General features: G+C 37.6%; 52 protein-coding genes and 7 pseudogenes (2 of these 59 only partly in view). 47 read left to right on the forward strand and 12 right to left on the reverse strand.

The genetic code is table 11. The features are described from left to right. The 12 genes from M5V91_RS05825 to M5V91_RS05880 form a co-directional block, all read left to right on the forward strand. A protein-coding gene (locus tag M5V91_RS05825) for a DUF4047 domain-containing protein (protein WP_284521871.1) crosses the window boundary here: on the forward strand, positions 1 to 362 show its final stretch. The gene continues 451 nt to the left of window position 1, outside the view; only the last 362 of its 813 coding nucleotides appear in the window; its start codon lies beyond the left edge, outside the window; the stop codon is at positions 360 to 362. Next, positions 331 to 879 carry a signal peptidase I SipW gene (gene sipW, locus M5V91_RS05830; RefSeq protein WP_284521872.1) on the forward strand — a complete coding sequence of 183 codons (549 nt, stop codon included), beginning with the start codon at positions 331 to 333 and terminating at the stop codon, positions 877 to 879. The genes M5V91_RS05825 and sipW overlap by 32 nt, the downstream gene beginning before the upstream one ends. Before the next feature lie 79 nt (positions 880 to 958). Continuing rightward, positions 959 to 1,576, forward strand: coding sequence for a TasA family protein (locus M5V91_RS05835; protein ID WP_009334048.1), 618 nt, complete (start codon positions 959 to 961; stop codon positions 1,574 to 1,576). Positions 1,577 to 1,947: 371 nt separating this feature from the next. Next, positions 1,948 to 2,049, forward strand: a complete 102-nt coding sequence (locus tag M5V91_RS30315; protein WP_369425976.1) for an aspartyl-phosphate phosphatase Spo0E family protein — start codon at positions 1,948 to 1,950, stop codon at positions 2,047 to 2,049. A 302-nt stretch (positions 2,050 to 2,351) separates the two neighbouring features. Then, the gene (locus M5V91_RS05845) at positions 2,352 to 2,741 is read left to right on the forward strand and encodes a hypothetical protein (RefSeq protein ID WP_284521873.1); all 390 of its coding nucleotides are present in this window, start codon (positions 2,352 to 2,354) and stop codon (positions 2,739 to 2,741) included. Further along, positions 2,723 to 6,439, forward strand: coding sequence for a S8 family serine peptidase (locus M5V91_RS05850; protein ID WP_284522252.1), 3,717 nt, complete (start codon positions 2,723 to 2,725; stop codon positions 6,437 to 6,439). Before M5V91_RS05845 ends, M5V91_RS05850 begins: the two co-directional genes overlap by 19 nt. Positions 6,440 to 6,827: 388 nt before the next feature. Further along, complete coding sequence (locus tag M5V91_RS05855; protein ID WP_009334051.1) at positions 6,828 to 7,247, forward strand: VOC family protein; 420 nt, start codon at positions 6,828 to 6,830, stop codon at positions 7,245 to 7,247. Between the two features lie 495 nt (positions 7,248 to 7,742). Continuing rightward, positions 7,743 to 7,928 carry a hypothetical protein gene (locus M5V91_RS05860; protein ID WP_284521874.1) on the forward strand — a complete coding sequence of 62 codons (186 nt, stop codon included), beginning with the start codon at positions 7,743 to 7,745 and terminating at the stop codon, positions 7,926 to 7,928. After that, entirely contained in the window at positions 7,886 to 8,239 is a 354-nt protein-coding gene (locus M5V91_RS05865; RefSeq protein ID WP_284521875.1) for a DinB family protein, read from the forward strand. Before M5V91_RS05860 ends, M5V91_RS05865 begins: the two co-directional genes overlap by 43 nt. Positions 8,240 to 8,661: 422 nt before the next feature. Then, positions 8,662 to 9,180, forward strand: coding sequence for a YfiT family bacillithiol transferase (locus tag M5V91_RS05870; protein ID WP_217027008.1), 519 nt, complete (start codon positions 8,662 to 8,664; stop codon positions 9,178 to 9,180). Between the two features lie 161 nt (positions 9,181 to 9,341). After that, positions 9,342 to 9,992 (forward strand): MBL fold metallo-hydrolase, encoded by a 651-nt coding sequence (locus M5V91_RS05875; protein ID WP_284521876.1) that lies wholly within the window; start codon positions 9,342 to 9,344, stop codon positions 9,990 to 9,992. 215 nt (positions 9,993 to 10,207) lie between these two features. After that, positions 10,208 to 11,380: a cytochrome P450 gene (locus tag M5V91_RS05880; RefSeq protein WP_284521877.1), complete on the forward strand. Its 1,173-nt coding sequence runs from the start codon at positions 10,208 to 10,210 to the stop codon at positions 11,378 to 11,380. 343 nt (positions 11,381 to 11,723) lie between these two features. Here the strand turns inward: M5V91_RS05880 and M5V91_RS05885 are convergent, their stop codons facing one another. The 3 genes and pseudogenes from M5V91_RS05885 to M5V91_RS05895 form a co-directional block, all read right to left on the reverse strand. Next, positions 11,724 to 11,954 (reverse strand): hypothetical protein, encoded by a 231-nt coding sequence (locus M5V91_RS05885; RefSeq protein WP_284521878.1) that lies wholly within the window; start codon positions 11,952 to 11,954, stop codon positions 11,724 to 11,726. A gap of 111 nt (positions 11,955 to 12,065) precedes the next feature. Next, a pseudogene (locus M5V91_RS05890) lies at positions 12,066 to 12,149 on the reverse strand (serine/threonine-protein kinase); the annotation flags it as partial. Beyond that, entirely contained in the window at positions 12,149 to 12,472 is a 324-nt protein-coding gene (locus M5V91_RS05895) for a protein kinase domain-containing protein (protein ID WP_284521879.1), read from the reverse strand. The gene M5V91_RS05895 and the pseudogene M5V91_RS05890, both read right to left, overlap by 1 nt. 388 nt (positions 12,473 to 12,860) lie before the next feature. Here M5V91_RS05895 and M5V91_RS05900 point away from each other — a divergent pair, with 388 nt between their 5' ends. The 10 genes and pseudogenes from M5V91_RS05900 (at position 12,861) to M5V91_RS05945 (ending at position 21,622) form a co-directional block, all read left to right on the forward strand. Further along, positions 12,861 to 13,532, forward strand: a complete 672-nt coding sequence (locus M5V91_RS05900) for a response regulator transcription factor (RefSeq protein WP_284521880.1) — start codon at positions 12,861 to 12,863, stop codon at positions 13,530 to 13,532. Next, complete coding sequence (locus M5V91_RS05905) at positions 13,520 to 14,509, forward strand: HAMP domain-containing protein (protein WP_284521881.1); 990 nt, start codon at positions 13,520 to 13,522, stop codon at positions 14,507 to 14,509. Before M5V91_RS05900 ends, M5V91_RS05905 begins: the two co-directional genes overlap by 13 nt. 167 nt (positions 14,510 to 14,676) lie before the next feature. Further along, on the forward strand, positions 14,677 to 15,678 hold the full coding sequence (locus M5V91_RS05910; protein ID WP_284521882.1) for a serine hydrolase domain-containing protein: 1,002 nt from the start codon (positions 14,677 to 14,679) through the stop codon (positions 15,676 to 15,678). Positions 15,679 to 15,698: 20 nt separating this feature from the next. Beyond that, complete coding sequence (locus M5V91_RS05915; RefSeq protein ID WP_284521883.1) at positions 15,699 to 16,160, forward strand: hypothetical protein; 462 nt, start codon at positions 15,699 to 15,701, stop codon at positions 16,158 to 16,160. A gap of 568 nt (positions 16,161 to 16,728) precedes the next feature. Next, complete coding sequence (locus M5V91_RS05920; RefSeq protein ID WP_009334061.1) at positions 16,729 to 17,526, forward strand: phosphotransferase; 798 nt, start codon at positions 16,729 to 16,731, stop codon at positions 17,524 to 17,526. Between the two features lie 205 nt (positions 17,527 to 17,731). Continuing rightward, positions 17,732 to 18,069 (forward strand): annotated as a pseudogene (locus M5V91_RS05925) (VOC family protein). Positions 18,070 to 18,461: 392 nt separating this feature from the next. Further along, the gene (locus tag M5V91_RS05930) at positions 18,462 to 18,671 is read left to right on the forward strand and encodes a heavy-metal-associated domain-containing protein (RefSeq protein ID WP_009334062.1); all 210 of its coding nucleotides are present in this window, start codon (positions 18,462 to 18,464) and stop codon (positions 18,669 to 18,671) included. A 650-nt stretch (positions 18,672 to 19,321) separates the two neighbouring features. After that, positions 19,322 to 19,561, forward strand: a complete 240-nt coding sequence (locus M5V91_RS05935) for a hypothetical protein (protein WP_284521884.1) — start codon at positions 19,322 to 19,324, stop codon at positions 19,559 to 19,561. Then, positions 19,558 to 20,628 (forward strand): erythromycin esterase family protein, encoded by a 1,071-nt coding sequence (locus tag M5V91_RS05940; protein WP_284521885.1) that lies wholly within the window; start codon positions 19,558 to 19,560, stop codon positions 20,626 to 20,628. The genes M5V91_RS05935 and M5V91_RS05940 overlap by 4 nt, the downstream gene beginning before the upstream one ends. Before the next feature lie 400 nt (positions 20,629 to 21,028). Further along, the gene (locus M5V91_RS05945; protein ID WP_284522253.1) at positions 21,029 to 21,622 is read left to right on the forward strand and encodes a type 1 glutamine amidotransferase family protein; all 594 of its coding nucleotides are present in this window, start codon (positions 21,029 to 21,031) and stop codon (positions 21,620 to 21,622) included. A 548-nt stretch (positions 21,623 to 22,170) separates the two neighbouring features. On the opposite strand, the gene M5V91_RS05950 is transcribed toward M5V91_RS05945, so the two are convergent. Further along, entirely contained in the window at positions 22,171 to 22,524 is a 354-nt protein-coding gene (locus M5V91_RS05950) for a DoxX family protein (RefSeq protein ID WP_009334066.1), read from the reverse strand. Positions 22,525 to 22,636: 112 nt separating this feature from the next. On the opposite strand from M5V91_RS05950, the gene M5V91_RS05955 reads away from it, so the two are divergent. The 3 genes and pseudogenes from M5V91_RS05955 to M5V91_RS05965 all read left to right on the forward strand — a co-directional run bounded on the left by M5V91_RS05955 (position 22,637) and on the right by M5V91_RS05965 (position 25,033). Further along, positions 22,637 to 22,954, forward strand: a complete 318-nt coding sequence (locus M5V91_RS05955; RefSeq protein ID WP_284521886.1) for a Crp/Fnr family transcriptional regulator — start codon at positions 22,637 to 22,639, stop codon at positions 22,952 to 22,954. Between the two features lie 5 nt (positions 22,955 to 22,959). Beyond that, positions 22,960 to 23,340 (forward strand): Crp/Fnr family transcriptional regulator, encoded by a 381-nt coding sequence (locus M5V91_RS05960; protein WP_284521887.1) that lies wholly within the window; start codon positions 22,960 to 22,962, stop codon positions 23,338 to 23,340. Positions 23,341 to 23,953: 613 nt separating this feature from the next. Continuing rightward, positions 23,954 to 25,033: pseudogene (locus M5V91_RS05965) on the forward strand (DUF3626 domain-containing protein). A 1,159-nt stretch (positions 25,034 to 26,192) separates the two neighbouring features. On the opposite strand, the gene M5V91_RS05970 reads toward M5V91_RS05965, so the two are convergent. Continuing rightward, positions 26,193 to 26,414, reverse strand: a complete 222-nt coding sequence (locus M5V91_RS05970) for a hypothetical protein (protein WP_019383356.1) — start codon at positions 26,412 to 26,414, stop codon at positions 26,193 to 26,195. A 187-nt stretch (positions 26,415 to 26,601) separates the two neighbouring features. Between M5V91_RS05970 and M5V91_RS05975 the strand changes: the two are divergent. From M5V91_RS05975 to M5V91_RS05990, 4 genes and pseudogenes are all read left to right on the forward strand, one after another. Next, positions 26,602 to 27,295, forward strand: a pseudogene (locus M5V91_RS05975) (response regulator transcription factor). Between the two features lie 3 nt (positions 27,296 to 27,298). Then, positions 27,299 to 28,233 (forward strand): annotated as a pseudogene (locus tag M5V91_RS05980) (sensor histidine kinase). A 205-nt stretch (positions 28,234 to 28,438) separates the two neighbouring features. After that, complete coding sequence (locus M5V91_RS05985; RefSeq protein ID WP_284522254.1) at positions 28,439 to 29,362, forward strand: ABC transporter ATP-binding protein; 924 nt, start codon at positions 28,439 to 28,441, stop codon at positions 29,360 to 29,362. Further along, positions 29,355 to 30,038: an ABC transporter permease gene (locus M5V91_RS05990; RefSeq protein WP_019383359.1), complete on the forward strand. Its 684-nt coding sequence runs from the start codon at positions 29,355 to 29,357 to the stop codon at positions 30,036 to 30,038. The genes M5V91_RS05985 and M5V91_RS05990 overlap by 8 nt, the downstream gene beginning before the upstream one ends. A 475-nt stretch (positions 30,039 to 30,513) precedes the next feature. On the opposite strand, the gene ald is transcribed toward M5V91_RS05990, so the two are convergent. The 6 genes and pseudogenes from ald to M5V91_RS06020 form a co-directional block, all read right to left on the reverse strand. Beyond that, entirely contained in the window at positions 30,514 to 31,647 is a 1,134-nt protein-coding gene (gene ald, locus M5V91_RS05995; RefSeq protein ID WP_009334075.1) for an alanine dehydrogenase, read from the reverse strand. Positions 31,648 to 31,661: 14 nt separating this feature from the next. Then, entirely contained in the window at positions 31,662 to 33,095 is a 1,434-nt protein-coding gene (locus tag M5V91_RS06000; protein ID WP_284521888.1) for an aldehyde dehydrogenase family protein, read from the reverse strand. A gap of 65 nt (positions 33,096 to 33,160) precedes the next feature. Beyond that, positions 33,161 to 34,473, reverse strand: a pseudogene (locus tag M5V91_RS06005) (aminotransferase family protein). Between the two features lie 233 nt (positions 34,474 to 34,706). Continuing rightward, on the reverse strand, positions 34,707 to 35,804 hold the full coding sequence (gene aguA / locus M5V91_RS06010) for an agmatine deiminase (RefSeq protein WP_284521889.1): 1,098 nt from the start codon (positions 35,802 to 35,804) through the stop codon (positions 34,707 to 34,709). 253 nt (positions 35,805 to 36,057) lie between these two features. Then, positions 36,058 to 36,165, reverse strand: a complete 108-nt coding sequence (locus M5V91_RS06015; protein WP_369425977.1) for a helix-turn-helix domain-containing protein — start codon at positions 36,163 to 36,165, stop codon at positions 36,058 to 36,060. Further along, the gene (locus tag M5V91_RS06020; protein ID WP_284521890.1) at positions 36,162 to 37,448 is read right to left on the reverse strand and encodes a sigma-54 interaction domain-containing protein; all 1,287 of its coding nucleotides are present in this window, start codon (positions 37,446 to 37,448) and stop codon (positions 36,162 to 36,164) included. Before M5V91_RS06020 ends, M5V91_RS06015 begins: the two co-directional genes overlap by 4 nt. A gap of 184 nt (positions 37,449 to 37,632) precedes the next feature. Between M5V91_RS06020 and M5V91_RS06025 the strand changes: the two genes are divergently transcribed. The 15 genes and pseudogenes from M5V91_RS06025 to M5V91_RS06095 all read left to right on the forward strand — a co-directional run bounded on the left by M5V91_RS06025 (position 37,633) and on the right by M5V91_RS06095 (position 54,387). Further along, complete coding sequence (locus tag M5V91_RS06025) at positions 37,633 to 38,178, forward strand: M20/M25/M40 family metallo-hydrolase (protein ID WP_284521891.1); 546 nt, start codon at positions 37,633 to 37,635, stop codon at positions 38,176 to 38,178. After that, positions 38,154 to 38,870 carry a hydantoinase/carbamoylase family amidase gene (locus M5V91_RS06030; protein WP_284521892.1) on the forward strand — a complete coding sequence of 239 codons (717 nt, stop codon included), beginning with the start codon at positions 38,154 to 38,156 and terminating at the stop codon, positions 38,868 to 38,870. Before M5V91_RS06025 ends, M5V91_RS06030 begins: the two co-directional genes overlap by 25 nt. Before the next feature lie 56 nt (positions 38,871 to 38,926). Then, entirely contained in the window at positions 38,927 to 40,327 is a 1,401-nt protein-coding gene (locus M5V91_RS06035) for an aminotransferase family protein (RefSeq protein ID WP_071158362.1), read from the forward strand. A gap of 27 nt (positions 40,328 to 40,354) precedes the next feature. Then, positions 40,355 to 41,836, forward strand: a complete 1,482-nt coding sequence (locus M5V91_RS06040; protein WP_071158360.1) for an aldehyde dehydrogenase family protein — start codon at positions 40,355 to 40,357, stop codon at positions 41,834 to 41,836. A 108-nt stretch (positions 41,837 to 41,944) separates the two neighbouring features. Next, positions 41,945 to 43,281, forward strand: a pseudogene (locus M5V91_RS06045) (APC family permease). 69 nt (positions 43,282 to 43,350) lie between these two features. Further along, positions 43,351 to 45,162, forward strand: a complete 1,812-nt coding sequence (locus tag M5V91_RS06050) for an amidohydrolase (protein WP_071158359.1) — start codon at positions 43,351 to 43,353, stop codon at positions 45,160 to 45,162. Between the two features lie 648 nt (positions 45,163 to 45,810). Next, on the forward strand, positions 45,811 to 48,582 hold the full coding sequence (locus tag M5V91_RS06055) for a sigma 54-interacting transcriptional regulator (RefSeq protein ID WP_284521893.1): 2,772 nt from the start codon (positions 45,811 to 45,813) through the stop codon (positions 48,580 to 48,582). An 83-nt stretch (positions 48,583 to 48,665) separates the two neighbouring features. Then, a complete protein-coding gene (locus tag M5V91_RS06060) occupies positions 48,666 to 49,106 on the forward strand; it encodes a PTS sugar transporter subunit IIA (RefSeq protein WP_251157050.1) in 441 nt (146 codons plus the stop codon). After that, a complete protein-coding gene (locus M5V91_RS06065; protein ID WP_284521894.1) occupies positions 49,084 to 49,560 on the forward strand; it encodes a PTS sugar transporter subunit IIB in 477 nt (158 codons plus the stop codon). The genes M5V91_RS06060 and M5V91_RS06065 overlap by 23 nt, the downstream gene beginning before the upstream one ends. A 21-nt stretch (positions 49,561 to 49,581) precedes the next feature. Further along, positions 49,582 to 50,187 carry a PTS mannose/fructose/sorbose/N-acetylgalactosamine transporter subunit IIC gene (locus tag M5V91_RS06070; protein ID WP_284521895.1) on the forward strand — a complete coding sequence of 202 codons (606 nt, stop codon included), beginning with the start codon at positions 49,582 to 49,584 and terminating at the stop codon, positions 50,185 to 50,187. Beyond that, the gene (locus M5V91_RS06075; protein WP_284521896.1) at positions 50,188 to 51,180 is read left to right on the forward strand and encodes a PTS system mannose/fructose/sorbose family transporter subunit IID; all 993 of its coding nucleotides are present in this window, start codon (positions 50,188 to 50,190) and stop codon (positions 51,178 to 51,180) included. Between the two features lie 18 nt (positions 51,181 to 51,198). Continuing rightward, on the forward strand, positions 51,199 to 52,254 hold the full coding sequence (locus M5V91_RS06080; protein WP_251157053.1) for an SIS domain-containing protein: 1,056 nt from the start codon (positions 51,199 to 51,201) through the stop codon (positions 52,252 to 52,254). Between the two features lie 116 nt (positions 52,255 to 52,370). Next, the gene (locus tag M5V91_RS06085; RefSeq protein ID WP_251157054.1) at positions 52,371 to 52,637 is read left to right on the forward strand and encodes a phosphocarrier protein HPr; all 267 of its coding nucleotides are present in this window, start codon (positions 52,371 to 52,373) and stop codon (positions 52,635 to 52,637) included. A gap of 94 nt (positions 52,638 to 52,731) precedes the next feature. Next, entirely contained in the window at positions 52,732 to 52,899 is a 168-nt protein-coding gene (locus M5V91_RS06090; RefSeq protein WP_251157055.1) for a hypothetical protein, read from the forward strand. A 129-nt stretch (positions 52,900 to 53,028) separates the two neighbouring features. Then, positions 53,029 to 54,387, forward strand: a complete 1,359-nt coding sequence (locus M5V91_RS06095; protein ID WP_009336809.1) for an IS1182 family transposase — start codon at positions 53,029 to 53,031, stop codon at positions 54,385 to 54,387. 403 nt (positions 54,388 to 54,790) lie between these two features. On the opposite strand, the gene M5V91_RS06100 is transcribed toward M5V91_RS06095, so the two are convergent. Further along, positions 54,791 to 55,522 (reverse strand): IclR family transcriptional regulator, encoded by a 732-nt coding sequence (locus M5V91_RS06100; protein WP_009334088.1) that lies wholly within the window; start codon positions 55,520 to 55,522, stop codon positions 54,791 to 54,793. 177 nt (positions 55,523 to 55,699) lie between these two features. Between M5V91_RS06100 and M5V91_RS06105 the strand changes: the two genes are divergently transcribed. The 3 genes in view from M5V91_RS06105 to M5V91_RS06115 are tightly spaced (at most 51 nt apart) and all read left to right on the forward strand, a layout consistent with a single transcriptional unit that may run on beyond the window. Next, a complete protein-coding gene (locus tag M5V91_RS06105; protein ID WP_251157083.1) occupies positions 55,700 to 56,554 on the forward strand; it encodes a dimethylarginine dimethylaminohydrolase family protein in 855 nt (284 codons plus the stop codon). Positions 56,555 to 56,594: 40 nt separating this feature from the next. Further along, positions 56,595 to 57,398 carry a dimethylarginine dimethylaminohydrolase family protein gene (locus tag M5V91_RS06110; protein ID WP_284521897.1) on the forward strand — a complete coding sequence of 268 codons (804 nt, stop codon included), beginning with the start codon at positions 56,595 to 56,597 and terminating at the stop codon, positions 57,396 to 57,398. A gap of 51 nt (positions 57,399 to 57,449) precedes the next feature. Further along, positions 57,450 to 57,671, forward strand: partial view of a M20 family metallopeptidase gene (locus M5V91_RS06115; RefSeq protein ID WP_284521898.1) — the start only. The gene runs 1,413 nt beyond the window's last position; the window shows 222 of its 1,635 coding nt (coding positions 1-222); the start codon lies at positions 57,450 to 57,452; the stop codon falls past the right edge of the window.

Genomic DNA, 57,671 nt, shown 5'->3' on the forward strand with positions numbered 1-57,671 from the left:
TAGATTTTGAAAAACTAGAAATGATCCTCTCCTCTATTTCAGTGGAGATAAAGGAACGAGAAGATAAAGCTTCCCAGGGAAATACTCAAGTGAAACAACATAATGGAAGCACTGAAATTCAGATTGAACCTGAACATGAGGCAACAAAAAAGTTAAATAATAATGAGCAGGCGCCGGAACATACAGAAAAAACTCAGGAATCAAAGGAAGAAAAATCTCAGGAAACTGCACAATTCCAGAAACGTCAAGAAAACTCTAAATCTCTTATTGAAGGGTCATCTAATCAAGAGACATCACAGAGTTCAAATAATAATGAGCAGGTGGTAGAACATGCAGAAAATAATTTTGAGATGCCTAAGTAGTATTTTGGGATTCGCTTTCGTGGTCGTCGTCTGTTTCTTAGCATTTGTTGTTCTTTCTTCAAGGATATCTGGTTCAGAACCGACTTTTTTAGGATATCAAGTCAAAGCAGTCCTATCAGGTTCCATGGAGCCCACTTTTCAAACGGGTTCTATTATTTCAATCAAGTTAGGAAATGATCATTCTAATTATCAGGAAGGTGATATTATTACTTTCCGGTTAGAAGAGAAGATCGTTACCCATAGAATTGCAGATGTGAAACAAGAGGATGGACAAGCATGGTATAAAACCAAAGGCGATAATAATGACGCTCTGGATTTATGGTCTGTTCCCGCACAAGATGTGGTTGGAAAGTACACTGGCTTTACGATTCCGTATATCGGGTATGCATTGAACTTTGCAGCTTCAAAAACGGGGTCAGCTCTTTTGTTGATTATACCGGGTATATTGTTGGTAATTTCTTCATTGCGCACCATCTTGAGTGCGAAAAAAGAGCTGGAAGTAAATAATGCAAGATGATTTAGGTTATATCTCCCATGTATCTACACACATACATAGGAGTTTAATAATAATTTTAATATTTTAAGGGGGATTTACAATGAGTTTTACAAAGAAGGTAAGTCAAGGTGTTATGGGTGCAGCATTAGGATTGTCATTAATCGGCGGAGGAACATTTGCCTATTTTAGTGACTCAGTCGAAACCCAGAACACATTCGCAGCAGGTACATTGGATTTAGGGCTAAATCCTAGTACAGTTGTTAACATTAGCAATATCAAGCCGGGTGATGAAATTTACCGTGAATTTACACTTGAAAACAACGGTACATTAGATATTGGAAAAGTGCTGTTAGATACAAGTTACACCGTTGATGATGCCCAATTGGATGGAAAAGCCAATCAGGATGATTTAGCAAAACACATCAAAGTTACGATCATGTATAACACAAGCAGTTCAACTAACACTGTTGTAGAAACTACATTACATGATTTACAGACTAAACAACCAGACTTAACTCAAATAGATAATCTTGCAGGTCCATATCCAGATGGCATTCCTGCAGGCGAAAAAGAAAAAATATTCGTATTATTTGAATTTGTAGACAATGGAGAAGATCAAAATCAATTCCAAGGTGATAAGTTAAAAGTAGATTGGACATTTAATGCAGAGCAAACAGATCCTGCTTACCATGACGATACAGAGCCAGATAATAACTAATAGTAAAGGTGCTCTACTATTTTTAAATAGAATCCTAGCTTCAGTTTAATTCTTGGATTTCAAGAAAGCATCGCACCAAAAAATGACGCCATCCTTTCTAAAACCTAATTAGAAAGGATGGCGTTTGCTGATGCAGCCAAATGTAAACTTGAAGTTTCACAGCGATATAGATTAAGTTTTCTTATATTTTTTTAACGTTGTAATTTGTCAAAAGCCGAACTAATTCGTTATTTAATAATGAGCCTTATTTTGCATTCAGACTATAACCAGGAGAAAGCAATGAATATAACTAGACTTGAAATTAAGATTAACTTTAAACGTAATCGCATGATCCGTTCAGGTATAAAAAAGGTTTAAATCACCCGGATACAATTAGACTTAGTCAACAGTTAGATAAACTGTTGAATGAATATCAAAAAGGTAAGTTCTATAGGAGCATCCACCACATAGCATATTTACAATGTTTAGGCTAAGGCACTTGGATAATTATAAATGATCTAAGCCTTAGTGAGAAAAGTATTAAAAGATTTTATGATAATCCATTTAGATCTTTACCCCAAATCATAACTGCTGCGACCGGGATAAATTTACCAGAAAACGTACTATAAACCTATTTATCGTCTTTTTTTCGTAGCAAGGAATACTTTCGTCATACAAAAAAACCCCGATTGTAAATAGGAAGGAAGGGAACTAGAATGAAAGTGTTGGAATATTCTAAACACTAAAGAGAGGGTATTTAAGCATAATAAAAATAATAAAGAGAGTGGGGAAACATATGAAAGTCAGTTCTATAATGAAAAAAACAGCAGTGATTACCTTGTCTGCTGGATTGCTAGTTTTACCTGCAACTTCAATTTTCAGCATACCAGAAGCAGGTGCAAGTGAACGAAGTGCTGAAGACATCTTATCCACTTTGAACAGTGAACAAAGAAAAGCCTTAGAACAGCTGCAACTGAACACGGACGGAGGGCTGATAGGCTTCAAAAGCGAAGATCTATCCTCACAGAAAGAAATCTCCGTTATCGTCCAGTTTAAATCAAAGCCTAGTAAAGTAGCGGTTCTGGAAGCTGCCTTAAAAGGCAAGGAATTGAAAAAGAGAAAGCCGATGCAGAGGTTGAAAAAGAACATAAAACGTTTAAAGCTGACATCCAAAATATCTTACTGAAAGAGAATCCCAAAACAAAAAGCATCTCAAGTTCCATTTCCCATACGTTCAAAAAAGCCTATAACGGTGTAGCCATGACATTGCCAGCCGATCAAGTAGCACTCCTTTTGCAATCAGCTGTCGTCCATGCTGTATATAAAAATCACACCTTTACGGTTGATCCTATTCAAAAAGAACTGCCTAAAGATATTGAAAAAGAAGTCACCACTTCTGTTGAGAGTATCCCTTATTTAAAAATTGATGAATTACATAAGGAAGGGATTACGGGTAAGGGTGTTAAAGTAGCTGTTCTTGATACGGGGATTGATTATAACCATCCAGATTTAAAGGATGCTTATAAAGGTGGATATGATTTTGTTGATGATGATAAGGATCCAATGGAAACATCCTATAAGGATTGGCAAAATTCGAATCAGCCTGAAATCAATCCCTTTACAGGCTCGACCTATTATACATCCCATGGGACACATGTCTCAGGTACGATCGCAGGTCAAAATAAAAATGACAGTGAAGTGTCTGTTGTAGGGGTAGCACCTGACGCCGACCTATATGTGTACCGTGTGCTGGGGCCTTATGGAAGCGGAACCTCTGAAGATGTTATTGCAGGTATTGAAAAAGCAGTGGAAGACGGAATGGATGTTATGAACCTTTCATTAGGTGCAGCGGTAAATGATCCAAATTATCCAACGAGTACAGCGATTAATTATGCCGTTTTAAACGGTGTAACGGCAGTTGTTTCTGCAGGGAATTCCGGACCAGGCTCTAACACAGTCGGGTCACCAGGTACTGCTGCATTAGCTTTAACGGTTGGAGCGAGTGACGTTCCCGTTGAGCTGACTACGTTTACAGGTAGTGTATCAGAGGATTGGTCCACTGAGCTCGTAAGTATGGGAAGAAGCTTTGCGGATGAATTTTCTAAACTGGATGGTCAATCCCTTGAACTTGTCGATGTAGGTTTAGGTGCACAGGAGGATTATACAGGCAAAAATGTTGAAGGAAAAATTGCTTTCGTCCAACGCGGGAATTTTGCCTTGGCTGACAAAATCAAATTTGCCAAAGAGCATGGTGCTCAAGCTGTGATTATGTATAACAATGTTGACGGCCAGATTGGTCAAAACCTTGGTGAATCGACTGCATTTGTTCCTGCATTCTCTATCACCAAAGCAGCAGGTGAGCAATTAAAAGCGAAGATTACTCAAGGGGATACAACTCTTACATTCTCAAATTTAAAAGAAACCCAATCAGAAGGAGATAAACTGGCAGACTTTAGTTCAAGAGGACCGGTCAATGATAATTATGATATGAAGCCAGAAGTCGTTGCTCCAGGGGTGAGTGTGCTTTCTGCATACCCTTCTTATATGATTGACCCTGAGAATCAGGAAGATTATGAGTATGCCTATGCACGTCTTTCAGGAACATCAATGGCGGCACCCCATACAGCTGGAATCGCGGCTTTATTATTAGATTCGAAACCAGATCTTGACCCTGACGATATTAAAACGATTCTTATGAATACGGCGGATCCTTTAAATGGTGAGTATAGCCTGTATGAAGTGGGGGCTGGCCGAGTGGACCCTTATCAAGCCATTCACGGTGATATGAAAATGCAGGTGACCGATGAAACCCTCATTCCAGATGGTGCTGGTTTTGTAACGGTTAATAATCCATCCGGTGATATCAGCTTTGGTAATCACTTTGGCGCAGAAGGAAGTTATGTCCGTGAAAATCGAAGCATTAGGTTCAAAAATAGCAGTGATGTGAACAAAACGTTTACGGTTTCTGTTGAAGAAAATGCAGCGGAAGGAACGAACAGCCTAAGTAAAAATGGTGTTTCCGTTAGTACAGGCAAAAGTATAAAAGTAAAAGCAAATAAAGAAGTGAAACAGAATGTCTTCTTAACGGTACCGAAAACAGCCAAAGTGGGTCTATATGAAGGATTCATTACACTCACAAATAAAGAAAATTCATCAGATCAGTACCGTATACCATTTAATTTTAGAATTACAAAGGAAGGGTTACACTATTTAGATTTACTGACACCTTCAATAACACCGCCATATTTAAATCAAGAAAGAACGATGATTGATAATCGTTTAGGTGCTCTGGCTAGATTTAATTTAAGCTCACCAGCGGAAACAATGGATGTCATCCTTCAAGATGGCGAAACAGGGAAAGATATAGGTTTCCTTGGAACGGTGAATTTAAAAGGCAGTCCACTAGATCGGGATCTTTCTTTAATAGGACTATTTAACGGAAGATATTACGAATTCACTGGGAACTCCAAACAGCCGATTGCAGAAGAAGAGAGTTATGCACAGCCTGGTCACTATAAATTGTTATTTGTAACAACGGGTACATCCGGGAAAGTGACAAAAGAAACGCGTGACATCTTCATAGATATAGATGATCCGAATTTTGAAAGTTCACTCGACGGTCCATCACCATTCCTTGAATACAAACCAGGGCAGGAAACATACCCATTTGAAATTCAGATTACTGATCCACTCGTGGAAAAAATGCAGAATGCAGGAATCGAAATCGATCAATCATCGAATGCGGTCATTTATAAGTGGGGAGAATGGGGATTCCCTTCTAGTCCTGTCGCTATGGATAAAGATGGGAAATGGGCAGAAGAGATAGCTATGGAAGAATCTATACAAGCACTGAGATTTACAATGAATGGACTTGATTCTGCTGGTAATTCACCAGTGCAGAAAGATTATTACTTTGTCAAGGAGGGGACACCTGTTACGTATGTAAAGAGTGATATCAATAAAGTAAAAACAGGTGAAACGGTTCAAGCTCAAGTAATCTTGGATAATGTAAGTGATGCTAAAGAAGTAACTTGGAACTTTAAAGATAGGTTCGGGTCAATGGAATTAATCGATGCCAAGCTTGCCAATGGAATATCCGACAAAGCTGCAATTGCAGTTAATGGTGATGAGGTGAAGGTAACCTTTAATGGGACCAATGAGACATTTGACCACACTGCAGTTGTGGAAGTATCAGTTAATATTACGGATGAAACCTTCCTTACTGGCACTAGTATTAATCCTACTGCTACTCTAATAAATGGTCAAAATGAAACAAGTACACTATTAAATGCTGGCCAAAAGATAGAGGTCGATCCACAATATAATTCAGCTTATGGCTATGTATTAGCGGAAGGATTCCGTAATCCTGATAACGATCTGCTTGAGAGCAGAGATTGGTCAAAGGTTGGAGGATCTGTGAAATTTATAAAATCCGATAGTACTGTAGTGGACGCTACTTCCTTAGTAGAGGATAGATTAAATTACCGGGTAGAAAAACTTCCTTTAAGCAAGGATCCATATACTTTGGAGATTAAGATTCCTGGTCACTTTGAGGTTCACAGTAAACAACATATTGGGTTTGAATACAAAGGTAAGCTCTTTGGTAAAAATCATTATGTTAATCCAATTGATATTACAGCTGGTGATGTCAATCAAGACCAAGTCATTGATGTTTTAGACGCCATTGAAATCCAAAAGGCCTGGAAAACCGATAACCGTTCGGCTGACATCAACTTTGATGGGACGGTTGATGCGAAAGATATCGCCTTTGTTCAAAAGAATTACCAGCTGCAAAACAAATTTGTTGAAAATCCACCGGCTCCAAAAGAAAAGCATGATGGGAAAACATTAGAAAGTATTTTAGAAGAGTTGGGTGTTGAGTAAAGCAGGAAGTATTATTGTTATCAGAATTAAAACAGGAATTAAATGAAAAATATTCGAATCGTATAGGATACCTGATGAATCCCTACTACCGTATCAGGTAGTAGGGGTAACTTAGTTGAGAACACCTTTTTCACAAGTGAATGACCTTCCTGACATCAATAGCAATTTGAAAAAAACAAAAGAATCAGGATGTTAGGAGTAAAACTATGAAAAGAAGTACAATGAAGCTGCTTTCAAAGTAATCGGGTGTATTCTCTTCTTTTATTGAGGAGGTAGCTGAATAACGGTTGCATATATCAGTATAAAATCCTTACTTAATGCAGGAAGTAAGGATTTTTTGTTGAATGATTAAATTTAGAATATTTTGGAATGTGAGAGGAGACAAAAAATGGGTGAGAAATTATTAAGAGTTGGCACAACCTATATACCAGTAACTAATGTAGATCTTTCTTCTGATTGGTATGTAAATAAATTAGGAGCAGAGTTAAGCTACAAAGATCAAGACAAAGCAATTTTAAACATCGCTAATCAAAGCATTTTTCTTGTGAAGTCTAATGAAAATCAAAGCTCTAATTTCTTTGATATTTACGGTGATGAGCGTTTTTCATTAACATTCGAAGTAAATGGATTAAATGCCTTAGAAGCAATACATAAAGACTTTAAGCATAGTGAAATTAGAGTTGGAGAGATCGAGGATAGAGGACACACGGGAAGAAATTTTGTTTTTTATGATTTAGATGGTAATAAATTTGATGTATGGAGTGAGCTTAGTCCAATCTTCAAAGAAAAATATCTCATTTCCGAATAGATAATTTTATGAGGAGGCAATGTTTAATAAAGCATCTTCCGTTAATTGTTCAATAACGGGAAAGTTTGTGAGTGGAAGATCCAATGTACCTTATAGAGCAGACAATTAAAAAGGTCTGCCCTATAGGGTCTTTATTTGTCATGAAGAAGGAATAAAAGCTGGATGAGCCGAATAATTCATAGTGATCATGGGTTTGTTGTATTCTCAAAATAAAAGAGAGTATTTCAATAAGAATATTTTTTCGTTATATGGCCGACAGACGAAAATGAAGGTTATTTTATGCGTATCAATGGCTTTTTTGAAATTGATTGAGGATTAGTGTTTCGTCACCCGGACAATACCCTGCCGTGTTGAAGAGAATTAGAGGCTGGAGATATAGGTATGTCCAATATGGAAGGGACCATTTGAATTTGGTTTTTACCTTTTTAGGACCGATTAATTTGTACTTTAGTTTAACTTTGAAAGATTACACTAAACAGTGAGGAGAATGTTTGTATGCAAGTTGTAACCAAAATGTTTTTAGAACAACTCGACATGCATTGCCATGAGAATGATTGGTTTGCATCCATGAATCAGGCGCTTCATGGAGTCAGCGCAGCTGAGGCAGCATGGACAAGTTCGGGAATCAGCAATTCGATTTGGCAGATTGTCAACCACTTGATTTTTGGAATGAAGACGTAATCCATCGAATTAAGGGCACAGAGAATCCGCATAAGGCAGAAGACAATGAAGAAACCTTTGGAAATCCGGGAGATCCAGAAGACGAAATTGGGTGGACCCAGACAGTGCAGCGCCTTAATGAAGTTATGAATAAATTAAAAACGGTCATTGCGGACCTTGACGATGAAAAGTTAAAAACTCCGTATGCAGCTAACAGGTATTCTATTGAACGTTTACTCAGCAATATCATGATGCACGATACGTATCATATCGGCCAAATTGTTCTGTTGCGAAAGTTGCAATCCTCTTGGGGTGGCGTTGATTGGTCCTAAAGCACCATAATTCAGCGACTTCCGTCCAGCCGCAGAAGCAGTATTGACGGTGTGAAGCCCTTTCATTCTCTATGGTGAAGCTGGGAATTCCGAGTCACACATATACAAGGACATCTCGACCAAATTGAAAGAGTCAAAAAAGCCTTTAAGGAGAAGCGAGTTTAAAGATTAATATTTATCTTCTAAACGGGGCAGCATTCATGCAGAAAAACAAAATTTGTGAATACATGTACTAAAACTTTAGGTGCTTATGTTAACATCGGCTGCCGAACCAGGCGGCTTTTTCATATTGAGGAAAAGGTGCAGTATAGTTATAACTTTCAAGTTGCAAAAAAATTAAGGGAATTGATGGAAAATTACCTGTATTTTATCCTAAATATAGGTAGCTGCAAAAATCAGGGGATCTTTAGGAGGAATAGCAGATGGATTTGAAATATCCAATTGGCCAATTTCAATATAATGGTGAAATTACTCACAGTGTTACAAGTATTTGGATAAATGAGATAGAAGAGTTACCAAGATTGTTACGAGATGCTGTAAGAGACTTAGATAATAAAAAGCTTGATACAGCTTATCGTACAGGAGGGTGGACTGTTCGACAAGTAATACATCATCTTGCGGATAGTCATATGAATGCCTATGTTCGCTTTAAATTGGCTCTTACGGAAGAAACCCCTGTAATTAAGCCATATGATGAATCGAATTGGGCGGAACTATCTGATTATAAATTGTCGATTGATATTTCACTTTCACTTCTCGAAGCACTCCACGAGCGCTGGACCAATCTTTTACGCAGTCTAAGTTCGGCTGATATGGAAAAAACATTTATTCATCCGGATTCAGGAGAAGTTTCAGTAGGTGAAAATATCGGAATCTACGCCTGGCATGGTAAACATCATCTTGCACATATTACTTCTTTATGCAGTCGTATGGGATGGTAAATGCTTAGTTGGATTAACATACTTTTTTAACGGGTTATTACCTTAGCTGCCAAAACAGGCGGCTTTTTTCTATTTGAACCAACAGGGGAAGTTAATTAAAGAAGGTATTAATAAAAATTGAGCGAAATATACAAAAATATTGCTGATTATGGGGGAGTGAAATGAAAACATATTTGGAACCAGTGGTCAAAAATATATATGCTTTTTTAGTATGGGATGAATCTTGGAACTCTTATAATAACTGCTATTTGTTGCTTGAGAACAATAATATTATTCTTATTGATTCAGGAAAGAAAGAACATTCTCACTTGCTGTTTTCCGCACTAAAAAAGAAAGGAATTTCTAAAAGTGATATAACTCATTTTATTGCCACACACGGTCACAAAGACCATATTGAAGCAATTCAATTTTTAGGTGAAATTGAAGGCTATATTCATAATCAGGATGTTGAGTTAATTCCAGAAAATATTAGAAACAAATTAAATATGAAACTTCCAGACAACGGCCCAACTGTAAGTAATTTAGAATGTGTTCTCCTGGGACACCATACTAAAGGTTCTGTTTTCCTATATCAACGTGAAAGCAAAGTGCTATTTTGCGGAGATCATATCTGTTTTTTTGGAGAACAATTGAGTGGTAATGCTGTAGATACAGGTGTTTGGGAGAGGGAAAAATATAAGCAGTTTGTTTCTGAATGGTCTCAAAACGAGGAAATGAGGGAACAGCACAATTTTAGTTTATTTATAGAAGGGTTAAAAAAATTACCAAATACGATGTTGAGTATTTGTGTACGGGGCACGGTGCAGTTTTAAAAGGTAAAGTAAATGAATTTATTTCTGATTTGCTGGAGTTTGAATAGTTAAATAATATTTTTTAATTAACGGGAGCTGTTCTTCAAGAGGGAGAATAGCTCTTTCTTGTAACGGAATAGTTTAGTTTAACAGACAGGAATTTCATTTTTATTTACAGAATATTTAGTAAGGCAGAAGCTTCAATTGAGAGTTTTGAGAGAGAGGGGGAACAACGTATGAACTATGGACTATTAGTGCGCCCAAGGGGATTGGCTGAAACAAACTCACCCTATGATTGGTTTAAAAAAATGCGAAAAAATGCTCCAGTTTCTTTTGACCCAGAACGGAATTGCTGGGACGTATTCTGTTATGAGGATGTCCAAATGGTTTTACAAAATTTCATTCTGTTCAGTTCAAAAAGAAATGGAAATGTTCAAACCTTGCTAGATATGGATCCGGCAACCCATCGAAGGTACCGCAATCTTGTAAGCCAGGCATTTACACCAAAAACTATTCAAGAACTGGAACCTAGGATTACGGCTATAACTCACGAATTATTAGCACCGCTGCTAGGAAAACGAAAAATAGATATGGTTGCGGAAATCGCTTATCCTCTTCCTGTAATCGTGATTTCTGACATGCTCGGAGTACCGAGTCATGACAGAAAGATGTTTAAAGAATGGTCTGATATTCTAGTTGCGGGAACACAAAGCTCATCGCCTAATGTAATGTACAAGTTATTTGCTAAACAAGAAAAGGCTATGCTTGACCTGCAAACATATTTTAAGCGAAAAATTTCAAATCGCCAGATTAACCATACAAACAATATCATATCCACGTTAATGACTGCAGAAGTTGGTGGAGATTCATTATCCATGGATGAGTTATTAAGTTTCTGCTTCCTTCTACTTGTTGCAGGGAATGAAACAACTACAAATTTAATTGCCAATACAATGCTCACTCTTTTTGAACAGCCGGATATACTCAACCAATTATATAGAGATCATTCTCTTATACCTGCAGCCATTAATGAAGTACTAAGATATCGTTCTCCTTTTCACGGTATGAATCGCTTCGTCACTGAAGATATACAATTAAAAGGCATGAATCTGAAAAAAGGGCAGGAAGTAATGGCTTGGATTGGATCTGCAAACCGGGACGAAAGCGTATTTGACAAACCGGATGTGTTTGACATCAACCGCTCTCCAAACAATTATCTATCTTTTGGAGCAGGTGTTCACTATTGTCTGGGATCACAGCTTGCCAAATTAGAAGCGAAAATATGCATTACCGAGATGCTTAAAGCGATACCGACTATGAAATTGGACACTTCTAAACATCTTCGTTTAATTTCTAGCACGTTTATGTATGGATATAAAGAGCTTCCTGTCATTTTAGGATCAGAATAATATCCATTATTTCAAAATCTTGCTGTTGGAATATCTTCTGCCCTCGTATTAGTGACTGAATTCAAGTGCTTATGAATATGTTTTAGCTTTAAATTATGTTAGACTAAAAGCCAAAAAAGAAGAGAGGTAAACAATGTTTAAAAAAATAATGAAACAAATTAAGCAACTTTCCCAAGGAAGCAGTGAGCGAAGAAATGGCCATTATCGAAGGGGCAGCAGCAGTGAACGAAGAAACCGTTATTTTAACCGAGGAAGCAGCAGCAACCGGCGATATAAACAATCTCCAATGAGTGGAAGTAACTACTACAAACGAAAGGGTCGAAGCAGCAGTTAATCTTCCTCCTTAATATACTTTTTCCTTCGCTTTATGTGCAGCATGAAGATCAGTTGAAATTTCACTAATATTTAAGTAAGGTTCTTTAATTTGTAGCAGTCTTTTTAGCAAATAAACAGTTTCCTTCTCTAAAGAAAGTTCTTCTGTCCAAGGAAGAGCTTTTTTGTTTTTAGAAGAGTACGTCGTATAAAGCAAATATAAAAGTATTTCTCCTAGATCATAGTAGTCCTGTTGTTTCATCTCCAGAAAATTTCTTTGTTTGTTAGGTGAAGAACTAGATGAAGAGTGGAATGGGTCAGTTCTATGCTTTGACAAACCAAAATCGATTAGAAAAATTTCCGTGTTTTTTATTAAGATGTTTGGAATACGTAAATCTTGATGGTAAATGTCTTTTTTGTGAAGATAATCTACTAATTCAAGTAGGTGAGTAAGAATTAGTAAAGACTCTTCCTCGTTAAAGGTCTTTTTATTAAAAAAATTTGGTCTTCCAGATTATCCGCTTCAATGAAACTCATTACATAATATAAGTGTCCGTTATTTGAAAAGGCTTCAAATAACATCGGTATATTTTTGTGGTTAAGCATACCCAAAACAGTGATTTCATTTTCAAACATCGCCACCTCTTTTTGGTTGCGTCGCTTACTAGGACGAAGCTGTTTGACTACTCTATTCTCGTTTGTTCTTAACTCTTTGCACAAATAAACAATCCCATAGCTCCCAGCCCCGATAACGTTCAATATCTCGTAATGTTCGTTCAAAACTGTTCCTTTTTTAATAGGCTTGTCCACAAAAAATTGGTAAAGCTTCCTAAATGCTCGAAAAATTGAAACTTTCCTCTCCTCCTTTCTGGATTTTGGTAATTTATAAAGAGATTACTTGACTTTATATCTGTGTTTTCTTATTGGGAAACACTCAATCGTATGGTGCTATTATAACAAGATATCATAAAATACCTAAAATGATATATTGTTCTAAGGGGTACCACCGTTGAAGCAATTGGAAGGACTAAGGCACCTCTTTGTTTTAAGATAAAGGGGCAGTGCTGGTTCTATAAAAAATCGAAGCGATGTTGTGGTTGTAACTTGAGGGTTAAAAAGAAAAGAATTTGAAGGAAGTAAAAATTCGTTAGGGAAGCAGGTAAGATCAATGAAAAAGATATTGATAATTGATGATGAAGCAGACATGCGAAAACTGCTGGCAGATTATTTTGAAGTTAACGGGTATCACATCATGACCGCAAAGGACGGCAATGAGGCGGAAAGGCAAGCAGAAAAACAACCGGATATAATTTTACTGGATATAAACATGCCTGAGATTAACGGTCTTGACGTTTGCAGGAAAATCCGGAGTTATGTTTCCTGCCCCATCTTATTTCTAACCGCACGTGTAGAAGATGCTGATAAAATATCCGGTTTTCAGGCTGGCGGAGATGATTATATTCAAAAGCCGTTCAGCATCCATGAACTTGGCGCAAGAGTGGATGCCCATTTGCGCAGAGAAATGAGAAATCAAAAGAAGACAACGGTTAAGTTTAGTGGCGACCTTGTCATTGATTATTCAGAGCGAGCGCTTTATTGTAACGACATACAAATTTCTTTGGCAAAAAAGGAGTTTGATATTATAGAACTCTTGTCTAAACACCCTGGTATGGTTTTTGACAAAGAACGCATGTATGAAAGAGTATGGGGGACGAACGAAGAGGGGGACAGCTCAGTAATCCCTGAACATATCAGGCGTATTCGATCAAAATTGAAAGAGCATGGCTGCGGAAGCAAGATAGAGACTGTGTGGGGTGTAGGATATAAATGGAAAAGGTAATGGGCTATCTTCGATTGAATAATATGACCATACTACAATCCTTCATCACGCTAAATTCCTTATATTTAGTTTTCGTTTTAACAGCCATTGTGTTCGAATTCGAGTGGGCCGAAGAGATGACGCGACGCTTTGCCAATCACCCTTATGGGAACGACTGGGTTCTAACTGTTCAAATTGCTGCGATACTTTTGACGGTAGGAACCGGATTAGTCTTGATGGCCAGCATCTTTTACAAACTGAAACTGAAAAAACCTTTGGAAATCCTGATGAACGCGTCAGAGAAAATCTCGGCAAATGATTTAGGGTTCCATATTTCCTACGACAGCAGGGATGAAATGAGCGAGCTTTGCCGTGCATTTGAAAAGATGCGCAGTCAATTGGAAAGTAACTTTAAAGCCCAATGGCGCTTGAACGAGGAACGTAAGCAGCTTAATGCGATTTTTGCCCATGACTTGAGAACACCTCTGTCCATCATGAAAGGATATATCGAGGTTGTAACCACCTATCTGCCGCAAAAAAGGATATCCGAGGAAAAACTGCTGGATATCATCAAAACAATGGAAATGCATATTGTTCGTATGGAGCGTTATGTAGAGGCCATGAACTCTATTGAGAAGTTGGATAATTTTCCAATAAACAAACAAATTATCGAAATGGATGCCCTAATCAACTATCTGGAAGACGGTGCCAGCCGAATTGCAGACCAAAGTGGCAAATCTTTCGACTCATACAGATCTGCAGATTCCACAAAATTGTTTATCGATAAGGATCTCGTGATGCAGGTTTCTGAAAATCTGGTGGCAAATGGAGTGCGTTATGCTTCCAGCCATGTTCAAGTCCATTACTCGGTTCGCAATGGCATTTTTTCCATAACGGTCACTGACGATGGCTCCGGATTTTCCGAAGAAGTGGTACGGAAGGCAGTTCTCCCCTTTATCGGGGCGAGGCGTCGGAAGCAAATGAGAACAAAGGGTTAGGGCTTTATATTTGTAAAATATTGTGTGAAAAGCATCAGGGCTTCTTACAGGTCGCAAACAGTACCCGCGGTGGTGGAAAAGTAACAGCAAGCTTTTTTTGCAGAATTGATAAATAGTTGAAAATTATACTTTAGTATTTCCTTATCCCAAGAAAAAGGAGTGCTAAAATGATTTTCACTTATAAGAAAATACCCGCTTTCTTAACCAGCTTGCTTCTGGCAGTGCTAATGACTGCATTGCCTTTTGCTGATGCCCGCGCTCAAAGTAAAACAGAGATTGTGAAAGAAATCGATGACTATATTAAGAAAAACATGGAAGTCAACCATATTACAGGTGTATCTCTGGCAATAACCCACGGTGAAGATGTGTTTTACACGCAAGGCTATGGTGCATATTCAGATGGAAGGGAAATAACCTCAAGAACGCCCTTCCCAATCGCCTCATTGAGTAAATCCATGACCGCGCTGGCTGTATTGCAGCTTGCAGATAAGGGACAGATTGACCTTGACGCTCCATATGTCTCATACTTTCCCGACATCTCGCCCACAGACGATCGCATCACTCGCATCACGATCCGGAACTTGCTAAACCATACTAGTGGCCTTAATGATAAAGTAAATCCCGACATGACGAAATCCGTTCAATTTAAAACATTACAAGAGATAAACAAATCTTTGGACAGAGTAAAGCTTGCTAATGATCCTGGTGATACATACAACTATCATAACCCAAACTATCAATATCTAGCATTGTTAGTGGAACAGATCAGCGGTAAACGGTTTTCTGTATACCTTAAAGAACATATTTTTGCTCCATTGGGGATGAATGGCACCTTTAGTGTCAGTTTGACGGAACAAATCAATGAAAATGATGCCATTCCTCGGGGACATTATCTGTTGTTCGGCAACCCGAAAAGTACAGCCGAACCGATATGGTTTATAGAAGGCCCAGCAGGTGTGGTTACCAATGCCGAGGATATGGCAAAATGGATGCGTGCACAATATAATCCGCAGCTTCTTTCCCTAATCTCATGGAACAGTACCATACTGCAGGGCAGCGCGCTCCTTATGGCATGGGGTGGCTTGCTTCCAATGAAGCCGATTGGGGCAGGTCGATCTCCCACTCGGGAATTTTCTGGACTTACAAGGCTGAAGAAACTGTTTATTTAGACAAGGAACTTGGAATTACCATGATGTTTGACACTGGGATAAACGCATTCCTTGATTATTCCGCCTTTGTTAAAGGCGTTTCCCAAATCATGGTTGGAGGAAAGGCAGAAATTTCAGCCATCAATAGCCGAAACATGGAAATAGCGATGATTCTTCTTATGGCGGGAACAATCCTCTGGAGCGGGTATTCATTCTACCGGCTGAAGAAGAAAAAGAACAGGCTTACGGCATTTCGCCGAAAGCTGATCTTCGCATCAGTAAGGACTATACTCCCCGTGCTGATCCTTTTATTTCTACCGTCTATTTTGGCCATATTTGCAGGAGGCAGGGTTGTGCCTTGGAATGGAATATGGATGATGATGCCGTCTCTTATTATTTGGCTTGTATTATTAGTTGTGGTTAATCTTGTTAATAACACCTTCCTTTACTTCATTTATTTTAATTCAATAAAAAAGCGTAAAAGCTCGGCAATATCTAAATAACATAAACATCGGCTTTCCAGGGTTCAGCTTGTAGAGACCGCCCAATTTGGAAAATGTTAAATAAAAATAATTAGAAGTATAATAATCTTATGCTTTAAACAGGAGCAAAAAAGAGCGAAGGATTTTCATTCAAGTATTAAATACTTATCTGACAGGTTTTTATTTCAAGATAAGCTGCTAATCTGGCAGCTTTTTTCTTATTAAACTAACGGGGCAGGTTTGTTGAATAAGGTGTGTTGAAAAAATTACAGATAAATTGTGTGAATTCGGTTTTATTTAATTACTAATATTTGGTATTATATAATTTAAAGAGATGTAAAGAAAGGGGAATCTATATTACACATGTGGAATACCTTGAAATGATTATTTAATTGGATAGAGACAGGGTGCGGTCCTTGGTCTTTAAGGATGCGTTTATTTGTCTATCTGAAATCATTCAAGGGATACAAGATGTGGACAATTAAATTCCCATTGCCAAGCAGATATCCTTATATATCTGTTTTTCATTATGGGTAAAAATACATCTCAATTGACACAGTCATAACGTCCCTAAATAGGGGGAATTCTAATGAAAAGTCATTACGAAAACGAAGAAGTGCTAACAGGAGGAAATGTCTCGATAGTATACCGTTCGGGAGATACTGTTCGACGAGAATTAAAACCTGATAGTGTAAAAATTCATAAGTTGTATCAGCATTTAGAAAGTGAAGGATTCGACTATGCACCGAAGTACTTAGGTATTGATGAAAAAGATAGAGAGATATTAACTTTTATTGAAGGAGAAGCTGGTAATTATCCTTTAAAAAAATATATGTGGTCTAATGGTGTTTTAAAAGAGATAGCGAAAATGCTTCGTCTCTATCATGATGCTGTGAGTAATTTTCCTATCGACGAGAATTGGCAGCCAATAGAAAACACACCTCAGCCAATGGAGGTGCTATGTCACAATGATTTTGCCATCTATAACATCATTTTTAATCACGAAAAGCCAGTAGGGATTATTGATTTTGATCTTGCTGCTCCTGGTCCAAGACTTTGGGATATAGCTTATACTCTATACACTTGCGTTCCTTTAAGCAGACTTTATCATACTGAATCAGGTAAGGCAGTTTATTATGATCCATTAAAGGATGCCAACCGTATAAAACAAAGAGTTAGATTATTTTTTGAATCCTATGGTATTGAGGGGATAGAAAATGGTTTTTTTGAGATGGTGCTGCTGCGAGTAGAAGGTTTATGTAAAACAATGCAAAGGAAAGCAAACGAAGGCAATATGGCGTTTCAAAAAATGATCGATGAAGGACATTTTGAACATTATCAAAAGGAACTTCAATTCATTCGTGAACATGGGAAAGAATGGATTTAATAAAATTTTGAACTAAATGTATAGTATAGCGTTAAGCCACTTGGGTTTAACGCTTTTTTAATGTTGAATATTCCAGGATAAATATAATTGAAAAAAGGCAAGTTTGTGCTATTTTATTCACTACAAAAGAGAGGAAGAAGCAAGAAGTCTAAATCAAGCTTGTAAGATAGTTTTGAAAAGTTATGCTAATAAGGAAGTGTACCCTATGAAACTATACCATATCAATCTTACGGCCACTGACGTTATTGCTGCACGAGAGTTCTTAGAGAAATATTTCTACTTGCAAACCAAGAGGATAAATAGCGATTCATTTGCTGTATTGACTGATGATGACGGATTGTTACTAGCTTTGATGAAAGATACTCAGGCCAACGACCCCAAGTCCTTTCATATTGGCTTCTTTCAAGAGAGTAATGAACGAGTATACGAGATCAATCAACGATTGAAGGATGATGATTTGATGTGAAGCCGCCTAAGATGGCTCATCGATGGACATTCTATGTTAAAGCCCCAGGAGGATTTACTGTGGAGGTACTTAGTTGAGTAAGATATATTCGATACTTTTGGGTTACCTAATACTGCAAAGAATCAAGAATGCTTATATTCATGTACAGCTGCTAATCAGGCTGTTTTTTCTTTTCACCATGAAAATAAGTTTCTTCAATTGAATAAGCTCAATATCCTCGTACTTTACTATAAGTCATTTTTCATTGTTTTTTAAATCTTAATGGGTTAATTTTTAAAAATTTACATATTCTATAATTCAGTGGCGAAAAATGGATAATTAAAATAATAAATAAGATGGAATTATGAAAAAATCGTTCAAACTATGAGAAGGTTTAGACGCTGTAATGGTGACGATCCATCACCTTATTTATCTTGAAGGTGCTAACGAGAAGCTCAAAGAATAAATGTTCGGAAGGAAGGATTAAAAATTGAAGCAATTAACTATTTTTATTAAAGAAGCAACAAATGAAGAGCCGATTCAAACATTAGAAACGATTCTCATGAAATTGGATGGCATTGAGAGAGCTTTGGTGGACATCGATGATGGTGAAGTAAAGATTACATACGACGAAAGACAAGTTGACCATGAAAAAATTAAAAATTGGATTCAACAACATGGTTTACATCTTCTTAACTAAAAAATTTCTTATTTCTAGTTCTTAAACTAAAATTTATAAATAAAAGAAGTAAATAAAGTATATCTAGATAATATTCACTTGCTTATTCCATCTACCTTTTGTTAGATAGGTTCAACAATCGGGCGCTTTCTTTTGTAAGAAGACGTCTTTTTTATAAGCTCCTACACAAACAGATTGCTAGGACTTAGAAACAAAGTGTACTGAAAATTGGCATCCATTTACAAATGGATGCTTTTTTTAACTTTACTTTCTATTCTTAAATACGGAATTAAAATTTTTTTGGTGATTAAGCGAGTCGGTGCTTATATTCAAGATCAGCTGCCGAACCAGGCTTCTTTTTCTTATTTAACAAAAGGGGCAGGTTTGTGTAATAAGAATTCTGCGAGATATTATTTAATGAATCTTTTAATAAAATCATACGTACATAATATTAAGGTGGTGTGAGTAATGAATTTTGGTGGGTGGGTTGCAATCGGAATTGCGGTTGCAGTTGCTATGGGGTTATTTGACAAAAAAACTAAGAAAAATAAATAGAAAATAAATAGACTTAGACTTTAATAAGGCTGCCATTACAAAGGTAGCTGCTTTTTTATATAACAAACGGGGCAGGTTAGTTGAAGATCTTTCGGAAAAGAGTCTTTTAGAAACTTATGGTAGTATTTTTAAAAATAAGAGTATTTGAGGGATATAAGATGGTTTTTTTAAAAAAGGATTCTTTATTATTAACAATCATTTCGCTTTTTGTTTTATTAGCAGGCTGCGGGAGTGTCAAAGTTGTGGAAGAAGAAGATCAATACATATCAGCCGTTAAACAAATCGATATTCCAGATGATGTAAAAATAATTGGTTTGGGGAGGCAACACACGGAAACATTGAATTTCAAGAGTTGAAAAGAGATGTTTTTGAAGTGCTTGTAAAAAACGAGGGTGTTCGTGTTTTTGTCTTAGAAGGTGATTTTGGAGGCGGACAGCGAATTAATCAGTTCATTTTAAATGGAAATGGAACGGCAGAAGAGGCAGTGAACACTCTTGATTATAGTATTTATAAGACGGAACAAATGATTGATCTTGTTCAATGGATGCATGATTATAACGATTCTGTGAGCGAGGATGATAAAGTTTATTTTTATGGAAATGATATGCAGCGTTATGACTACAGTAAGAAAGGAGTGCTTGATTATTATAAAGTGGTAAACGCAGATGAATTCAAAAAGCATGCATTACATTTGAAACATATTTCAAATGATAAAATGCGTGAGTTAACTACGGAGCAATTGAATGAAATCGATGAAACAATAGAAAAAATCATTTTAGACCTGCAATCTAATGAATTGACTTACGTGAAGCAATCTTCTGCTGATGCCTATGCCTTTGCTTTACAAAATGCGAAAAACATGAAACAACGTACGCAGTTATTTTTAAACGAAGGAGATTATACGAAACTTCGTGATCAATATTTAGCGGACAATTTACAATGGATAGCTGAATTTGAAGCAGCACGTGGCCACGATAAGATATTTGTCACCGGACATAATGGGCATATTGAAAAAACGTCGGCATCGTTAGCCGGTTACAAATCGATGGGGCATTATTTAGATGAGGTATATGGTGAAGAGTACTTTGCCATTGGAACTGATTTTATCAGCAGCGAGTTCCAGGCGAAAGAGGGCGATTCTGGTGAACGGAAAATTTATAAACTGGAGAATCACAATGATTTAGTTGATGCATTTAGTGAAGTGGAGTCAAATATTTTCTATGTTAATTTTGAAAAAGCAAGTACGTCTGATGAATTAATGGATATCATCACGAGTGAGCAAAAGATGTCAAATATCGGGGATGATTTTCGTACGTGGTACAAGTTTTCAAAGGTGTTTTACACGATTAAAATGACACCCAGCGAAGCATATGACGGTATTATTATTGTAAAGGAAGCAACGGCAATAAACTTAATAGAATAGCATTCTCCCGAGTATACAATTTTTTGAATAACAAGGCATAAAAGGAGAACATTCCTTCTCATTTTTCACGGGCGCTTATTCTTTCATAAGAGGGCGCCCTTTTTTTAGTGTCGCAACACATTTTAGAGATTAACATTTGAAGTTTTCTGCATAAGCTATAGGGTCCTTGTATTCAAGATTTTCTACTAAATTAGGCAGTTTTTTCTTATTGAACAAATGGGGCAGGTTAGTTGAAAAAGAGATAGACTTTTGGTTAAATATGGTATACAATTATCTCTGAGAGAACGTATGTTCTTTTAGGTGGGATTTCTTTTGATGTGTAAAAAAATAAACTATAAAATTTATGATTGGAGTGTTATTGGATGCAAACAAAAAAGTTTTTCTATATGTATTTAATACAATGTCGGACTGGGAATATGGATATTTAATTGCTGAACTAAACTCAGGAAGATATTTCAAAAAAGATTTAGAACCTTTAAAAGTAATTACAGTAGGAGCTAATAAAGAAATGATTACTACTATGGGAGGATTGGGCATAAAACCAGCTATTTCCCTTGATGAATGTACTCTTGAGAGTAAAGATCTTTTAATTTTACCAGGAGGGACTACTTGGAATGAAGAAATTCATCAACCTATCCTGGAAAGAATTGGCCAAGCTTTAAAGCTTGGCACTATTGTTGCTGCAATTTGTGGTGCGATTGAGGCCCTTGCGAATATGGGATACTTAGATACTAGAAAGCATACAAGTAATAATTTAGAATACACTAAAATGGTATGTCCTAACTATAAAGGAGAAAAGTTCTATGAGGTGGGATCTGCGGTATCTGATGCGAATTTAGTTACTGCATCAGGAATAGCTCCTCTGGAATTTGCAATGGAAGTACTGAAAAAATTAGATGTATTTGCACCAGATACATTAGATTCTTGGTATAGTTTAAATAAGACTCATAAACCTGAATACTTCTTCCAGTTAATGAACTCGATGAATAAATGAGTTAAAATATCAAATGGCATATTTTTATTTTTTGAAATAAATCTCCATACTTTGTACGATGTCAAAGTATAATTTTTACACATAATCAAAGTTTTTAGATAAGTTAACAGAGGATGTTGATAATTGTAAACTATCGGGGGTGTTGATCCAAGCAGGATTAATGCCCTTTTATGTTGAACTCCTTATTGTAGAACCGGGCAGTTTTGTTCAAGGAGGATTCCCTATATGAAAGGCGAATAATGGTAACATGGTGATAGATTGTGAAAGAAATATTTGTAATACTAAGAGCACTATCTCTGTGAACAGACAAAATACGTTAATTTTTAATATTATTTAATGCCATGTCTCAGAAAACACTTATATACAATGGAGGATTAAGAAAAAAGAAAAACTGTACTTTAGTAAAATAGTTGCCTTTTCCCTTCGAGTTAAATAATAGCCCGTTTCTTTATATAGAAGCGGGCTATTTATTTTATGTAAGCCTAAGGCCCCCATAATAAAGCCCGTTTTGTGCATGTAACATATATAATTGGCATAGCTATTCTTATCTACTTAACAATTTGAATAAAGATGATTACGCTAGCTAAAGTAAGCATCGTTAAAGCATTTAACCCCATAATCGGTCTATGTTTGGCTCTTAAGAAGTGAGCATGTAAAGCACCAAGCATAAGAATAATAATTAGGGATCCCGAAAGCAAAATAAATTTAGGAAGCCAAAATCCAATAATCAATCCGCCTACCCCCAATAATTCTAAGAAAGCAGTTATTTGCATAAACCAAAGGGGGTAGCGATATTCCCTCCAGTGCTTAACCATTGACTTGGTACGCACTAATTTCATCGAAATAGAAATTACGAAAATAAGAATTAGAATAATTTGAATGGTAACCGTTACAGAATCCATACAGTTCCCTCCTTTTGTATAATAGACGTGCATGCTACACAGAAATTCTAGGTTTTTTAATTTAGTGAGTATGTAGTCTGGACTACATTCCGCAGAATTTTGGGAGGGCTCTATGGATAAGATTAAGTATTTATCGAGAATACAGCTTTTTGGGGATCTAGCCTTGGAAGAATTAAAGAAATATGAACCGGTCACACCAATAAAAGTTATGAAAAAGGGTACCATTATTAGTTCTCCTCATATGAATCAAAAGATATTGTATTTGATCAAATCGGGTAAAGTTCGTTTGTATAGATTAACTGAAAGCGGGAAAGAGTTTACAATTGATATTTTAGAAAGTGGACATGTGTTTGGAGAGATTGGTACTTTACAACAGGTTCTGAAAATTTATATGCTGAGACATGGGAAGATTCTGTTATTTGCAGAATAGATAGAGTGCAGTTTGAAAAAATAATATGCGAGAATCCAGGTATTGCATTAAAGCTACTTGAAATAATCTCCAGCCGTTTAAAGGAAGTCGAAGAGTTATTAGAGTATATGGCATATAGCAGTGTAAAGAAACGCCTATTATTCCTGTTAAATAAACTTACAGAAAAGTTTGGGGATAAATCGTCAGGCAGAAGCCCGGGAGATTGGATTGCACTCGATATTCACATCACTCATCAAGAATTAGCAATGATGATGGGCAGTATTCGTGAAACAGTGACAGCCCTTTTAAATGAATTGAATGCGGAAGGAATTGTACGCAAAGCAGGAAGGCGAGGAACAATGGAAGTTCATGGCGCACGTCTAAAAATGTGCATTAAAAGAGGATAGATAAAAATCTGGATTTTTTGCAGAGACTGCCATACCAGGTGGATTTTTCTTTTTGAACAAACGGGGCAGCATTCCTGTAATGAAGGAAAATGGAGTTTGAACAAAAAAATAACCTCTTGGTAGAATGAGAGAGTCCTGAAGCCGGCAAGCGAAAAGGACATTACTCAAATACCAGGAGGCATTAAAATGAATTATAACCAACCAGAATAAGAAGATTGCTCAAGTTACTCCTTACACCCTGATTATAGGGGTGGATATCGCGAAATTCAAGCATGTGGCGGAAAGAATATTAGTGAGATAGAAAATGATTGTCAAACGGAACTAACATATGAAGACAAACTTGAAATGGGGTATTTTTATAATGCAGCTTCTGTTATTGACCAAATTGACCCTAAGCTTTTTACAAAAGAATAATCTGTTTCTAATTATAAAGGCTAGACCCGTTGGTTGATATATAAAGCTTTGTACATAAATCAAGAGTTGAAGTTAATGCTGCCAATCCAGGCAGCATTTTTCTTATTGCACAAACGGGGCAGATTTGTTTAAGAAGGAAAATAAGGAATCCTTGCTGAATTATTGATTTAATCCGATGAAAGGAGAGATTCATTTATTTATGGAATTATCAAGGTCACAATCATTAGCTTTGGAAAATATTACAAAATATGCACAGGACTATACCTATGAAGCTAAAAAGACAATAAATCACATATTAAAAATGTCTAATATTTCGGATGAAACATTTAAAAATGCTGTAAATAAATTAAAGGCCCATGCAAGAATAGGATTACATTTTCACCCAGATAGGCCAGATTCATCTATGAAAAGTGTTGCTGAAGCACTGTTAGAGTCTGGAATATATAAGAGCCAGTTTGAAACAGGGTTGTCTAACGGCAGTGTATCTGCTTACCCAGGTGGTGAACGAGACCTTTGGGAGAAGAGAATTTTTGAAGGTGCATATCACCTGCAGGGCATAACCAATAACCATCGTCCTAAATATGGTGCATTGAATTTGATGTTGCACCCAGATGGACCTTCCCCACGTTTTGGTTCATGCTATTTTCTTCTATCCCCTAAGGTTTCATCGTTCTACCTATACATATTTAGATTCGCATCAAGACCCAAAAGAAAAGGGAACTTATAAAGAGTTTGACATGATTTTGGCTGCTCTTTTAGAAGAGGCGTTCGTAAGAGATTTTGCAATTGGTGAAAGAAATCTGACTCCAGTTAGATTAGTAAATCATTTACTGGTTAATCTGAACGACCGTTTACAGACCCAGCAACCAAAAAGCCAAATCGAAATCTTAATCACTATATTGAAGCCCAGATTCATGGAGATATTTCACTTAAAGAAGACGTGGATTTGCTTGTTGCAGACCCTTCTTTTAAGAAAACTCATATAGGGAGAATCTTAGAACAACTGTGCTTTAAATATTCCATTCAACTGTATTGGCATAAGGGATTTGCACTTATGATAGAAGAAGTTCCAAAAGATTTTAGAGGCCCATCTATGCCCTCCTTAGCAAAACTCATTGGACAAAATAATGTTATTGATGCGAGCATAATTGGAACTGCTGTAATGGACTTAATACGCAATCCGGCATCTTGGAGGGAACGTGGGGATCATAAGGAGGTACTTCAGGAATTAAAACTATTGTGGCACGTTTTAGTGAGGTATGGAAAGCCATTAGATTAAGGCTGCCTTTTTTGAATTATTACACTTAAAGTAATGGGTGCTTAAAATCAATTGCCAAGCCCAGGCGGCTTCTTGTATATAGACATGTCAGAAATAAATAAAGTTATTCCTAATGTTGAAAAGATGAAAGAAGTAGGGTAGCTCCATACAAAGACACACTGGGTAAAGCACAATAATGAATATATTAAGCAATAGAGAAGTATTCCTATATAAGAGATTCAAACATTGATTTATTAACGATGTATACTTATTCTTTTTTCAAAAAAACCTTATTGTGTACTTTCATTATTGTAATTAGCAATGGAACTGTAATGACTAACATAAGAATCAAAATTACAGCGTTCATATAGTATTGAATATTAGGATTGTATCCATATGTACTGAATAGAAAAAAAGATAAAATGAACAAAGCAGATAAAAACAGCTCAAAAATTAATGTGATAATAAAAAATAATACATAAGGAATAACAATCCCTTTGTGAGAAACATGTTTTAAAGTTAATCCGTCCCAGCATAGGCCGGCTAATTTATTTATTTTCCTCATTGATACCACTCCTAGGAACATACCTAATATATAGTATGTCAAAAACAGCCTTTTTTACTGTTTTTAATACAATTTAATAATAAACTTGTTGGATTTTTTTAATATGCCCAATAACTTTAAGCCAATCCTGCTGCACTAGTTTGACTTTTAGGAAGCATGTATGCCTAGGGATGGGGTGATATCCAATTTGCCGTTATTATCTCGATCTTGTTGCTGTCATTTGTAGATGATACGGCTGCAGGATTAGGTTTACAAGTATGGAAGAAAAGAGTTCTCGCCCTGATTGTCGGGTCCTTTTATCCACAGTTGCCGTTTCCTTTATGGAGACGATCGGATTCAGTGGTTTAAGAATATGGCGAAAATATTTATTCCTGCTTTTCAGATGGAGTTCTTTTTATGACATCTGCTTCACCTGAAACATCAATGTGAGATGTTTCTTTCAAGAGCAGCTGCCAAATCAGGAGACTTTTTATTATTTAACTAAAGGGGCAGGTAGTTAATAATTAAGTTATTCCAGTAATGTTTTTAAAAAGCGACCAGCCTTAAAAATATGGTCGCTTTCTTTATAAAAAAATATACTTTCTTATTGAAAAACCTTCTGTGAAAAAAGGGTTTTTATTGTAATTGGTTATTTGAATTTAATTTATTTTGTTGGTTGTTTTGCTGATTTTGTTGCATCTGTGTGGCCTGATTACCACCCATTCCTGCTGCCAATGGTATAAATTGTTGAAGGGTTTGCCCCGTACCTTGCCCCCTGGTCATACTATAGAACGCTGCTGCACCGATACCAATTGATGCAACTAATGGAAACCAAATTTGCTGTTGTTGTTGCTGCATTTTTCCACCACCTTTTCTAGCCTTAATGCCTTTTTATTTTTCGTTGTTAATATTAATAAAATGTAAGTAAAACATTTCCAAGCTACTTGGTTTTTGAAAGAAGGAATTTTGTGTATAGTATCGAAATACAGTAATAGAAAAACGTATATGATAGGCTGTGTTAAAAGAAGTGAATGGATGTGGAAGTATGCAAAAACGTATTTTGCTTGTGGAAGACGACCGGGAAATTAATAAATTGATAAAGGATCACTTAGAACAGGAGAATTTTAAAGTACTTACCGCATTTGATGGAGAGGAGGCATTATCTCTCTTTAAGAAAGAAGAGTTCGATTTAATCCTGCTTGATTTAATGCTTCCTAAATTTAGTGGTATGGATATCTTAAAAAAGTCAGAGAAAAAGCTTACTTCCTGTTTTGATTATATCAGCAAAAGGAAGTGACCTGGACAAAGCTTTAGGTCTTGGTTTTGGTGCAGATGATTATATCAGTAAACCTATTTCCATGATTGAACTGACTGCCAGAGTGCATGCAGCGATTCGAAGAGCAACGCAATATATTCCCGCTACGAACCATTCCGCTCCCGCAATTATCCAATTTAAAGAACTTTCCCTCGACTTATCCACCTTTTCTGTACAGGTGAAGGATAAGATTGCCCAGCTAACATCCAAAGAATTTCATATTTTAATGCTTTTTATGACAAATCAGAGCAGAGTGTTTACAAAGGAGCAAATCTACCAGTTTATTTGGCAAGATGATTATTATGGTAATGAAAATGTAATAAATGTTCATATAAGAAGGCTTCGTGAAAAAATTGAAAAGGATCCGTCTAACCCGCAGTATATTCGGACAATTTGGGGGATCGGATATAAATTAGGAGAATAATTTATGATCCTTGCGCTTAGTGTGCTGATTACTTTCTTACTCGTCATGAATATAATCCAGTATGTTTCCCGAAAAAAATAAATAACCATTTACATGAAATAAGTGAAAAGTTAGCAGAAATCATAGAGCACAAGACAGCTGAAAAAGTGTTATTGCAAACAGACCAGCATTCCATACAGTTTTTACTCATTCAAATAAACCGGCTATTGGCATACAACCAAAAGGTATTTGCGGATTACGCAAGTACAAAAGACAGCTTAAGGAAGATGATATCCAATATGTCACATGATTTGAAGACACCACTAACTGTTATTTTAGGTTATGTGGAGAAACTTAAGCTGGATGATAAGTTAAGTGAGGATGAGAAGGAAAAGGCCATTTTACGGCTTCATGATAAAGTAGTGGGGTTAATCTCATTACTTAATCAATTTTTTGACCTTGTCAAAATAGAATCCAATGATTATATGATTCCATTAAGCAAGATATCTCTTAATGAGATTTGCAGGAAGAATGTTTTGGATTATTATGATTTGCTCCTTTCAAAGGGTCTTCAGGTAGAAATTGATATCCCGGAACGGAATTTTTACATCCTCGGTAATGAACATGCTTTAAATCGAATACTCAGCAATTTAATTTCTAATTCTATTCGGTATGGAAGTGATGGGGGAGTATTTGGTTTAACACTTCGAGAAGATAAAGGGTCCATTGCTGTAGAGATCTGGGATAAAGGAAAAGGGATTGCAGAGGTGCATCAGGATCGTGTATTTGACAGGCTTTATACACTGGATGATGCCAGAAATCCACAATTTCAAGGAAGCGGTCTAGGCTTAAGCATCTCGAAGCGTTTAACAGAAGCAATGAATGGTTCGATACACTTAAGAAGCAAACCCTTTGAGAAAACGGCTTTCATATGTATCTTTAAACAAATGATATATTAAGACTGCTTGAAAGAGGTGTTCTGCTGGAACGGCTCTTTTTTACTTTTGCCTATTTTTTGGTGACATGATTAGATAGCCACGCTATCTTGGTACATATCTGCCTCTGGATGATGTAAAAAATTCCAACTTAAGAAACTTGTAAGAAATGAGAAAGAAAAAGTCAGTATCTCTGATTAAGATAAAAGTAATAAAGGAGGTCTAAATGATGGATTACGTTGTTCAAACAAATGGATTAACGAAAACCGTGAAAGGTATAACACTCGTATCGAATGTAAACCTTCATATCAAAAAAGGGGAGATATATGGATTTCTTGGTCAGAATGGTGCTGGAAAAACAACGATCATGAAAATGCTCACAGGATTGCTTATTCCTTCTAAGGGAGAAATTTTATTGTTTGGAAAAAAACTCACAGAAACCAATAAGTCAGGCTTAAAACGAGTAGGGAGTATAATTGAATATCCCATTTTTTTCGAGCATTTAACAGCAATGGAGAATCTGGAGCTTCACTGTGAATATTTAGGTTATTATGATAAAAAGGCTATTACACAAGCTTTGGAATTGGTCCAATTAAAAGGAATTGAAGATAAAGTGGTTAAGGACTTTTCCCTTGGGATGAAACAGCGCCTTGGGATTGTAAGAGCCATTATCACCAAGCCTGAGCTGATTATTTTGGATGAACCGACAAACGGTCTGGATCCAATTGGCATTAAAGATATGCGTGATTTAATTCGGATGCTGAACAAGGAATATGGGATTACCTTTCTTCTGTCCAGTCATATTTTAGGAGAAATTGAACAGATTGTTGATCGGGTTGGTGTGATTCAAAATGGAAAACTGGTGAATGAAGTGAGCTTAGCAGAGATTAGGAAGCAAAGAGCGGATTATATTGAAATTGTCACACCAGACACCGATAGAACAGCGTATTTGCTTGTACATGAACTCCGCATATCCAATATAAAGATTGTAGGTGACAGAAGAGTTCGGATTTATGATGTAACCCAGTCTCAAAGTGAGATTACAAAAATCTTAATTCTGCATGATATTGAGCTAGAGGAAATACAAAAACATACAAGCACACTGGAAGACTATTTTTATCGTCAAATTCATGGAGGTGAAATAATTGTTTAAATTGATGGAATTGGAATGGAGAAAATTAAAACAAAAGATGGTTATTGGTGAGATGATTATTTACCTAGGCATTCTTATGTTTTTGCCAGTGTTTTTTATTAAGATGGTAATGGCAGATTTTGGGCAGAATTATTCCGCTGTTATTCAGCTGATCGTGTCGATTCAGCTGGGATTTGTCCTATTTGGAGCATCTCTTATCAATCAGGTTTTCATTGAGGAATATAAGAATAAAACCATATCTCTTTCGTTTGGCTATCCAATAAGCCGGAAAAAGCTGGTTATGGCGAAAATTCTTTTTATCTCGCTGGCTGTTTTCCTTTGTACGCTTGTATCCTTTGTATTGACCGGCTTGGCAACCTATTTGATCGATCAGGTTTTTGATATCATTAATGGGCAGCCAACTGCTGCAGATTTCGCAGCCTATTTTAGTAAAATGATTGTTCATTCATTTATAACTGCCCTAATTAGTTTAATTCCGCTCTTCTTCTTTGGTATTTGGAAAAGGGCAACGATTCCAACCGTTATTTGTGCCATATTCCTAATGCAGTTTCAAAACTTTTCCTCTCTTATTAATATCACTCTTGACCCTGCCCTTGTTAATGCAGTGCTTTGTCTATTAGGATTCGTTAGTGTTTATCTTTCGATTAAAATGATTGATAAAGTGGGGGATATTTAGTTTTAGGCAGCGTTGAAAAATTTTGGGGATGGTTAATAAGCTTTGCACTATAAAAAGTTTTTAATAAGGTTAATTGATGATAAGTTGGTGAAGAAATGGAGCTTAGAATAACAGGTGCAAGAGTTGGAGATTCAGTGTGGATCGGCAGCTCTTTTTTCTTATTCGGCTAAAGGGGCAGGTTTTTTTAAAACTAACGATTGTACTAAAATAAAAACATGAGAAAAAAGAACTTCTTTAGATAGTTTTTAGAAGAGTCCATACTTATTAATGGTGATGGAGCTAATACTGTTTAATAGAAGAGGAAGAGAAGATAGTGTTTCTCCGAGAAAAGGAATATCTTCTAAGATGAAAATGGCGGAAAACGGGAATGCAGACATTTTGTCAGCGTTCATCCGCCAAACATTAAGAGAGCCTGACTTATATGCCAGGCTAATGTTTAAAAAATGGAACAAATCTAAATGGATTAAGCGGCTTCCTAATTATTAACTTCCTCTTTGGCTAATATTTTCATCGGTTGGACATATTCATAGCCGAGATCGTTTGCTACAGCTTTATAGGTGACTTCACCATTAATGGTGTTCAGTCCTGCTGCAAGAGCTGGATTTTCAATCAATGCTTTCTTTACACCTTTATTGGCAATTTGCAGCGCGTATGGAACTGTCACATTTGTAAGGGCGATAGTTGATGTTTGCGGAACAGCTCCCGGCATGTTTGCCACAGCATAATGGATAACACCATGCTTAATATATGTTGGGTTATCATGAGTAGTGACTCTGTCAGCTGTCTCAATAATACCTCCTTGGTCAACGGCGACATCAACAACTACAGATCCTGCTTCCATTGATTTAATCATTTCTTCCGTCACTAGTTTCGGTGCCTTCGAGCCTGGGATGAGTACAGCTCCAATCACTAAATCGGAATCTGCAACCGCCTTGGCAATGTTAAAAGGATTAGACATAAGTGTTTGGATTTGGCTGCCAAAAATATCATCGATTTGGCGCAAGCGATCTGGGCTTAAATCGATGATTGTTACATCAGCACCCAGACCCATTGCGATTTTTGCAGCATTTGTTCCTGCAACGCCACCGCCAATGACGGTAACCTTTCCTCTCTTAACGCCTGGTACACCAGAAAGAAGAATTCCTTTCCCGCCTTTCGTTTTCTCTAGAAGCTGTGCACCAATTTGGGCGGACATTCTTCCAGCTACTTCACTCATTGGAGTAAGCAGCGGCAGCGTATTTCCTGCTTGTACTGTTTCATATGCGATAGCTGTTACTTCATTTTCCACCAGTGCTCTTGTCAGTTCAGGTTCTGCTGCTAAATGCAGGTAAGTAAATAAAATAAGGCCTTTTCGGAAATACTTGTATTCACTTGAAATAGGTTCCTTGACCTTCATAATCATTTCTGCATTTGCCCAAACCTTCGCTGCGGCTGATTCAATAGAGGCACCAACCTCTTGATAGAACTCGTCCCTAAATCCACTCCCAAGTCCCGCTCCACTCTCGATCACTACCGTATGTCCAGCATTAACCAGGCTCATAGCACCGGCTGGGGTTAGAGCTACCCGATTCTCATTATTTTTAATTTCCCTCGGTACTCCAATAATCATTTAAATAACCTCCATTAATCATTATTATTAAAGATTACTAGCTTGAGCTCAGTCATTTCCTCGATGGCATATTTAATCCCTTCACGTCCAATGCCGCTTTCTTTTACACCGCCATAAGGCATGTGGTCAACACGGAAGGTGGGTATATCATTAATGAGGACTCCGCCAACATGCAATTTCTTTGATGCCTGTAAAGCAGTGTGAATATTATCTGTATAAATGCCAGCCTGCAGCCCATAACGGGAATCATTAACAAAATCAATCGCTTCCTCAACAGAGTTGACCTTGTTTATTAAAACAATTGGAGCGAAAACCTCCTGACATGACACCTTAGATGTTGGATTCACACCTAGTAAAACAGTAGGGAGGAGGATATTACCTTCACTGGCTCCGCCTGCAGCAACGATTGCCCCATTTTGTTTTGCCTCTGAAATCCATTCAAGGGTTCTTTCCACTTCCTTAGGATTAATTAAAGCAGAAACATCTGTGTCAGGATTTAAAGGATCTCCAGCTTTCAATTGTTGTGCTGCTTTAACAAATTTTTCAACGAAGCTGGTGTAGCTATCCTTATGGACATAAATTCTCTGAAGGGAAATACAAACCTGACCCTGATAACTGAAGGCTCCTTCTACACAGCGCTTAATGATTTTGTCGATATCAATATTTTTATCTACAATGAGTGCAGCGTTAGATCCCAGTTCCAGTGTGACATGTTTTAATCCCGCTTTATTCCTGATGCCGATTCCGACCTCGGGGCTGCCCGTAAAAGTAATTTTCTTCACTCGATCATCTGATATCAGCTTTTCACCTATGACCGGGCCACTTCCTGTTACTACATTCAAAGCACCTGGCGGCAGCCCGGCTTTTTGCATAAGTTCAGCAAGCAAATAGGCCGAAATGGGCGTCTGGCCTGCTGGCTTTAATACGACTGTATTTCCAGCGGCAATTGCAGGTCCAACCTTATGGGCAACGAGATTCATCGGAAAGTTAAAAGGAGTAATGGCTCCGATAACTCCAAGTGGTTCTTTTACAGTGTAAGCGAATCTCCCTTCACCGCCTGGAGCTGCATCCAGCGGGATTGTTTCTCCGCTAATTCTTTTAGCTTCCTCAGCAGCAAATTTGTAAGTTTGAATCGTTCTTGCCACTTCTCCTTTAGCGGTTTTTAGCGGCTTCGCCGCCTCTAAAGAAAGAATTTCAGCAGCTTGATCAAAGTGCGCTTCAAATAGGCCTGCGAGGTTTTCAAGGATTTTTGCCTGCTGATGGCTTGGCATTTCAGACATAATCGTTCTCGCCTTGTATGCAGCTTCTATAGCGGAATTGACTTCTTCCACTGTTGCACTTGGGATTTCTGCGATCAGTTCTTTGCTATAAGGAGAGAATAGGGGGTTATAATGTTTTGCTTTTGCCCACTCTCCATTGATAAACAGGTGATATTTTTTCATAAGCATATAACCTCCAAATTTTTGAACAAGATTAATTACTTTTTAAAAAAGTCCAGTTCTGAAATAAAAGTCTACACTTTTTGCTCTATTTGATAGATGGCATGATGGATAATTTCTACTAAACGATCAATCTCCTGCTTATTAATTGAAAGAGGGGGGCAAATACAAGTATATCCATCTTATCGAATACAACAGATCGGCAAATGAGTCCCTGTTTGGCTGCCTCATTGACAATCAGAGGGGCTAGGGGTCCCGCTGCCGATTGTTGGCTATTTAATTCAATAGCTCCCATAAGCCCTAACGCCCTGACATTTTTAACAATCTCTCTCTCTCCTTGGATCCATCTAAAGCCCTTGAGCATTTCTGCACCCATATTTTTGGCGTTCTCAATTAAGTTTTCATTTTCAATTATTTCAATATTCTTCAGTGCTACTGCGCATGCCATTGGATGACCGCTATAAGTATAGCCATGCAGGAGTGTGCCAGTTGATAATCGTTTAAAATCTTCATATATCTTTTCAGAGAGGACCACTCCGCCAAGCTGTGCATATCCACTAGTGACTCCTTTTGCAAAACACATTAAATCGGGGGCAACACCATAATGCTCAATTCCAAAGTATTTTCCTGTCCGCCCAAATCCGGTAATGACTTCATCCGTGATAAAAAGAATATTGTATTTATCACAAATATTTCTTACATTTTTAAAATACTCCTCAGGAGCAATATGAACTCCTCCAGCTCCTTGTACGGGCTCTGCAATAAAGGCAGCAATTGTATCAGGTCCTTCAGATATTACGGCTTCTTCAAACGCTTTTGCCGAAAAATTATCCGTATGATAAAAATCCGGTGCCAAGGAATTAGTGAAATCCCTGAAAGGCTTTAGGCCTGTTGCGCTGGTTGCCCCCATTGCAACCCCATGGTAGGACTTTATTCGGGAAATTATTTTCTTTTTCTCAGGCTGCCCTTTTAAAATCCAATAATGTCTTGCTAACTTATAAGCGGTATCATTGGCCTCTGATCCCCCAGAAGTAAAAAAGGTGGCATTTAAATCCCCAGGTGTGACCTCTGCTATTTTAGCAGCTAATCGAATAGCTGGTTCATTGCTAAATGTCGCGAAGCAGGAGCTAAAAGCCAGCTTATTCATTTGTTCCATGGCAGCAATACCCAGCTCTTTTCGCCCATGTCCAATATTTACATTCCAAAGAGAGGACATTCCATCAATAACCTTTTTCCCATGAACATCTTCGAGATATATGCCGTCTCCTTTTGTAAAAATATAGGCAGGGCCATTTTCCTGCTGTTGTTGAATAGGGGATGTAGGATGCATGAAATGCTTTTTGTCCAATTCCGCCAATTCTTGATAAGTAAGTTCATTTGCGATCATTATCATTCTCACCTCATACTTTAAATTTAAGTTTCTAAAAAGAACATAATGGCTTTCTTCTTACATCTAATTACAATGCAAGGATTGTGCCAAATATTATATGTAAGCCATTTTTTCCGGGGAACACACAAAAAAAGAGCTGAATTAAAATTCAGCTCGAGTTTTTTTAAAAATAAGAGTATAAGTTTTCACGAGTATTAAAAATGCTTAGTTATGTGACGCTTTAGCTTTTCTTATGGCCACGGCTGCTGCTGAGTGATGCAATGAATGTTTCCTCCGCCAACTGACACCTCACGAGTGTTAACCGTAACAATTTGCCGGTCCGGGAACATTCTTTGAAAAGCGGCGACAGCATGCTCATCCTGGGGATCATTAAATGTTGGCAAAATAACTCCACCGTTACATAAATAACAATTAATATAAGTAGAAATAAAGGTCACGTGTGTTGACCGTTCGTAACTATGTCTGGAGTAATCAATTTCAAAACTTTCAGCTTCGCTTAATGTTATTTGTTTCGGCATTTGTATTTTGTGTATTTTTAGTTTTCTGCCTTTTGCATCTGTTGCATTCTTCAGCCGTTCGTATGCATCCTGAAGCACTTCATACTGAGGATGAATCGGGTCATCTGTCCAGCTCATGGCAATTTCACCAGGCTTAACAAAAAATAAAACCTCGTCCACATGCCCATCTGTTTCATCTCCGACCAGCCCATCCTTTAACCAGATGATCTTTTCTACATTCAGGAATTCAGAAAGTCTTTCTTCTACCTCTTCTTTTGTTAAATTTTTATTTCGGTTTTTATTTAAAACACACTGTTCGGTAGTAATTAGCGTGCCTTCACCATCCACGGTTATAGCGCCGCCTTCTAAAACAAATTCTGTTGCATCGTACCGGCTTATATGCTCGATCTCTAATACTTTTCGTTTTACTTGGAGATCTAAATCCCAAGGGAAATATAAACCCTCTTCAATTCCTCCCCAGGCATTAAACCCCCAGTCAATCCCGCGCACCTCACCTTGATCATTTTTCACAAAGGTTGGACCAATATCTCTCATCCAGGCATCGTTAGAGGAAATTTCAATTACGCGGATATGTTCAGGTAAAAGGGCGCGGGCATTTTCGAATTGTTCCGGTCTTACACACATGGTAACAGGTTCAAATTGGGCAATCGCTTTTGCAACTTCGACATATACCCTTTGAGCAGGCTTAGCTCCAGCTCTCCACGTATCCGTTCTGACTGGCCAAAGCATCCAGGTCCCCTTATGTTTTTCAAATTCTCCCGGCATTCTAAAACCGTCTTTTTTTGGTGTTCCATTCATTGTTAATACCATGTTTTATCCCCCTAAACTCAGTAATTCATCGTAATTATTGACAGAGCCTTTATATAAAGAAAGCAGCGATGCTTTAAAAAACTCCCTCCTTAAACTGTATTTACTAGGTTTCTGTTGCAAGTTCCATGCCAAGATTAAGAAGAGAATTTTAAATGCTTATATCCAATTTTTTTCGTTTTCTAAGCCTTTGGTAAATTTGTTTTTCGAATAAATGAACCGATTTCGAATCAATTCATGTTTTAGTTTATGTAACTTATAAATTATATTTTTGCAGTCTTCTTATCAAGGAGGATTGTGTTATTCCAAGTGCTTTGGCGGCTTTCCTGGTGGAGTTATGTTCTTTTTGGGCATCAATAATCAGCTTTTTTCAATTTCCTCGATATAACTAGGAAGACTTTGGCCATTTAGTTTGGGAGGAAACGCACTTTCCTTCTTCTGAACCTCTCTTAATACCTTTTCCGATAAGTCGCTTTTATCAATTATTTCTGACTTTGCAGTGACAACTAAACGTTCGATCATGTTCTCTAATTCACGAATATTACCAGGCCAGCTATAATTCTGCAGATAATCAACCAGCTCTTTTCCTAAGACAGTGGACTTTCGATATTTTGTTTTGAAAAGTTCAAGGTAATGAAAAACAAGAGGAATAATATCATCCTTTCTTTCTCTTAGCGCCGGGATTTGAATTGAAACAACGTTCAATCTATAATATAAATCCTCTCTGAATCGCTTTTCTTGGACCATTTCCAGAAGGCTTTGATGGGTAGCGGTAATAATCCGTACATCTACCTGTTTTAATTCGGTGGAACCAATAGGAAAAAATGACTTTTCCTGAACCAATTGAAGAAGCTTGGGCTGCAGAGTTAAAGGCAGTTCCCCGATTTCGTCAAGAAAAAGGGTACCTCCATTTGCCTTCTCAACTAATCCGATTTTCCCGCTATTGTTTGCTCCGGTGAATGCTCCTTTCTTGTATCCAAATAATTCTGATTCCAGCAGAGTTTCAGGAATTGCTCCACAATTTATTTGAATAAACGGTTTATCGGTTCGGTTGCTCCTTCTGTGAATCATTGATGCAATCATGCTTTTCCCGACCCCAGTCTCTCCGGTTAAGAGGATGGTTACGTCTAATGATGCAATTCTCCCGATTAAATCCAAAATTTCCTCATGTTTTTTGCTATTGCCAATAATGATGTGATTGTTTTTCTTTTCTGATTCCTTGACCTTCATTTCCTGGAGTTCATCCCAATACTTTTGGAGAAGTATTTCCGCTTTTTCCAGCTGAAGGGAGGACCTGACAGTATCCGTTATATCCTTAACATTGACCAGGACATACTGGGTCTTATCTTCTTTTATTTCAACAAAATAGCCAGTTGCTAAGTATTGTCGCCCTTTAGAGGTTTGAACCTTTGTCACGGTCTCTCTTTTTTCTAACACAATATTTGTAATGGACGGGGTGAATAAGCCGTCTTTTTCAAGATCAGATACACTTCTTCCGATAACCTTAGAGCGCGGTGCTCCCATTTGCTTTGAACTAGTGTCATTAATCCATAGAGCGATGCCATTATGGTCAGCTATAAAAATCCCATCTTTTAAATGATTAAACATATGATGAAAATGTTTATCTTCAAAAAACTTTTTGCTCATATTAAGCCCCCAAAGTATGATCGATAGAGTTTGATTCGTTTTCGATTCAAAATGAACCGGAATTGGTTCGAAATAATTACTATATTATTAATTTTCAGATTAATAGTCAAATAAATATTGATATTTAGGATGATTTTCACTTTGGCATAAAAATTGCATTAAAAATAGTTGAGGAGGTAAGTAAATGGAAACTACGAAACTCATGGTTAATAGAAAACGCCTGCTTGATACGATTAATGTAAGTTCTTCCATTGGAGCGTTAGAAAATGGAGGATTAAATCGGCTGGCTTTAACAGAAGAAGATAAAAAGATGAGAAATATATTTGTTAAATGGCTGCAGGAAGAGAAGCTGGACGTACGAGTTGACGACCTTGGAAATATTTACGGAAGGAGAAAAGGAAAGTTTAATGATAGTCCAGCTGTTGCAATTGGATCTCATTTAGATACACAGCCCTGCGGCGGACGGTTTGACGGAATCCTGGGTGTTTTAACCGCCTTGGAGGTCATCCGTACATTAAACGAAAATAATATTGAAACTAATTATCCAATTGAAATAGTTAATTTTACTAATGAAGAAGGTGCCCGTTTTGAGCCTCCGATGCTTGGATCAGGTGGTGTTGCAGGTGAATTTACAACAGACTTTATCTATAACACAAAGGATAATGAGAACATTTCGTTCCAGGAGGCATTAAAAAAATTCAATACATGGGAGACGAAAAGCACAGATTAAGAGATATAAAATACTTTATCGAGCTCCATGTGGAACAAGGTCCCATTCTTGAAAAAAACAACAAGTTAATTGGAATTGTCGAAGGAATTCAAGGAATAAGCTGGCTGAATGTAAAGGTAGTAGGAGAGACAAATCACGCTGGGCCTACTCCGATGGAAGACCGAAAGGATGCCTTGGCACCTTCAGCTAAAATGGTTACCAAAGTATATGAAATAACAAATGAAATAGAAGGTTTGAAAACGACAGTAGGAAAACTTAATGTCAAACCGAATATTACGAATGTTATACCTGGTGAAGTAGAGTTCATGATTGACGTGCGGCACAAGGATGATGAGATTAGAGCTGGTACAATTGATAGACTAAGAGAGCAGTTAGGCACAATTGCGGTAATGAATAATGTTGAAGTTACGATTTCAACAGATTGGAATTCGGATGCTGTGCTATTTTCCTCCGAAGTTATGGATGCAATTAGTGAAGCTGCAGGCGTGTTGGGATATTCCACTTTAAGATTATTTAGCGGTCCAGGACATGATGCAAAATATATAAGTAAAATGGCCGACACCGGGATGATTTTTTTACCCAGTATTAACGGGATTAGCCATAATGAAAAAGAATTGACTTTAGAGGACGACATTGAGAAGGGTGCAAATGTCCTTCTGAACACGATTCTAAAGCTTGCAAGGGCTCATTAACTTTTATTTATTTAATTGGCTTTTTAAAACTATTTTAACTGGAGGCATGTTTGAAAATGAACCAAAATCAAACAATTATGAATGGAAAAAACGAATTGCTGGCAAGTGAACTTTCCGCTTTAGATCGCAGGCATCTCCTTCATCCATCTACGAATCCAAAATTACAGGCGCAAACAGGCCCAAAACTTATTTTTACAGGTGGAGAGGGAATTTACCTCCATGACATGAGCGGCAAAAAATATATTGATGGAGTTTCCATGCTGTGGAATGTAAATTTAGGGCATGGAAATAAGGAAATGGCTGAAGCTGCCTATAATCAGATGGTCAATGTTGCGTATGCTTCGGCATTTTATGGCTATGCAAATGAACCAACTGTTCGCTTGGCTGAAAAAATTGCTTCATTAACACCGGGAGATTTAAATACCGTTTTCTTCACTTCCGGTGGATCGGAATCAAATGATACTGCCTTTAAATTATCCAGGTTTTATTGGCAATTGCAGGGATACACCGAAAAAAGAACGATTATTTCATTAAAGAGAGGGTATCACGGTGTAACAGTTTCTGCACAAAGGGCAACTGGTATAGAGGTTTACCGTGAATTCTCGGGATCTACTGACCCGGATATCGTGAATGCAAAAGCTCATTTAACAGAGTGTGAACTTGGTGACACGAACCATCCAGAGTATGAGGGATGTATTAGAAGCATCATTGAAAAATTAGGAAAAGATAAGGTTGCAGCTGTTATTGTAGAGCCAATCCAAGGAGCTGGCGGAGTCCATATTCCTCCTGATGGCTATCTTCAGGCTGTTAGAAAATTATGTGATGAGTTTGATATCCACCTTATAGCAGACGAGGTTATCTGTGGTTTTGGACGTACAGGAAAAATGTTCGGGGTAGATCATTGGGATGTTGTTCCGGACTTTATGTCAATCGCAAAGGGGATAACCAGCGGGTACATTCAACTTGGCGGTGTGGTCATGAGAGAAAAAATCAGAGATGCCTTTACATCATATGACGGCATGCTTGCGCATGGATTCACTTACAGCGGGCATCCGACAGCTTGTGCAGTGGGATTAAAAAATATTGAAATTTTAGAACGAGATGGTCTTATTGAAAAAGCCCGGATATTGGGAGAACGATTAGAGAAGGGGCTTCTTTATTTAGAAGACAAATATGAATTTGTATCAGGGTCAAGAGTGAAGGGTTTATTGGCTGGTTTTGATTTAATGAAGGATCCAGATCAAAATATTCCTTTTGATGAATCTGTAAAAGCATCGGTTAGTGTGGTAGATGAAGCATATCAAAGGGGCTTATTGATTAGGCCATTTGATTTTGAACCAGGGATGAACATTGTTGCGATTGCTCCTCCTTTTATCACTAGTGATAATGAGTTGGAACGAATTATCCATATTGTAGATGATTCTTTAGCAGCCTTTTCAAAAAAGGTCACAAAATAATTTGAGTAAGCAAGGAGGAAGATCCGGATGGTTGGCAATACGGTGGAATTGCACCCCAAAGTGATAGAATTTTTAAAAGAACCAAAAAAACTATTTATCAATGGAGAATGGGTTGAGTCCATTGAAGGAGATACAATTCAAACGATAAATCCTGCTACAGGAGAAGAGTTAGCTATTGTATATGCTGCGTCAGAAAAGGATGTTCATTTAGCTGCCGAAGCGGCTTCAAGGGCATTTGAAGAGGGACCCTGGCCGAATATTTCCTCTGCAGAAAGATCTAAGCTCATGCATAAACTGGCTGATTTAATGGAACGGGACATGCAGGTGCTGGCAGAGCTTGATACATTAGACAATGGGAAGCCCATTAAAGAAATGTTAACTGGCGATCTCCCTAATGCAATCGAACAGCTAAGATATTTTGCAGGCTGGACGACAAAGATGACTGGACAGACCATTCCTATTTCAACAACTCATTTAAACTATACTCACCATGAGCCAGTCGGTGTGGTTGGGCAGATTATTCCGTGGAATTTTCCCATCATGATGGCCCTATGGAAAATAGCTCCCGCTCTTGCAACAGGCTGTACTATTATATTAAAACCTGCAGAACAAACACCTTTATCAGCTTTATATTTAGCTAAGTTAATAGAGGAAGCAGGTTTCCCAAAAGGGGTTGTCAACATTCTTAATGGCTATGGAAAAATAGCCGGAAATGCGCTTGTTAAACATCCAAAGGTAAATAAAATTGCTTTCACTGGTTCAACACCTGTTGGTCGAGCCATTATGAAAGAAGCTGCAAACACGATGAAACGAGTAACCTTGGAGCTTGGAGGCAAATCACCAAATATTATTTTGCCTGATGCGGATCTGGATAAAGCGATACCAGGTGTATTTTCCGGGATTATGGCAAATCAAGGTCAAGTATGCTGCGCGGGCTCAAGAGTGTTTATACCAGATCATCTTTATAACCAGGTAATGGATAGACTGGTAGATTATGCAGAAAAGGTAAAACTGGGTAATGGTTTGGATGAGTCAACAGAAATGGGTCCACTCGTCTCTAAAAGACAGCAGGAAATTGTAGCATCCTATATAGAAAAGGGGATAAAAGAAGGTGCAAATCTTCTAATAGGCGGAAAAAGCTTAGACAAAGGCTATTTTGTTCAGCCAACCGTATTTGCTGATGTACAGGATGAAATGTCTATAGCCAGAGAAGAGATTTTCGGTCCAGTTGCAGCTGCGATGCCATATAAGAGTATCGATGAAGTTGTAGAACGCGCCAACTGCAGCCCATACGGATTGGCAGCAGGATTGTGGACGGAAAATTTAAAACATGCCCATACTATTTCAAGAAAATTAAAGGCTGGTACTGTGTGGGTTAATTGCTATAATATCACCAACGCAGCTGCACCTTTTGGAGGATATAAAGAATCCGGATTTGGCCGCGAGATGGGGTCATATGCATTAAATAGCTACACGGAAGTAAAGAGTGTATGGGTTAACTTAGAGTAATTAGCCTTACTTAATGGCCTTCAATAAATAGAATGTTAATCGAAGGCTGTTAGGTAAAATTCTTCTCGAAATGAAAGCGGATTCAATATAGAGGGAAAGGGTGTTTATATGGATGATACGAATCAACTTCAGCGAAGGTTGAAATTAAAGCATGTTGTCGCAATTGGAATTGCTTATATGTCTCCATTTGCTGTATTTGATACTTTCGGAATTGCTTCGGATGTATCCTCAGGGCATGTGCCGGCAGCATATATTATCGTTTTTACTGCAATCCTTTTTACGGCTTTGAGCTATGGAAAGTTAGTTAAGAAATACCCAACGGCAGGTTCAGTTTATACTTATACAAAAAATATTTTGAACCCATATTTGGGAATAATCGCTGGCTGGATCACTTTTCTTGCTTATTTAGCTTTGCCAATGATCAATGCCTTATTGGCCAAAATCTATTTATCTGCTGCCTTGCCAGAGGTTCCCGATTGGATTTGGATTGTGGGGTTAATTCTTGTCATTAGTATTTTAAATATTTTTGGAGTAAAGCTGGCAGCTTCATTAAATATGCTGCTCGTTGCTTTCCAGTTTATTGTCGGAGTCCTCTTCATTTACCTTAATGTAAGATCAATTATTAAAGGACCCGAATCTTTAATTTCTATTAGTGAATTATTTCCGTCCAGTATGGGAATTTCCGGTCTATTTGCCGGTGCTGCACTTCTGGCTTTATCCTTTATCGGTTTTGATGCAATCACTACACTTTCGGAGGAGACGATTGAACCGAAAAAGACAATCCCAAGGGCGATTATTTTAGTAGCTTCAATAGGGGAATCTTCTTCTTTACGGTAACTTTCTTCATGCAGTCCCTTTTTCCTGATGTATCTGTGTTTAATGATATCGAAGGAGCCTCTCCAGAGATCGCCTATACCATTGGAGGAAATCTTTTCTTATCTATTTTCACAGCTGGCGCATTATTTTCAGTATTTGCTTCCGGCTTAGCAGCTCAAGTAAGTGCATCAAGGCTGTTATATGCTATGGGCAGAGATAACGTTTTGCCTAAAGGGTTCTTTGGGTATCTTCATCCTAATTTAAATACACCGGTCCCAAATATTCTATTTATTGGGCTTCTGGCGCTTTCCTCTCTTTTTCTGGATTTAACAATGGCAACATCACTTATAAATGTAGGGGCATTTACGGCATTTAGCTTTGTTAATATTTGTGTGATTGCAAATTATTTTAAAACCAATACAAAACGTACGATTGGATTCACCTTTGGAAACTTGATCGGCCCCCTGGTTGGACTTGGTTTCATTATATACCTATGGAGCAGCCTGGATTTTATGTCCATTATTGCAGGATTAATATGGACTTTACTCGGTATCGTTTATTTAATTATATCAACCGGCTTCTTTAGTAAAGAACCCCCAAAGATCGACTTTGAAGAGTTAGAGATGTAGCATCAACGTTTTGATTTTTTTATAGTAGTGTGTCTGAAACATCCCTAAACAATAAGGAGTGAAATGTCGATGAATAATAGATTGCGTAACAAGTTGTGGTTTTTGATTTTCATCCTTATTCCATTAATGCTCATACTTGGTGCCTGTACTGAAAAATCAGATGTAACCGCCAAAAAGGACACAAATTCTTCTGATAAAAAGGACGTGGAGGCATCTCATGATCATGCCTCACTTGTACTTAAAAATGGGAAGGTTTACACCATGGAAGAAGATCAGCCGCTTGCTGAAGCAGTTGCAATTAAAGATGGAGAAATCCAGTTTGTAGGAAGCAGTTCTGACGCGGAAAAATATGTGGGGGAGGATACTGAGGTAATTGATCTGGAAGGAAAGATGGTATCTCCTGGTTTTATGGATGGTCATACTCACCCGCCAGGTTTATGGACCTCCAAGCTTTTTGAAGTATATCTAGCAGAGCTTGAAAGCCATGAAGAATATGTCCAAGCAGTCGCTGATTTTAGGGAGAAAAATCCTAAGGCCAAAATCATTACTGGGGATGGATGGGTGAACGGTCCGTATGAACAGGCGGATGGTACCAACCCAGGCCCTAAGAAAGAGGATTTGGATGCAGTTGTTTCGGATATACCTGTTATGCTTTACTCTATCGACAAACACTCAGTATGGGTAAATTCAAAAGCGCTGGAGATTGCCGGAATTACCAAGGATACAGTGGTTCCTAAGGGTGGTATGATTGAGCGTAATCCTGACGGTTCTCCCCGGGGTGTGCTGCGGGAAGGAGCAATGGATTTGCTCGCAGATGTCCAGGCGCTGTCTAACTTAACGGATGAACAATATAAAGAGGCAATATTAGAATTTCAAAAAGAAATGCATAGCTTTGGTATGACAGGAGTCATGAATATGTCAGGCGGTGATAGAAGTTTAAAAGTACTGAATGAATTAGAAAAAGAGGGGAAGCTGACCATGCGGGTCGCCAATGCAATTGTATTTGGACCGGAAACTCAACCGGAAGAAGCGGTTGCGAAAATACAGGATGCTGGTAAAAAGTACAATTCAGATTGGCTTTCAGTGAACACCGTAAAATTATTTGCTGATGGAGTGACTGAAGGGAAAACAGCCCTCTTTGTTGAACCATATACCAAGAATGCCGGAATGGGATCCCACCACCACGGTGATGCGAATTGGAAAGAGGATACTTTTAATAAGATGGTCTCAAAGCTAGATAAGGAAGATATACAAGTACACATTCACGCAATCGGCGATGGGGCAGTTAAAATGGGCCTTGATGCCCTGGAATTGGCAAAGAAAGAAAATGAAGAGCACAATTCCCGCCACACGATTACTCATATCAGTGCGATTCAGGATAGTGACATCTCCCGTATGGCGAATTTAGGTGTTATTGCGAGCTTGCAGCCTTTTTGGTTTTACAAAGATCAGTACTATGACTTGGAAAAGGCCATGATAGGGGAGAAACGTGCATTAGCCATGTATCCGGCTAGAGAAATGTGGGATGCCGGAGTAACGATTGCCAGCAGCAGCGATTATCCGCCTACCCCTGATTATCGCCCATTGAACGCAATAGAAACAGGAGCTACAAGAAATAGTCCTTATCCAGAAGAGCAAGATACTGATTTGGTTCGCAACCTTGATCAAGCTCTTACTGTAAAGGAAATGCTGCAGTCATACACAAAGAATGTTGCGTATCAAATATATCGCGAAAATGACTTAGGCTCACTTAAAGCTGGGAAGAAAGCGGATATGGTTGTTCTTGGAGAGGATCTGACCAATATTGAACCAAAAAATATATCTGAAACCTCTATTGTTTACACGATAGTTGATGGGAAGATTGTATTTAAAGGGGAATAAAACTGATCTATGTCTGTAATTTCTCAATAAAAAGAAGCTGATACCTACTATTCGTAGATGATCAGCTTCTTTTTCTATATATTGTCATGTTTACTAGTTCTTAATCCTCTATACGAGTTTGTTATTATTTTAAGTGTCTTCATTTTACCTTAATATCTCATTTTCTTTAGGGACAAATTACACAAGTAAAGGGTTTCCGATGACGGCTGGGACGTTCGTGCGCCCTGTTCTATCGTGAATAAGAGAGGAAATATATGATAACCACATGGTATAGACATTTATAGTAATAGAAGCAAGTGTTTATATGTTTCGGCACATAGGTTCTCTATTAACTTATAGTTAAAATACGTTTGACAAAAAATTTTTAGGTCTTGAATGGGAACCGAGTTCTAATGTTTATACAGCTAAAGTTAACTTACTTAGAATTATATATGCTTTCATTTGTAAGTTGGCGGATTCACGCGATGAGTGGTATTAGGAAAGTTGAGATGTTAGAGTGTTAAATCAATTGTATGGCATTGAATTTAACTAATCTGTTCCTAGACAAATTGGAAATAAAAACTATAGAATAGCTAATAAAAATAGATTAAATTAAGGATATTAAAAAAATACAAAATATTATGAAAAGGAATGGAGGGAGGAAAAGAAATGAAAAATGAGATTACAGTATATTTGACAGAAGTTACTCGCAGGTTTTCCTTTAAAGATAGCAGTTGCCTTAAAACATTTCAAACAGAAGCAATAGCAGTTCATTTTGCAATAGATCGTACGAGAGCAAGCAGATTATTAAATGAGCTAGCTAAAGAAGGGACTTTATTAAAAATTAATACTCGCCCTGTTTGTTTTTTACACAGACAAACGCTAGAAAAACAATATGGGAGTTTGCAGCATACTGTTTATGATAGTTTGGAATCGATAGAGAAAGAGCTTATTCCCGACTCGGAGGAAATTTTTAAAAGGCTGATTGGATATGAGAAGAGTTTGAAAGAAGCCATTGAACAAGTCAAAACAGCCATTTATTACCCAAATATGGGATTGCCATTACTTCTACTAGGTCCAACTGGTGTAGGGAAGACTTTCTTCGCAAAACTTATTTATGATTATTCAAGGGCGAAAAAAATCATTTCGGATCAGGCTCCTTTTTTTGTTTTTAATTGCGCCCAGTATGCAAATAATCCCGAACTATTATCAAGCTATCTATTTGGGCATTCAAAGGGGGCTTTTACAGGCGCCTTGAAGGACCAGGTTGGTCTGATTGAACAAGCAAATAATGGGATATTGTTTTTGGACGAGGTCCATCGTTTAAATAAAGAAGGACAGGAGAAGCTATTTACCTTTATGGACCAAGGAATATTCACAAGGTTAGGTGAAACGAGTGTTGTTAGAAAGTCCAAGGTTCGATTGGTGTTCGCGACTACAGAAAGCCTGTCCGTTTTTTTAGAGACTTTTTTAAGAAGAATACCAATTAAAGTAAATATCCCTAGTCTTGAGGAACGGGGGCCAGATGAAAAAAAACAATTTATTCACCACTTTTTTATGGAAGAAAGTAAGTTACTTGGCCTGCCAATCGAGGTAACAAATAAGACTGTTGATATTTTAAACAAATATCATTATAGCGGCAATATCGGTGAATGTAAGAATACAATTAAATATGCTTGCGGCTTTGCTTTCTCTAAGAAGTCGAAAACAATGGATAAAATTTTTGTAACCCTACAGGACTTGCCAAAGCAAATTTTTAAAAATTCCCCGAATCTTTTTAATAATTACTCTGCTAAAGATGGCAGTGTGCTCTTCTCACCTAATAGTAAGCAGTCTTTTAATCATGTAAATGAAATGAAAATTACACTTATTGAACAAACCTATCAGAATTGCTTAAACTATTTCTTGAAGTTCGAGAATGATCACTTCGTTGAATCTGCATTTATAGAGAAATGTACAGATGAGATAACAGCTATGATGGATAGGTTAATATTTGAACGCCCTAATGAATCAAATAATATAATGATGGAGATTATTCTTTCAACTATGCAGGATATCTTTAGATATCTGGAATTGAATTATTATGTGAAATATGATGGCAACAGTGTTTATACATTATCATCCTATTTATTTTTTAAAGCTTATCCTTTTCAATTTTCGAAACAGGAACAGGTTCTATCTCAACGCATGCTTCAATTCATAAAAGATCATTATAAAATGGAATATTCAATTGTTTCTAAGTTGAAGGTATTTATTGAAAAACGGATGGACATTCATTTAAATCTCGAAGATTTTGTCATGATGACATTATTCTTATGTAAGGCAAAAATAAAGCAATTCCATAACCGAGTTAAAGCCATGATTATTGCCCATGGATATGCCACAGCTAGCAGCATTGCAAATGTATGTAATCGTCTTTTGGGAGTAAATGTCTTTGATTCCATTGACATGCCTGTAGAGGCTACCGTCCGTGACATTACAGTGAAAATGCTGCAATATATGGAGGAACAGGATACTTCAACTGGCTTAGTTGTTCTCGTCGACATGGGCACATTGAGTTTAATCCATGATCATATAAAAGGTGAGATTGATGGTCCACTTCTTTGTGTAGACCAGGTTTCGACCCCAGCTGCGTTAGAGATTGGAAATTATGTAATACAGGGAAGGACCGTAGAGGAAATGGTAGAACCTCTTCAAAAATCAGTACAACCTAATATAAATCTATACTATCCCACATATGGGAAGGAATACGCTATTATAACGTCTTGCTTTACTGGAATTGGAACGGCTACACAGATTCAGCAGCTTCTTTCGGAAAGTATTGGGGATTTATTAGACATTAAAGTGATAGCTCATGATTTTGACCGGCTTAAACAAAACGGAATGAACGAGGCGCCTTTAAGAATTTATGATGTACTAGCTATTGTGGGAACAGCAAATCCAGAGATAGAGGAAGTTAATTTTATTTCATTAGAGGATATTATTTCTGGTAAAGGTGAAGGTGATGTGTTTCGAATATTCGATAAAATTGCTGACTCTGAGATTATTCGTCAAGTAAACGATAGAATTATTATGAACTTTTCCCTTAGCAGGGTTATTGATTCCTTGACTATTCTTGATACAGAAAAAATTATTCATAAAGTAGAGCAGGGAATTATTCAAATAGAAAAACAGATGAGACAGAAGCTTCCAAATGACAAAAAGATAGCTTTATTTGTCCATGTAAGCTGTATGATTGAGCGATTAATAAGAAAAGCACCGATCACGGAATACCCTAATTTAGATAAATTTCAAAATAATCACACTAAGGAAATCAAATGGATAAAAAATGCTTTTAGTGTGTTGGAAGATCATTATAGTGTGCAAATGACACTGGCAGAGATCGGTTATATCTACAATATTATCGAGCCTAAAGTATTGACCCAGAAAGAATTAGTATGAAATATATAAATATTTTTCAAGCATGTCACTAGTTGGCATGCTTTTTGCATTATAAAAAATGAAAAAAATAAGGGGGATAGATCATGAAACACTTTTTAATCGCCACTCATGGGGAGTTATCCCAAGCATTTATCGAAACAGTAGAACTGATTGCTGGAAAGCAAACGAATGTTTCCTATTTTGGGATGACAAAACTAAAGTCTGGCGATATGGCGAAAAAGGAATTGAAAGAGATATTAGGCGGCAAGAAGGAGGATGAGCATTTTATTGTATTAACGGATGTGTTTGGCGGCAGTGTTACAAATATTTGTACCGAACTGCTGCTTGAAATGGATGATTTTGACCTAATTACCGGCTTAAATTTGCCGATGATACTTACTATGATTTTGACAGGCGAGGAAACAAGCGTTACTGATACAATTTCCGAAGGCGTAAGCGCAGCACAAAATGGAATTATTCATATTAATAACTTACTAAAATCCCAGAAAGGAAGTATGTGTGATGATTTCATTATTAAGGATTGACGATCGCTTAATTCACGGTCAAGTAGCATATGGCTGGACCTCTGCCCTGGGGGTTAATGTCATACTTGTAGTTAATGATGAAGCCAAAAATGACCATATGAAAGCGATGGCACTTAATCTGGCCAAGCCGTCCAGCGTAAAACTGTATATTCGAGGGGTTCAAGAATCCGGTGAGATTGTCCAAAAGTTTTCACAATCACAAAAAAGTAAGGTTTTGGTTCTTGTAAAGAATACAAATGATGCTGTTGAACTAGCAAGAAATTCAGGAGGGGTTATCAAAGAAGTAAATGTTGGCGGATTACGCTATTCGGAAGGAAAAAGAAAGTTAACAGACTTGGTAGCTGTTGATGACCAGGATCTTGCGAATTTAAAGGAAATGGAAGAAATGGGAATAGAACTTGAATTTAGAATGTTGCCCCGTGATAAGAAAAAGGGGCTAAAGGATATGATTTAAAAGATTAAAAGGGGGTTTTTGATGGCAGCACAAGCAATTATGTTAGGAATTATTGCTGGAATTGGAATTTTGGATAGTCGGATTTTTGGGGTACTGATGTTAGAGCGTCCTTTGGTTTTAGGCCTCTTAGTGGGTTTGGTTTTAGGAGATGTCCAGCAGGGTGTCATCATCGGGGCACAGCTTGAATTAATCTGGATGGGTATTGCCGGAATAGGCGCAGCTACACCTCCGGACATTGTAACAGGCGGGGTGCTAGGAACTGCTTTTGCAATTATTTCTGGCCAAGGTGTGGAGGTAGCACTAGTACTGGCTGTTCCGATTGCTGTATTAGCTCAGTCACTAGGTGTACTGGTCAGAATTATTAATACTTACTTTATGCATAAGGCTGACAAATATGCGGCAAAGGCAGATTTCCGAGGCGTAACAATAATGATGTGGATTCCTCCAATTTTGTTTTTCCTAAGCGTATTTATTCCAACTGTCTTAGCGATTATTTTAGGGGCAGAACAAGTGAAAAATTTAATTGAATCAGTCCCTAAAACGATTCTGGGAGGGTTAGAGGTTGCTGGGAATTTATTACCTGCAGTTGGATTCGCTTTACTGCTCGATATGCTGTTTTCTAAATAGATGGGTGTTTACTTTTTCCTCGGGTTTTTAGCAGCCTCCTTCTTAGATATTAATATCACAGCCATTGCGTTATTTGGAGCATGTATAGCTATAATTGTTAATCTCGTTATTAACAATAACAATAATAATCATGGTAATGACCAAAAAGCTAACATTAATAACTTAACGGAGGGGAGATCGACTTTGAGTAGTCCCAAAAAAATAACTAATAAAGAATTGCGCCAAGTATTTTGGAGATCCTTTGCCCTTCAAGGAGCCTTTAACTATGAACGGATGCAAAATTTAGGCTATGCCTTTGCTATGATTCCGGTTATCAAAAAATTATACGACAATCACGATGACCAGGTAAAAGCCCTAAACAGGCATTTGGAAATATTCAATACAACCCCGGCTGTGTCAACAACGATTATGGGGATATCCGCCGCCATGGAAGAACAAAATGCAAACGATTCTAATTTTGACTCGAATTCAATAAATGCGGTTAAAGCATCACTCATGGGTCCGCTGGCAGGTATTGGTGATTCACTGTTTTGGGGAACATTTCGAATTATTGCAGCTGGGATTGGTGTTTCACTTGCAACACAGGGAAACATTTTCGGACCTATATTGTTTTTAATCTTATTTAATATTCCTCACCTTTTTATTAGAATTGCTGGACTAAAACTGGGATATCGTGTCGGTGTAAATTCTCTTGAAAGAATACAAAAAGAAGGTTTAATGGAGAAGATTATGGCGATGACCACTACTGTCGGATTAATGGTAGTTGGAGGAATGGTCGCCACCATGTTAAAGCTGACAACCCCGCTCGAATTTAACATTAACGGTGCAAAGGTAGTTCTTCAAGATATCTTGGATCAAATATTACCGAATATGCTGCCTTTGATTGCTACATTTGTCATATATGGATTAATGAAAAGAAAAGTTAGCATTACCAAACTAACCCTAGGAATTATCGTTGTTGGAATCCTTCTACATTGGATTGGATTACTTTAAAAGAGAGGAAGAATAAAAATGAGAATTGAAGATTACATGCAAGAAACCCCAGGGAAAATGAAGGAAATTATTCAAGGTGCAGATCAATTGTTTGCCGAAGTAAGAAATAAAGAAATTGACCGTGTGGTTGTTACCGGCTCCGGTACAAGCTATCATTCTGGTCTCCAAGTACAAAAGTTAATGCAGTCCGTAACGGGTATTCGTGTAGATGTCTATTATCCATTTGCTATTAGTAGAGAAACTTTCTTAGGGGATTCTTCCAAAACGCTATTAATTGGTGTATCACAAGGTGGAAGCAGTTACTCAACTTATAATGCAATGAAATTAGCAAAAGATGCAGGTTGTATGATAGCTTCGATGGCTGGGCAAGAAAAAGCATTAATTGATGAGGTAGCGGATTTTATCTTGACAGTTAAATGCGGTGAGGAAAAAGCAGGTGCAAAGACTAAAGGATTTTACACGACTAAGTTAAACCTGACTCTATTTGCACTGCAACTTGCAAGAGAAACAAATAAAATAACATCAGCAGAATATAATGCAGAAATCATTGAATTAGAGAGAAGCGCAAATCAGTTTTTGAAAACATACGAAAAGTCTTATCAATGGATTGATGCGAATAAGGAAAGATTATCTAATGCAAAAGAAATTCGAGTTATTGGGACAAGTGAAATCTATGGCGATACATTAGAAAGTGCCCTGAAGTTGTTAGAAACGCTGCGAATTCCGGTAACTGGCTACGAGTTCGAAGAATTTATTCATGGTATTTATAATGCGGTCAATGAAGATTCTACTATTATTATTTTAGATACTGGAGTAGAAAAACGAGTAAAGAAAATGATAGAGGTGCTATCTGATTGGACTGAAAATATCTATGTAATTGGATGTGAGTCTGATGAGAATTCTCGAAGCCTGGCTGCTGAGTTTATCAACCACCCCTATTATAAGACCTATGAATATATTATCCCGATTCAGTTAATGTGTGCAATAATTCCACCACTAAGGGGAGTGGATCCCAGTATTCCAAAAGATCCAAAGTTTCATCAGAAATTAGGAAGTAAAAAATTAAATAACTAATATTCACTTAAGGCTACCATAGTCTCAAAAGCAGGAATATGTGAGACTATGGTTATTTTCTAACAATTTTAGTGACCTTTAAGTATTATAAAGGGTAGATAAAGGAGATTGAACTAATGACTGAAAAAATATTTACAATTGTAGATAAAGAAGGAATCCACGCACGCCCTGCATCACTATTGGTTCAAACAGCAAACAAGTACAGTTCTGACACTTCTATAGAGTTTAATGGAAGCAAGGGGAATTTAAAATCCATCATGACTATTATGACTTTAGGTATTCACCAAGGAGCAAAAATAAAAATAAGTACTTCAGGCCCTGATGGAAATGAAGCACTTGCTGCTATTGAGGAGGTATTGAAACGTGAAGGGTTGGGTGAATGATAACAATTTGGCTAAAAGGGATTTGGGTGCGAATACTTTTCAAAAATGTCGCTGACGTTGCAGTGACCGCTCAATAAGTCAAGTGACTAAAATCGTGAACCAACTTAATGGGGATTATCTGGAACTATTGGAAAAGACGATACAATCAGCATTGTATTTAATGAAATTGTTGATGTCCAAAGACGTCTATACATTAGTGACGAACAAATATTCAACCGGGATCGAAAATGATAAAAAGTTGTCTTTTATAAAAGGAGCATAACATATTTTCCTACTGATTAAACAGCGAAGTAATTCGCTTCAGACTGTCGACAAACTCGATGAAAATCGTGCTTGTCTGCAGTCTTTTTTATTTTAAAATAGAAGTAATACAATGCTTGAGGTGATTTAAATGCTTTCAAAACATAATCCAATTCAACGGGATCAAATTGAAATGGTTGCTTTAGACGAACTTGTACCGGCGGACCATTTGGTCCGCAAAATTGAAGCGGCGATTAATTTCTCATTCATCTATGACTTGGTAAAAGATAAGTATTCAGAAAAAGGCCGCCCAAGTATTGACCCTGTAATATTAATTAAACTCACATTTATTCAATATACCTTCGGTATTCGCTCCATGCGTCAAACAATTGAAGAATTGAAAACGAATATGGCTTATCGATGGTTTTTAGGATATGGCTTTCACGATAAAGTTCCTCACTTCTCAACTTTCGGTAAAAATTATGAGCGCCGATTTAAAGACACCGATCTCTTTGAACAAATATTTTACCGAATCTTAAAAACCGCAGCTGAAAAGAATTTAATTAGTGCTGAACACGTTTTTGTAGATTCTACTCATGTAAAAGCGAGTGCAAATAAACGCAAATTTGAAAAGAAAGTTGTTCGAAAAGAAACCCGTGCTTATCAAGAACGCCTTCAAGAGGAGATTAACCAAGACCGCGAGGATCATGGAAAAAAGCCGTTTCCACCTGATAAGTTTGATAAAGAAGAATACAAAGAAATCAAGGAAAGTACAACAGATCCAGAGAGTGGCTACTATGTAAAAGATGAGCGTACAAAACAGTTCGCTTATTCTTTCCATGCGGCTGCAGACCGCAACGGCTTCGTGTTAGGCGCAATTGTAACCCCTGGTAACACGCATGATAGTCATATTTTAGAGCCATTGGTAGAACAAGTCATTGAGAAAGTTAGTAAACCAAAAGCTGTTGCGGCAGACGCAGCCTATAAAACACCTGCTATCACGAGCTACTTATTGAAAAACGACATCACACCTGCTTTACCTTACACACGACCTCGCACAAAAGAGGGTTTCTTCAGAAAACATGAGTATGTTTATGATGAGCATTTTGACTGTTACATTTGCCCAACTGGTGAGATATTAAAATATACTACAACTACAAAGGAAGGCTATCGTCAATATAAATCAGATCCTCGAATTTGTGCTGGATGCCCTTTCTTGTCTCAATGCACACAGAGTCAAGCACATCAAAAACTGATTCAACGTCATGTGTGGGAGGAACATGTGGAAGAAGCAGATCATCTTCGCCACCATCAAGACGTCAAACCGATCTATGAAAAACGCAAAGAAACAATTGAACGAGTATTCGCAGATGCAAAAGAAAAGCATGGCATGCGTTGGACAACCCTCAGGGGACTTAAAAAAATGTCGATGCAGGCGATGCTTACTTTCGCTGCCATGAATTTGAAGAAAATGGCCAACTGGACTTGGCAAGGTCCAGAAATGGCCTAAATGATAACCTCGGAGAGGTCTGCAATTCTCTGTAACTACTTGAAGTCCTACAAAAAATCAAAAAAAGAGTTCGGAATGAGACTATTCCGAACTCTTTTTGTCTACAAACTGCAGCGAAGTAATTCGCTTTTTTTATGATTATTATTTAGGAGTATGGTAATGGAGTAGCAATTTTCCTTTTTTAAATTAAACATTTGGTTTTAATTCTGATTATACGAGAGTGTGCGAAACATCTGAATTTCAGCTTTGACGCACTTGAGGACACACTCCCGTTTGTTTTTGTGAAATTTTAAAAAATCACACATGCATTTGAAGGAAATTGTAACCTTGCGTTTATTAATTGTCATGGGCAATATTCTACCTAATAGTTGTTATGATGAAGTCTTTTTTAATTCCCTAAGTATTAACTCCCTAATTTATTGGAAATTCGCAAGCCGTATTCGATTACTTTTTCGATTAAGCAGTTTTGTCTTTCTTCTGTGATATTGAAATTAACATATCCGATGCTTATGGCTCCCAGGAGTTCATTGGCGTGATCGAAAATAGGCGCAGCGACAGAAGAGGTTCCAGGCGTTTGTTCGCCATGACTCTCCCCATAACCCTGCCTTTTCACTTTGCTTAATAGTTTAATAAACGAATCTCTATCCTCAGACGGGACTAAGGAATTAACAACTTTAACAGTCTCTGAGTTTGGCATATTAGCTAACAGCACTTTGTTGGCCGCCCCAATATTCAATGGAATTCGGATCCCCAGCTGATCATTAATTCGAATAGGATTGTTGAGACAATCAATTCTTTCAACCACTAGTGATTCTAATCCAATTGGCTTGCTAAAATACACACTCTCCTCCACCTCATGCATTAATTTTTCCATCTCTGGGCGAATCAGTCCAACAAAATCAAAGGTGTCATACATTTTAAGTCCATATTCTAACCAGGTGTTGCCCATAGAATATAGTTTCAAATCTGGATCCTGCTGAATAAGCCCGTGCTGCTTCATGGATTGCAGGAGCCGATGAAGTGTACTGACAGGCAAGTCGCATTCCTTTGATAAATCTGTAATGGAAATCCACATTCTTGTATCATTTTTAGACAAAACCTTGATTACCTGCATGGCACGATCGATTGTCTGCATCTTTTATCCTTCCATTCCTTTTAATTTGCATAAGTGTACTGAAATAAATTATTCAGTAAATTCAAAATATATTGACATGGAGAATCTATCACTATAATATCATATTATAAGTTTTCCTGTCAGAGGAAATCTATTCCGATATGTGGAAAAAGGAGGTTAAGCCAATTGGTGACTTCGATGTACAAAAAGCTAAACACTGTCATTGTAAAGCATCCAAAAGAAGCCTTTATCAGCCAGGAGCATTTAAGAAGTGAGTGGAAAAAGTTTAACTATATCAGTGAGCCGAATTATATGAAAGCCCAGAAGGAATACGAACAATTTCTATCCATAATCAAGAAGCATGTCGGCCATATTAAATTTCTGCCGGTTTCAGAAAAGGTGGGGCTGGATTCGCTTTATGCCCATGATCCCGTTAAATTTACGAAAAAAGGCGCAATGATTTTAAAATCAGGGAAAAAATTACGTCAGCCTGAAGCAGGAATTTATAAAGAATTTTTACAGGAAAAAAATATCCCCATTCTGGGAGAATTAACTGGTGATGCAATAGCTGACGGGGGAGATCTTGTTTGGCTGGATGACCGCACTTTATTAATTGGACGCGGTTATCGAACAAACGATGAGGCGATTCGCCAAATTAAAGAAATGACAAAGGATATAGTTGATGAATGTATAGTTGTCCAGCTCCCGCACGATCAAGGAGAAGAGGAGTGTCTTCACCTTATGTCATTTATAAGCATCGTGGATGAAAATCTTGCAGTGGTATATTCACGGCTTATGCCGGTATTTCTAAGACAGATGCTTCTGGAACGCGGCTTCCAGCTTGTTGAAGTACCGGACGATGAATACCGGCGGCTCGGCTGTAATGTACTGGCTGTTGCACCGCGCATTTGTGTAATTGTTTCCGGAAATCCTCAAACCAAACAGGGACTATTGGATGCAGGAGCGACTGTCTATGAATATGAAGGTAATGAAATTTCATATTTAGGCACTGGCGGGCCAACATGCCTCACATGTCCTGTGGAACGTGTTTAACCAAAGCTTACAAATCAGAGAAATGATGGAGGAATAATACATGTTAAGAGAATCAGCATCAAAATCAGCACAAGCTGCAAAAATGTTTCATAACACAATTGTAAAAAGACCCGGTTCAACTTTTATCAATGGATTAACAACATCTGACCTTGGAACACCTATTTTAGAAAAAGCATTAGAGCAGCATGATGCCTATATTGAAGCACTTAAAGCATGCGGTACAGAAGTAACTGTGCTTCCAAGAAATGATCAATTTCCGGATTCTACCTTTGTAGAAGATACAGCTGTTTTAACTGCAGAGTTCGCAGTTATTTCCAACCCTGGTGCGGAAAAAAGAAATGGCGAAATTCACGAAATAGAGCCGGCAGTCAAATCCTTCTTTGATAAGATCTACTATATTAAAGCGCCTGGAACACTTGACGGAGGCGATGTTTTACAAATCGAAGATCATTTTTACATCGGAATTTCTTCCCGGACAAACCAGGAAGGCGCCGAGCAGCTTAAACAAATATTAAAATCCCAAGACTATAATGCTACCATCGTTCCATTACAGAAATTCTTCCACCTGAAAACTGGAATAGCTTATTTAGGCAACCAAACGATTGTCGCTGCAGGAGAATTTGTCAACCACCCGGATTTCAATACCTATCAAAAAATTATTGTTCCTCCTGAAGAGGAATATGCAGCAAATTGCATTCGCGTCAATGACTATATCATCGTCCCGTCCGGCTACCCGCAAACAAAGCAAAAAATTAATGAGGCGGGATTCCAGACGATTGAACTTGATACATCTGAGTTCCGTAAACTTGATGGCGGTTTAAGCTGTTTGTCACTGCGTTTTTAATAAATAGTTAAAAAAGGGTCGTTTTATTTCGCATAGAAGGAGCGTTTAGTTATGACACAGCTAAGGTGGGGAACCCCAGATGCATTGCGCAGGTTATTGTGTGAAGTAGTAAGCTGGAAAAGCATGACACTTACGGAGGGAGAGCGTGAATTTTCTTTTAAGGTGACAGCGAAGCTCAAGGAGTTGACCTATTTTCGGGAGAATCCTGATCACTTGGGGCTCCATGATGCCGATTTAGGCCGTCGGTTTGTAACCGCTTTATATAAACACCCT

The sequence above is a fragment of the Cytobacillus pseudoceanisediminis genome (assembly GCF_023516215.1).
Lineage (GTDB): Bacteria > Bacillota > Bacilli > Bacillales > Cytobacillaceae > Cytobacillus > Cytobacillus pseudoceanisediminis.

What these genes read in the sequence shown, in the direction of transcription:
- M5V91_RS05860 (WP_284521874.1), top strand. Translation starts at nt 7,743, where the DNA reads ATGCAAGTTGTAACCAAAATGTTTTTAGAACAACTCGACATGCATTGC.
- M5V91_RS06040 (WP_071158360.1), top strand. Translation starts at nt 40,355, where the DNA reads ATGGTTGGCAATACGGTGGAATTGCACCCCAAAGTGATAGAATTTTTA.
- M5V91_RS06070 (WP_284521895.1), top strand. Translation starts at nt 49,582, where the DNA reads ATGGCAGCACAAGCAATTATGTTAGGAATTATTGCTGGAATTGGAATT.
- M5V91_RS05970 (WP_019383356.1), bottom strand. Translation starts at nt 26,414, where the DNA reads ATGCAGCAACAACAACAGCAAATTTGGTTTCCATTAGTTGCATCAATT.
- M5V91_RS05985 (WP_284522254.1), top strand. Translation starts at nt 28,439, where the DNA reads ATGGATTACGTTGTTCAAACAAATGGATTAACGAAAACCGTGAAAGGT.
- M5V91_RS05875 (WP_284521876.1), top strand. Translation starts at nt 9,342, where the DNA reads ATGAAAACATATTTGGAACCAGTGGTCAAAAATATATATGCTTTTTTA.
- aguA (WP_284521889.1), bottom strand. Translation starts at nt 35,804, where the DNA reads ATGGTATTAACAATGAATGGAACACCAAAAAAAGACGGTTTTAGAATG.
- M5V91_RS05845 (WP_284521873.1), top strand. Translation starts at nt 2,352, where the DNA reads ATGAAAGTCAGTTCTATAATGAAAAAAACAGCAGTGATTACCTTGTCT.
- M5V91_RS05870 (WP_217027008.1), top strand. Translation starts at nt 8,662, where the DNA reads ATGGATTTGAAATATCCAATTGGCCAATTTCAATATAATGGTGAAATT.
- M5V91_RS05935 (WP_284521884.1), top strand. Translation starts at nt 19,322, where the DNA reads ATGGTAGTATTTTTAAAAATAAGAGTATTTGAGGGATATAAGATGGTT.
- M5V91_RS06020 (WP_284521890.1), bottom strand. Translation starts at nt 37,448, where the DNA reads ATGAGCAAAAAGTTTTTTGAAGATAAACATTTTCATCATATGTTTAAT.
- M5V91_RS06105 (WP_251157083.1), top strand. Translation starts at nt 55,700, where the DNA reads ATGTACAAAAAGCTAAACACTGTCATTGTAAAGCATCCAAAAGAAGCC.
- M5V91_RS05885 (WP_284521878.1), bottom strand. Translation starts at nt 11,954, where the DNA reads ATGAAACAACAGGACTACTATGATCTAGGAGAAATACTTTTATATTTG.
- M5V91_RS05920 (WP_009334061.1), top strand. Translation starts at nt 16,729, where the DNA reads ATGAAAAGTCATTACGAAAACGAAGAAGTGCTAACAGGAGGAAATGTC.
- M5V91_RS06080 (WP_251157053.1), top strand. Translation starts at nt 51,199, where the DNA reads ATGAGAATTGAAGATTACATGCAAGAAACCCCAGGGAAAATGAAGGAA.
- M5V91_RS06025 (WP_284521891.1), top strand. Translation starts at nt 37,633, where the DNA reads ATGGAAACTACGAAACTCATGGTTAATAGAAAACGCCTGCTTGATACG.
- M5V91_RS06100 (WP_009334088.1), bottom strand. Translation starts at nt 55,522, where the DNA reads ATGCAGACAATCGATCGTGCCATGCAGGTAATCAAGGTTTTGTCTAAA.
- M5V91_RS06065 (WP_284521894.1), top strand. Translation starts at nt 49,084, where the DNA reads ATGATTTCATTATTAAGGATTGACGATCGCTTAATTCACGGTCAAGTA.
- M5V91_RS05955 (WP_284521886.1), top strand. Translation starts at nt 22,637, where the DNA reads ATGGATAAGATTAAGTATTTATCGAGAATACAGCTTTTTGGGGATCTA.
- M5V91_RS06000 (WP_284521888.1), bottom strand. Translation starts at nt 33,095, where the DNA reads ATGCTTATGAAAAAATATCACCTGTTTATCAATGGAGAGTGGGCAAAA.
- ald (WP_009334075.1), bottom strand. Translation starts at nt 31,647, where the DNA reads ATGATTATTGGAGTACCGAGGGAAATTAAAAATAATGAGAATCGGGTA.
- M5V91_RS06035 (WP_071158362.1), top strand. Translation starts at nt 38,927, where the DNA reads ATGAACCAAAATCAAACAATTATGAATGGAAAAAACGAATTGCTGGCA.
- M5V91_RS06030 (WP_284521892.1), top strand. Translation starts at nt 38,154, where the DNA reads ATGGGAGACGAAAAGCACAGATTAAGAGATATAAAATACTTTATCGAG.
- M5V91_RS05905 (WP_284521881.1), top strand. Translation starts at nt 13,520, where the DNA reads ATGGAAAAGGTAATGGGCTATCTTCGATTGAATAATATGACCATACTA.
- M5V91_RS06110 (WP_284521897.1), top strand. Translation starts at nt 56,595, where the DNA reads ATGTTAAGAGAATCAGCATCAAAATCAGCACAAGCTGCAAAAATGTTT.
- sipW (WP_284521872.1), top strand. Translation starts at nt 331, where the DNA reads ATGCAGAAAATAATTTTGAGATGCCTAAGTAGTATTTTGGGATTCGCT.
- M5V91_RS05880 (WP_284521877.1), top strand. Translation starts at nt 10,208, where the DNA reads ATGAACTATGGACTATTAGTGCGCCCAAGGGGATTGGCTGAAACAAAC.
- M5V91_RS06050 (WP_071158359.1), top strand. Translation starts at nt 43,351, where the DNA reads ATGAATAATAGATTGCGTAACAAGTTGTGGTTTTTGATTTTCATCCTT.
- M5V91_RS06095 (WP_009336809.1), top strand. Translation starts at nt 53,029, where the DNA reads ATGCTTTCAAAACATAATCCAATTCAACGGGATCAAATTGAAATGGTT.
- M5V91_RS05835 (WP_009334048.1), top strand. Translation starts at nt 959, where the DNA reads ATGAGTTTTACAAAGAAGGTAAGTCAAGGTGTTATGGGTGCAGCATTA.
- M5V91_RS05950 (WP_009334066.1), bottom strand. Translation starts at nt 22,524, where the DNA reads ATGGATTCTGTAACGGTTACCATTCAAATTATTCTAATTCTTATTTTC.
- M5V91_RS05910 (WP_284521882.1), top strand. Translation starts at nt 14,677, where the DNA reads ATGATTTTCACTTATAAGAAAATACCCGCTTTCTTAACCAGCTTGCTT.
- M5V91_RS05900 (WP_284521880.1), top strand. Translation starts at nt 12,861, where the DNA reads ATGAAAAAGATATTGATAATTGATGATGAAGCAGACATGCGAAAACTG.
- M5V91_RS06055 (WP_284521893.1), top strand. Translation starts at nt 45,811, where the DNA reads ATGAAAAATGAGATTACAGTATATTTGACAGAAGTTACTCGCAGGTTT.
- M5V91_RS05915 (WP_284521883.1), top strand. Translation starts at nt 15,699, where the DNA reads ATGATGTTTGACACTGGGATAAACGCATTCCTTGATTATTCCGCCTTT.
- M5V91_RS06085 (WP_251157054.1), top strand. Translation starts at nt 52,371, where the DNA reads ATGACTGAAAAAATATTTACAATTGTAGATAAAGAAGGAATCCACGCA.
- M5V91_RS05945 (WP_284522253.1), top strand. Translation starts at nt 21,029, where the DNA reads ATGTCGGACTGGGAATATGGATATTTAATTGCTGAACTAAACTCAGGA.
- M5V91_RS05855 (WP_009334051.1), top strand. Translation starts at nt 6,828, where the DNA reads ATGGGTGAGAAATTATTAAGAGTTGGCACAACCTATATACCAGTAACT.
- M5V91_RS06075 (WP_284521896.1), top strand. Translation starts at nt 50,188, where the DNA reads ATGGGTGTTTACTTTTTCCTCGGGTTTTTAGCAGCCTCCTTCTTAGAT.
- M5V91_RS06060 (WP_251157050.1), top strand. Translation starts at nt 48,666, where the DNA reads ATGAAACACTTTTTAATCGCCACTCATGGGGAGTTATCCCAAGCATTT.